The organism is Flavobacterium quisquiliarum, assembly GCF_019308285.1.
Taxonomy (GTDB): domain Bacteria; phylum Bacteroidota; class Bacteroidia; order Flavobacteriales; family Flavobacteriaceae; genus Flavobacterium; species Flavobacterium quisquiliarum.
Genome location: NZ_WWEM01000037.1, coordinates 115,343 through 173,013, shown reverse-complemented (window position 1 = coordinate 173,013; position 57,671 = coordinate 115,343). Strand labels below are relative to the sequence as shown.

At 30.0% G+C, this 57,671-nt stretch carries 58 protein-coding genes (2 of these 58 running past the window's edge); 5 read left to right on the top strand and 53 right to left on the bottom strand.

The window, feature by feature from the left end:
- From tatC to lptB, 3 genes are all read left to right on the top strand, one after another.
- Positions 1–137, top strand: partial view of a twin-arginine translocase subunit TatC gene (tatC, locus tag GSY47_RS20355; RefSeq protein WP_179007816.1) — the end only. It extends 679 nt beyond the left edge of the window; 137 of the gene's 816 nt are visible here — the last part of the coding sequence; the start codon falls outside the window, past its left edge; the stop codon is at positions 135–137.
- Positions 130–480, top strand: coding sequence for a carboxymuconolactone decarboxylase family protein (locus GSY47_RS20350; protein ID WP_179007814.1), 351 nt, complete (start codon positions 130–132; stop codon positions 478–480). Before tatC ends, GSY47_RS20350 begins: the two co-directional genes overlap by 8 nt.
- 90 nt (positions 481–570) lie before the next feature.
- Positions 571–1,311: an LPS export ABC transporter ATP-binding protein gene (lptB, locus tag GSY47_RS20345; protein ID WP_008464443.1), complete on the top strand. Its 741-nt coding sequence runs from the start codon at positions 571–573 to the stop codon at positions 1,309–1,311.
- Between the two features lie 160 nt (positions 1,312–1,471).
- Here the strand turns inward: lptB and GSY47_RS20340 are convergent, their stop codons facing one another.
- Together GSY47_RS20340 and GSY47_RS20335 are read right to left on the bottom strand one after the other, a co-directional pair.
- A complete protein-coding gene (locus tag GSY47_RS20340) occupies positions 1,472–2,326 on the bottom strand; it encodes a glycoside hydrolase family 25 protein (RefSeq protein WP_179007812.1) in 855 nt (284 codons plus the stop codon).
- A 10-nt stretch (positions 2,327–2,336) separates the two neighbouring features.
- Complete coding sequence (locus tag GSY47_RS20335) at positions 2,337–3,053, bottom strand: CDP-alcohol phosphatidyltransferase family protein (protein ID WP_179007810.1); 717 nt, start codon at positions 3,051–3,053, stop codon at positions 2,337–2,339.
- Positions 3,054–3,244: 191 nt separating this feature from the next.
- Between GSY47_RS20335 and GSY47_RS20330 the strand changes: the two genes are divergently transcribed.
- The gene (locus tag GSY47_RS20330) at positions 3,245–4,312 is read left to right on the top strand and encodes a putative type IX sorting system protein PorV2 (RefSeq protein ID WP_246611366.1); all 1,068 of its coding nucleotides are present in this window, start codon (positions 3,245–3,247) and stop codon (positions 4,310–4,312) included.
- 35 nt (positions 4,313–4,347) lie between these two features.
- A complete protein-coding gene (locus GSY47_RS20325) occupies positions 4,348–5,484 on the top strand; it encodes a lipoprotein N-acyltransferase Lnb domain-containing protein (RefSeq protein WP_179007808.1) in 1,137 nt (378 codons plus the stop codon).
- Here the strand turns inward: GSY47_RS20325 and GSY47_RS20320 are convergent, their stop codons facing one another.
- The 51 genes from GSY47_RS20320 to GSY47_RS20070 form a co-directional block, all read right to left on the bottom strand.
- Positions 5,485–6,879 (bottom strand): sugar transferase, encoded by a 1,395-nt coding sequence (locus tag GSY47_RS20320; RefSeq protein ID WP_179007806.1) that lies wholly within the window; start codon positions 6,877–6,879, stop codon positions 5,485–5,487.
- Positions 6,880–6,938: 59 nt separating this feature from the next.
- Positions 6,939–8,291: an O-antigen ligase family protein gene (locus tag GSY47_RS20315; RefSeq protein WP_179007804.1), complete on the bottom strand. Its 1,353-nt coding sequence runs from the start codon at positions 8,289–8,291 to the stop codon at positions 6,939–6,941.
- Positions 8,281–9,390 carry a glycosyltransferase family 4 protein gene (locus GSY47_RS20310; protein ID WP_179007802.1) on the bottom strand — a complete coding sequence of 370 codons (1,110 nt, stop codon included), beginning with the start codon at positions 9,388–9,390 and terminating at the stop codon, positions 8,281–8,283. Before GSY47_RS20310 ends, GSY47_RS20315 begins: the two co-directional genes overlap by 11 nt.
- On the bottom strand, positions 9,387–10,505 hold the full coding sequence (locus GSY47_RS20305) for a glycosyltransferase (protein ID WP_179007800.1): 1,119 nt from the start codon (positions 10,503–10,505) through the stop codon (positions 9,387–9,389). Before GSY47_RS20305 ends, GSY47_RS20310 begins: the two co-directional genes overlap by 4 nt.
- A gap of 198 nt (positions 10,506–10,703) precedes the next feature.
- Complete coding sequence (locus tag GSY47_RS20300) at positions 10,704–11,846, bottom strand: glycosyltransferase family 4 protein (protein WP_179007798.1); 1,143 nt, start codon at positions 11,844–11,846, stop codon at positions 10,704–10,706.
- 63 nt (positions 11,847–11,909) lie between these two features.
- Positions 11,910–13,310 carry a glycosyltransferase family protein gene (locus GSY47_RS20295; RefSeq protein WP_179007796.1) on the bottom strand — a complete coding sequence of 467 codons (1,401 nt, stop codon included), beginning with the start codon at positions 13,308–13,310 and terminating at the stop codon, positions 11,910–11,912.
- A complete protein-coding gene (locus GSY47_RS20290) occupies positions 13,310–14,191 on the bottom strand; it encodes a hypothetical protein (protein WP_179007794.1) in 882 nt (293 codons plus the stop codon). The genes GSY47_RS20295 and GSY47_RS20290 overlap by 1 nt, the downstream gene beginning before the upstream one ends.
- Positions 14,191–15,624, bottom strand: coding sequence for an MBOAT family O-acyltransferase (locus GSY47_RS20285; protein ID WP_179007792.1), 1,434 nt, complete (start codon positions 15,622–15,624; stop codon positions 14,191–14,193). The genes GSY47_RS20290 and GSY47_RS20285 overlap by 1 nt, the downstream gene beginning before the upstream one ends.
- 100 nt (positions 15,625–15,724) lie before the next feature.
- Entirely contained in the window at positions 15,725–16,423 is a 699-nt protein-coding gene (locus tag GSY47_RS20280; RefSeq protein WP_179007789.1) for an acylneuraminate cytidylyltransferase family protein, read from the bottom strand.
- A 1-nt stretch (position 16,424) separates the two neighbouring features.
- Positions 16,425–17,585 (bottom strand): UDP-N-acetylglucosamine 2-epimerase, encoded by a 1,161-nt coding sequence (neuC, locus tag GSY47_RS20275; protein WP_179007788.1) that lies wholly within the window; start codon positions 17,583–17,585, stop codon positions 16,425–16,427.
- Positions 17,582–18,598, bottom strand: a complete 1,017-nt coding sequence (locus GSY47_RS20270; protein WP_179007786.1) for an N-acetylneuraminate synthase family protein — start codon at positions 18,596–18,598, stop codon at positions 17,582–17,584. The genes neuC and GSY47_RS20270 overlap by 4 nt, the downstream gene beginning before the upstream one ends.
- Complete coding sequence (locus tag GSY47_RS20265; RefSeq protein ID WP_179007784.1) at positions 18,589–19,665, bottom strand: acyltransferase family protein; 1,077 nt, start codon at positions 19,663–19,665, stop codon at positions 18,589–18,591. The genes GSY47_RS20270 and GSY47_RS20265 overlap by 10 nt, the downstream gene beginning before the upstream one ends.
- 3 nt (positions 19,666–19,668) lie before the next feature.
- On the bottom strand, positions 19,669–20,781 hold the full coding sequence (locus GSY47_RS20260) for a glycosyltransferase family 4 protein (RefSeq protein WP_179007782.1): 1,113 nt from the start codon (positions 20,779–20,781) through the stop codon (positions 19,669–19,671).
- Positions 20,781–21,809 (bottom strand): glycosyltransferase family A protein, encoded by a 1,029-nt coding sequence (locus tag GSY47_RS20255; RefSeq protein ID WP_179007780.1) that lies wholly within the window; start codon positions 21,807–21,809, stop codon positions 20,781–20,783. Before GSY47_RS20255 ends, GSY47_RS20260 begins: the two co-directional genes overlap by 1 nt.
- Before the next feature lie 112 nt (positions 21,810–21,921).
- Entirely contained in the window at positions 21,922–22,866 is a 945-nt protein-coding gene (locus tag GSY47_RS20250) for a beta-1,6-N-acetylglucosaminyltransferase (protein WP_219071518.1), read from the bottom strand.
- Between the two features lie 376 nt (positions 22,867–23,242).
- Complete coding sequence (locus GSY47_RS20245) at positions 23,243–24,112, bottom strand: glycosyltransferase family 2 protein (protein ID WP_179007776.1); 870 nt, start codon at positions 24,110–24,112, stop codon at positions 23,243–23,245.
- Positions 24,097–24,885, bottom strand: coding sequence for a glycosyltransferase family 2 protein (locus tag GSY47_RS20240; protein ID WP_179007774.1), 789 nt, complete (start codon positions 24,883–24,885; stop codon positions 24,097–24,099). Before GSY47_RS20240 ends, GSY47_RS20245 begins: the two co-directional genes overlap by 16 nt.
- Positions 24,886–24,934: 49 nt before the next feature.
- Positions 24,935–26,155 (bottom strand): glycosyltransferase, encoded by a 1,221-nt coding sequence (locus GSY47_RS26390; RefSeq protein ID WP_179007772.1) that lies wholly within the window; start codon positions 26,153–26,155, stop codon positions 24,935–24,937.
- A gap of 5 nt (positions 26,156–26,160) precedes the next feature.
- The gene (locus GSY47_RS20230) at positions 26,161–26,916 is read right to left on the bottom strand and encodes a glycosyltransferase (protein ID WP_179007770.1); all 756 of its coding nucleotides are present in this window, start codon (positions 26,914–26,916) and stop codon (positions 26,161–26,163) included.
- Between the two features lie 6 nt (positions 26,917–26,922).
- Positions 26,923–27,762, bottom strand: coding sequence for a glycosyltransferase family 2 protein (locus GSY47_RS20225; RefSeq protein WP_179007768.1), 840 nt, complete (start codon positions 27,760–27,762; stop codon positions 26,923–26,925).
- A complete protein-coding gene (locus GSY47_RS20220) occupies positions 27,755–28,696 on the bottom strand; it encodes a glycosyltransferase family 2 protein (protein ID WP_179007766.1) in 942 nt (313 codons plus the stop codon). The genes GSY47_RS20225 and GSY47_RS20220 overlap by 8 nt, the downstream gene beginning before the upstream one ends.
- Positions 28,697–28,709: 13 nt before the next feature.
- Entirely contained in the window at positions 28,710–29,357 is a 648-nt protein-coding gene (locus GSY47_RS20215; RefSeq protein WP_179007764.1) for an acetyltransferase, read from the bottom strand.
- The gene (locus GSY47_RS20210) at positions 29,351–30,427 is read right to left on the bottom strand and encodes a DegT/DnrJ/EryC1/StrS family aminotransferase (protein ID WP_179007762.1); all 1,077 of its coding nucleotides are present in this window, start codon (positions 30,425–30,427) and stop codon (positions 29,351–29,353) included. Before GSY47_RS20210 ends, GSY47_RS20215 begins: the two co-directional genes overlap by 7 nt.
- Entirely contained in the window at positions 30,424–31,644 is a 1,221-nt protein-coding gene (locus GSY47_RS20205; protein WP_246611364.1) for a glycosyltransferase family 4 protein, read from the bottom strand. Before GSY47_RS20205 ends, GSY47_RS20210 begins: the two co-directional genes overlap by 4 nt.
- A gap of 21 nt (positions 31,645–31,665) precedes the next feature.
- The gene (locus GSY47_RS20200; protein ID WP_179007758.1) at positions 31,666–32,931 is read right to left on the bottom strand and encodes an ABC transporter ATP-binding protein; all 1,266 of its coding nucleotides are present in this window, start codon (positions 32,929–32,931) and stop codon (positions 31,666–31,668) included.
- On the bottom strand, positions 32,931–33,794 hold the full coding sequence (locus GSY47_RS20195) for an ABC transporter permease (protein ID WP_179007746.1): 864 nt from the start codon (positions 33,792–33,794) through the stop codon (positions 32,931–32,933). The genes GSY47_RS20200 and GSY47_RS20195 overlap by 1 nt, the downstream gene beginning before the upstream one ends.
- A 135-nt stretch (positions 33,795–33,929) precedes the next feature.
- The gene (locus tag GSY47_RS20190; protein WP_179002259.1) at positions 33,930–35,897 is read right to left on the bottom strand and encodes a polysaccharide biosynthesis protein; all 1,968 of its coding nucleotides are present in this window, start codon (positions 35,895–35,897) and stop codon (positions 33,930–33,932) included.
- Positions 35,898–35,978: 81 nt separating this feature from the next.
- Positions 35,979–36,863, bottom strand: a complete 885-nt coding sequence (gene rfbA / locus GSY47_RS20185) for a glucose-1-phosphate thymidylyltransferase RfbA (protein ID WP_179002258.1) — start codon at positions 36,861–36,863, stop codon at positions 35,979–35,981.
- A 41-nt stretch (positions 36,864–36,904) separates the two neighbouring features.
- Positions 36,905–37,753, bottom strand: a complete 849-nt coding sequence (gene rfbD / locus GSY47_RS20180) for a dTDP-4-dehydrorhamnose reductase (protein WP_179002257.1) — start codon at positions 37,751–37,753, stop codon at positions 36,905–36,907.
- On the bottom strand, positions 37,753–38,301 hold the full coding sequence (rfbC, locus tag GSY47_RS20175; protein WP_179002256.1) for a dTDP-4-dehydrorhamnose 3,5-epimerase: 549 nt from the start codon (positions 38,299–38,301) through the stop codon (positions 37,753–37,755). Before rfbC ends, rfbD begins: the two co-directional genes overlap by 1 nt.
- A gap of 15 nt (positions 38,302–38,316) precedes the next feature.
- Positions 38,317–39,444, bottom strand: coding sequence for a DegT/DnrJ/EryC1/StrS family aminotransferase (locus tag GSY47_RS20170; RefSeq protein ID WP_179002255.1), 1,128 nt, complete (start codon positions 39,442–39,444; stop codon positions 38,317–38,319).
- On the bottom strand, positions 39,437–39,862 hold the full coding sequence (locus GSY47_RS20165; protein ID WP_179002254.1) for a cupin domain-containing protein: 426 nt from the start codon (positions 39,860–39,862) through the stop codon (positions 39,437–39,439). The genes GSY47_RS20170 and GSY47_RS20165 overlap by 8 nt, the downstream gene beginning before the upstream one ends.
- A complete protein-coding gene (locus GSY47_RS20160) occupies positions 39,859–40,824 on the bottom strand; it encodes an MraY family glycosyltransferase (RefSeq protein WP_179002253.1) in 966 nt (321 codons plus the stop codon). Before GSY47_RS20160 ends, GSY47_RS20165 begins: the two co-directional genes overlap by 4 nt.
- Positions 40,824–41,744: an NAD-dependent epimerase/dehydratase family protein gene (locus tag GSY47_RS20155; RefSeq protein ID WP_179002252.1), complete on the bottom strand. Its 921-nt coding sequence runs from the start codon at positions 41,742–41,744 to the stop codon at positions 40,824–40,826. The genes GSY47_RS20160 and GSY47_RS20155 overlap by 1 nt, the downstream gene beginning before the upstream one ends.
- On the bottom strand, positions 41,744–42,565 hold the full coding sequence (locus GSY47_RS20150) for a glycosyltransferase (protein WP_179002251.1): 822 nt from the start codon (positions 42,563–42,565) through the stop codon (positions 41,744–41,746). Before GSY47_RS20150 ends, GSY47_RS20155 begins: the two co-directional genes overlap by 1 nt.
- A gap of 82 nt (positions 42,566–42,647) precedes the next feature.
- Positions 42,648–43,604 carry an EpsG family protein gene (locus tag GSY47_RS20145; RefSeq protein ID WP_218651382.1) on the bottom strand — a complete coding sequence of 319 codons (957 nt, stop codon included), beginning with the start codon at positions 43,602–43,604 and terminating at the stop codon, positions 42,648–42,650.
- Positions 43,604–44,563: a glycosyltransferase family 2 protein gene (locus GSY47_RS20140; protein WP_179002249.1), complete on the bottom strand. Its 960-nt coding sequence runs from the start codon at positions 44,561–44,563 to the stop codon at positions 43,604–43,606. The genes GSY47_RS20145 and GSY47_RS20140 overlap by 1 nt, the downstream gene beginning before the upstream one ends.
- A complete protein-coding gene (locus GSY47_RS20135) occupies positions 44,553–45,587 on the bottom strand; it encodes a glycosyltransferase (RefSeq protein ID WP_179002248.1) in 1,035 nt (344 codons plus the stop codon). Before GSY47_RS20135 ends, GSY47_RS20140 begins: the two co-directional genes overlap by 11 nt.
- A 40-nt stretch (positions 45,588–45,627) precedes the next feature.
- Positions 45,628–46,563 carry a glycosyltransferase gene (locus tag GSY47_RS20130; RefSeq protein ID WP_179002247.1) on the bottom strand — a complete coding sequence of 312 codons (936 nt, stop codon included), beginning with the start codon at positions 46,561–46,563 and terminating at the stop codon, positions 45,628–45,630.
- 108 nt (positions 46,564–46,671) lie between these two features.
- Entirely contained in the window at positions 46,672–48,153 is a 1,482-nt protein-coding gene (locus tag GSY47_RS20125; protein WP_179002246.1) for an oligosaccharide flippase family protein, read from the bottom strand.
- A 9-nt stretch (positions 48,154–48,162) separates the two neighbouring features.
- Complete coding sequence (locus GSY47_RS20120; protein ID WP_179002245.1) at positions 48,163–48,792, bottom strand: CatB-related O-acetyltransferase; 630 nt, start codon at positions 48,790–48,792, stop codon at positions 48,163–48,165.
- 29 nt (positions 48,793–48,821) lie between these two features.
- Complete coding sequence (locus tag GSY47_RS20115) at positions 48,822–49,766, bottom strand: hypothetical protein (RefSeq protein WP_179002244.1); 945 nt, start codon at positions 49,764–49,766, stop codon at positions 48,822–48,824.
- A 10-nt stretch (positions 49,767–49,776) separates the two neighbouring features.
- On the bottom strand, positions 49,777–50,880 hold the full coding sequence (locus tag GSY47_RS20110) for a DegT/DnrJ/EryC1/StrS family aminotransferase (RefSeq protein ID WP_179002243.1): 1,104 nt from the start codon (positions 50,878–50,880) through the stop codon (positions 49,777–49,779).
- A gap of 15 nt (positions 50,881–50,895) precedes the next feature.
- The gene (locus tag GSY47_RS20105) at positions 50,896–51,381 is read right to left on the bottom strand and encodes an acyltransferase (protein ID WP_179002242.1); all 486 of its coding nucleotides are present in this window, start codon (positions 51,379–51,381) and stop codon (positions 50,896–50,898) included.
- The gene (locus GSY47_RS20100; protein ID WP_179002241.1) at positions 51,374–51,790 is read right to left on the bottom strand and encodes a sugar 3,4-ketoisomerase; all 417 of its coding nucleotides are present in this window, start codon (positions 51,788–51,790) and stop codon (positions 51,374–51,376) included. The genes GSY47_RS20105 and GSY47_RS20100 overlap by 8 nt, the downstream gene beginning before the upstream one ends.
- Positions 51,783–52,184: a sugar 3,4-ketoisomerase gene (locus tag GSY47_RS20095; protein WP_179002240.1), complete on the bottom strand. Its 402-nt coding sequence runs from the start codon at positions 52,182–52,184 to the stop codon at positions 51,783–51,785. The genes GSY47_RS20100 and GSY47_RS20095 overlap by 8 nt, the downstream gene beginning before the upstream one ends.
- A gap of 1 nt (position 52,185) precedes the next feature.
- Positions 52,186–53,259: a GDP-mannose 4,6-dehydratase gene (gene gmd, locus GSY47_RS20090; RefSeq protein WP_179002239.1), complete on the bottom strand. Its 1,074-nt coding sequence runs from the start codon at positions 53,257–53,259 to the stop codon at positions 52,186–52,188.
- Between the two features lie 23 nt (positions 53,260–53,282).
- Complete coding sequence (locus GSY47_RS20085; protein WP_179002237.1) at positions 53,283–54,233, bottom strand: GDP-L-fucose synthase family protein; 951 nt, start codon at positions 54,231–54,233, stop codon at positions 53,283–53,285.
- 116 nt (positions 54,234–54,349) lie between these two features.
- Positions 54,350–54,775: an adenylyltransferase/cytidyltransferase family protein gene (locus GSY47_RS20080; protein WP_179002267.1), complete on the bottom strand. Its 426-nt coding sequence runs from the start codon at positions 54,773–54,775 to the stop codon at positions 54,350–54,352.
- Positions 54,776–54,822: 47 nt separating this feature from the next.
- Complete coding sequence (locus GSY47_RS20075; RefSeq protein WP_179002235.1) at positions 54,823–55,899, bottom strand: Wzz/FepE/Etk N-terminal domain-containing protein; 1,077 nt, start codon at positions 55,897–55,899, stop codon at positions 54,823–54,825.
- 9 nt (positions 55,900–55,908) lie between these two features.
- Positions 55,909–57,671: the 3' portion of an SLBB domain-containing protein gene (locus tag GSY47_RS20070; protein ID WP_179002233.1), read on the bottom strand. The gene runs 661 nt beyond the window's last position; 1,763 of the gene's 2,424 nt are visible here — the last part of the coding sequence; the start codon falls outside the window, past its right edge; its stop codon occupies positions 55,909–55,911.

Sequence of the window (57,671 nt, the reverse complement as noted above, 5' to 3'; positions counted from 1 at the left end):
TGATTATTGCCGCAATCGTGACGCCGCCAGATGTTGTGAGTCAAACTATTGTTGCAATTCCAATGTTAATCATATACGAATTAAGTATATGGATTTCGAAGATTGTTTATAAAAATAAAATGAAAGAAGATGCCTGATATCATTCAAGAATTTAACGACTACCGTTCTAAAATGAACGAAAAACTGCTTGCTGACAACAATAAAATTGTAAAGAGAATTTTTAATCTTGACACTAATGCTTATGCAGAAGGCGCTCTTGATGTAAAAACAAAAGAACTTCTTGGGTTAGTTGCATCAACAGTTTTAAGATGCGACGACTGTGTAAAATACCATTTGGAAACGAGTTATAAAGAAGGCGTTTCTAAAGAAGAAATGATGGAAGCGATGGGAATTGCGACTCTTGTTGGAGGAACTATCGTAATTCCGCATTTAAGAAGAGCTTACGAATTCTGGGAAGCACTTGAAGAAAGTGGAAAATAAATAATTGTTAATACGTTTAACTGTTGAATCGTTTATTTGTTAATTTGCAACGAATAAACGATTTATCGATTAAACGATTAAACTTTAAAAATGAAATTAAGAGCCGATAATTTAATCAAAACTTATAAAGGACGTAGTGTTGTAAAAGGAATTTCTGTTGAGGTAAATCAAGGAGAAATCGTGGGGCTTTTGGGGCCAAATGGAGCTGGAAAAACAACGTCTTTCTACATGATTGTGGGATTGGTAAAACCAAATCAAGGGAATATTTTTCTTGATGATTTGAATATTACCGATTATCCTATGTACAAACGTGCACAGCAGGGAATTGGTTATTTAGCACAGGAAGCTTCTGTTTTTAGAAAATTAAGTATTGAAGATAATATCTTAAGCGTTTTACAATTGACAAAACTTTCTAAAGAAGCTCAAATCGCTAAAATGGAAAGTTTAATTGAAGAATTCAGTTTAGAACATATTCGTACCAACCGAGGCGATTTACTTTCGGGAGGTGAGCGTCGTCGTACCGAAATTGCCCGTGCATTGGCAACCGATCCAAAGTTTATTTTGTTGGATGAGCCTTTTGCCGGAGTTGACCCGGTTGCGGTTGAGGACATTCAAAGAATTGTTGCACAATTAAAAAACAAAAATATCGGAATCTTAATTACCGATCACAACGTTCAGGAAACTTTAGCAATCACTGATAAAACGTATCTAATGTTTGAAGGAGGAATTCTAAAAGCTGGAGTTCCAGAAGAATTGGTCGAAGACGAAATGGTTCGTAGAGTGTATCTTGGACAAAACTTCGAACTTCGTAAAAAGAAACTTGAATTCTAGTATTTCAGTGGTCAGTTTTTAAGTGATCAGTCATTTGAAAGTAATTTAGTGGTCAGTTTTTTAGTCATCAGTTTGAAGCTGAATACTAAAAAACTGATTTTTTTTGACATAAACTGATTACTTAAAATCTGAATACTGAACACTTTTTTAGGACTGAACACTATTCTACAGTAATAAAATGTAATTGTTCTAAGTCGCCGTTGTAAATATTCACATCAACACGATGTTTAATTCCCGGCAAAGAAGCTTTTTCTGTGAATTGCCAGAACAACCAGTCATCTTCAATTTTTTCCCTATAGAAATTATAATTGGCTATCCAGAATAAATAATCTCCGAATTCTTCTTTTAAGAAATCAGCATAATATCTTTCTCCCGAATAAATAATTGGGCGAACCTGATAATGTTTTTCTACTTTATTCAGCCAACGTTTCAATCCTTTTTTCAAACTGTCTAAGGGTTGATTTTTTGGCAATTTTTCGATATCCAAAACCGGCGGAAGATCGCCTTTTTGCAATTTTACGGTTTTAATAAAAAGATCGGCCTGTTCTATAGAATTTTCATTTGGGCGATAATAATGGTAGGCTCCACGCATGATCTTATTTTCTTTTGCGCCTTCCCAGTTTCTTTTGAATTGTCTGTCAACTCTGTCATTTCCTGCTGTCGCACGAATAAACACAAACTGAACAGGATATTTTTCGTCCAGAATTTCGACTTCTTCCCAATCTACTTTTCCCTGAAATTCAGAAACGTCGATTCCAATTACTTTTCCTTTATGATTTTCGAGAACGCGAATGTTTCGCACATCCGAAAGATGTTTATCTACGGAATCTTCATCTAAAACTTTTTCAGATTTAAATCCGAGATAATACGCTAATCCTTTACGATAATGGTAAACGATTCCAATAAATAGAAGTGAAAATAATATTAGTAAAAGCCCTCTGAAAAGCCTGCTAAGAAAAGATCTTCCTGCTGGTTTTCGGGGATATGTTTTACGATAAGACGTTTTTCTTGCCATTACAACAGAACTACTTTTTCAAAAACAAATTATTGATGATAGACAATAAAACGTAGAAAATAATAATCAACGGAATTGCAATATACTGAAGCAAAATAACCATCAATATAGAAATAATCAAAAACACGATTTGAAGAACATTATCCTTCAAAGTAAACTTTTTTATTTTTAAAGCAAATAACGGAATTTCGGCATTCATAACATAAGCGCTGCATAACGTAATAACAAGCAAAACCCAAAAATTGCTTAAAACTTCAAACATCATTAGAGAATTTGAAAATTCTATAACCAAAGGAAGACTTAAAACAAATAATGCATTAGCAGGAGTTGGCAAACCAATAAATGAATCGGTTTGACGGGTATCGATATTAAAATTGGCTAATCTATAACAAGCGCCCAAAGTAATAATAAATCCTAAAAACGGAATGTATACTGACCCAACTACATCATGAGGATTAGCGCTTTTTAAAAACAAACTATACATCACATATCCTGGAACTACTCCACTTGTTACCATATCTGCCAAAGAGTCCAACTGCAAACCAAGAGGACTAGAAACTTTGAATAATCTGGCAAAAAAACCATCAAAAAAATCAAAAAAGATTCCTAAACAAACCATGTAAAAAGCCATTAAGAAATCGCCTTGAGAAATATAAACAATGGCTACGCAACCGCAGAAAAGATTAATTAAGGTAATTAGATTTGGAATGTGCTTTTTGATATTCATAGTTTGAAATTTTGATAATGGCAGAGAACAAATTTAGCATAATAACTCGATGCAAAACGAGTTTTTTTAATAGTTTTTTATTTCTGTTTGTTAGTTTCAGAATATTTGAAGAAACGAACTTAATAGCTGAGTAAAATATTATATTTTTGATAAAAATTTAAAACCTATACTGGTACATAAAAACAAGACTTTTGAAAAGACTTTTAGCATTTCTATTATTTTGGAGTTTTACTTCGCAATACGCTCAAACTATTCGAAAATATTCGAATGAGTTTATGAATATTGGTGTAGATGCGGCCGCTCTCGGAATGTCGAGTGCCGTAACTTCTTTTACAAATGATGTTAATGCTGTTTACTGGAATCCTGCAGGTTTAACGCATCTTGAAGATCATCAGATTGCATTGATGCATGCGAGTTATTTTGCCAATATAGCACAGTATGATTATATTGGTTATGCAAGTCCGATTGATGACAGAAGCGCTTGGGGAATTTCGATGATTCGTTTTGGTGTCGATGACATTATGGATACAACACAATTAATCGATAGTCAGGGAAATATTGATTACAACCGAATCCGTTTATTTTCTACTGCCGATTATGGTTTTACATTTTCATACGCCAGAAAACTTCCTGTCGAGGGCTTTCAATATGGTGTAAACGCAAAAGTGATTAGAAGAGTTATTGGAAAATTTGCCAATTCTTGGGGATTCGGATTTGACATTGGGATTCAATTCGAAAGAAATGACTGGAAATTCGGATTGATGCTTCGTGATATTACAACCACTTATAATGTCTGGAATATTGATGAAGAAGAATATGCTAAAATCGCTAATGCAATTCCGGGAGAAAACAACGAATTACCAGAAAGTACTGAGATTACTTTACCAAAAGCGCAATTAGGTGTTTCAAAAAGATTTGATTTTCATAACGAATGCAGTCTTTTGACTTCTGCAAACCTCAACATGAGATTTGAACAGACTAATGATATCATTTCATCAAAAGTAGTAAGTATAGACCCAGCTCTAGGGTTTGAATTTGGCTATACCGATTTAGTTTTCGTGAGAGCTGGTGCAGGAAATTTCCAAAACGTAACGCAATTGGATAATACTGAAAAAATTAGTTTCCAACCAAATATTGGTCTCGGATTTAAATATAAAGGAATTCAGATTGATTATGCTTTAACCGACTTAGGGAATCAAAGTACAGCCTTATATTCTAATATTTTTTCGATCAAAGTAGATTTGGGAATCTTTCGATAATTACAAAACCATAAAATCTTTTAAAATTTTAAAACATGAAAACTGTTCTGTTCAAAAAAACACTTTTTATTTTATTCTTCTTAGCTAGTTTTATTGGTTTCAGCCAAAGTTTGCCTTTATCTAAAGATGCTAAAATTAGTGTCCTAACCTGCGGCCTTGGAAATGAAAGTTATTCTTTATTTGGACATACTGGTATTCGGGTTTCGGATCCTGGAAATAATTTTGACGTGGTTTACAATTATGGAACTTTTGATTTTAGAACACCGAATTTCGTAATGAAATTTGCAAAAGGCGATTTACAGTATTTTGCTACTGTTCATTCTTTTGCCGATTTTTTAAATGAATATACTTATGAAAAAAGAAGTATCTACGAACAAGAATTATTAATTTCTTTAGCTTTAAAACAAAAACTTTTTGATCAATTAAACGCCGTTTTAGCTTCTGATGAACGTTATTATACTTATAAGTTTATTGACAAAAACTGCACTTCAATGGTTGTTGATGTGATCAATAAATCTATAGGTCAAGAAATAATTACAAAAAAAGGAGATACAGACAAAACCTACCGCTCTATTCTTTTTCCTTACTTTGACGGACATTTCTACGATCAATTGGGAACGAGTATTATTTTCGGAACCAAAGTAGATCAAATGGGAACCCGAATTTTTCTTCCTTTTGAATTGAAAAATAGTTTGGAGAAAACTACATTTCAAAATAAACCTTTGGTAAGTAAGTCTAAAACCTTGTTAGAATTTACGAAGGAAACTCCAAAATCTTTTTGGAATAACATTTATACTTATCTTTTTATTTTGGGTTTTGTGGTGTTAGCAAGAAATAAAACAGTCGACAAAATCTATCTTCTGATTTTATCTCTTATTGGAATATTCTTTGTTGTAATGGGATTTTATTCTTTTCACCAAGAACTGGCGATGAATTATAATGTACTGCTTTTCAGTCCGCTTTTATTGCTTTTGGTTTTGTTTTCTGTTTTCAAAAACAAACTATGGACGTATAGATTTTCACTAATCAACTTTGTGCTTTTAGTGATTTATTTTTTGTTTTTAATTAATAAAGCACATTTCTTTATCACTTTACCATTGATCATTACAAGTGGAGTAGTTTTAGTTAGAACTGGAATTCGCAATAAAAAACCAATTCCGATTATCATTTAACTATTGTCCTCTATAGAATAAAACTGTGGTAATTGTTTTGAAAGTAATACTCAAATCCAGAAAAATGCTTCTGTGTTTGATATAGTACAAATCGTATTGGAGTTTGATCAAACTCTCATCAATTGATTCACCGTAAGAATAATTCACTTGCGCCCAACCTGTAAGTCCAGGTTTAACAACGTGGCGAGTTTCATAGAAAGGCATTATTGCAGCGATTTCTTCCACAAAGAAAGGTCTTTCTGGTCTTGGCCCAATAACAGCCATATCACCTTTTAAAACATTAATAAATTGAGGTAGTTCGTCAATTCTTGATTTTCTCATAAATTTACCAAAAGGAGTCACTCTTTTGTCATCATGAGTTGCAAAAACGGCTCCGTTGGTTTCAGAATTTGCAGTCATTGTTCTAAACTTATAAATCTTAAAAACAACTCCGTTTTTACCTACTCTTTCCTGTGTATAAAAAAGACTCCCTTTATTGGCGAAGAAATTACCTATTGCAATTATCGGAATAAAAATGCCACAAAACACAAGTCCTACAAAAGAAAAGAAAAACTCCATTACTCTAATCAACAGCAAGTATAATCTGTTACTATTACTTCTACTAAAAGGGAAAAAACGATAAAAATCTCTCCCGATATAGTGCACTGGAATTCTCTGGGTTTTACTCTCGTATACCTGTGTATATTCGCGAATTACATTTCCGTTTTCTAATAAATGAAGTAACTGCTGGTATAAAGTGGCTGTTATACCGTCTGTTTTTTGTGACGCTATAACGATTTCAGAGACATTATTTTGGGTTACAAATGATTCTAAGTCCTCCTTTTTAACTTCTCTCACATAATGAAAGTCAAAATTTTCTATAGAATCTGTATCTGAATTCACAAAGCCAATTATTCTATAATGAGGATCGACATTTTCAAGTCCTATAACCAATTCTTCAACTTCACTTTGGTCACAAATCAAAACTACATTTTGTGCAAAACGATGTGAAGCAAGAAAATAGACATAAAATAAACGCCAAAGCAATAATGAACTTAAAACTGCAAAATAAAAAATAACAATAGCTAATCTCTGTTTAGGAAGTTCAGGAGATAAAAACGGCGTTAGCAGATATACTGTTACAGCCGTAATTGAAGTAAGAACAACACTTCGCAAAATTTGAAAGTGATTACTGGCCGTCTGAAGATCATACATTTCGAAAATAGTTCCAAAGACGAAAACATAACCAATCAATAAAAATGACTTTAAGTATTTACCATTTTCTAGAGCATAATATTGATAGTCGAAAAGTAAGCTGAGTAAAAGCAGCGCACTTAATATAAATGCGGCGTCAAAAAGAGAAAGTAGAACTTTTCTTTCTGAAATCTCGAAATGCATTTTTCTTTTTAAAGACATTTTTAAAGTTTGTTAGGGGCTTAAACTTGAGGCAAATGTATTATAAAAAATGAATTAACCTAATGAGGAGATTCTGTTTTTTCAGGATTTTTTATCTGAACAGAAAGAAGAGATAAACTATAAATAAATGCTGGCGCTGCTATTCGCATTGCCGCATGATTTATTGTAAGCATCCAAAAAACAAAGAAAGATAAAAAATACAAGTGCTGTCGATTATTGATGTATAGTGTGAAAGGAGTCAAAAAAAGTATAAAAAGACCAAAAATTCCAAACAAACCATGTTCACTAATCATTCTTGTAATTTCATTATGAGAAGCAACTTCTTGCCCTAGAGATTCTTTTCGTAATTCCTTTCCAATACCAACTCCAATTCCCATAATAGGATTTTCCAAAAACAATTCATAATCTGCATCCATAATAGCTTCTCTACCTCCCAATCGATCTTTTTTCTCTCTTCCTCTTGCGTCTTTATTAGCATATCTTTTTTCAATTAATCCCCTAGTCTGCATAGAAGTATATCCCCAAATTGCAAGTCCAGCAAAAAATGACAAAGCTATCACTATGCTAACTTTGGCTTTTCCCATAGCATTGGAGAATAAATAAAGGATCATTATTAAACATACAATCATTGCTACACCCGTAATTATCCCACCTCTAGAAAAAGTCGCAAGTCCTCGATAAGTTATAAAAACAAAGAGAATTCCATTAAGAAAAATCATTCCTTTAGATTTTGAAAAAAGAACTAATTGAGAAAAAAACACAAACATTCCGAGTCCTAAAATTGTAGAAACCTGATTAGGACCAAAACCTCCTGAAGTTTCAAAATTAGATTGGGTTCCTGTAACCACGTCTTTAATACTTGGATTAAAAAGAAAAAGATATACTACAGTTGAAATTATTGGCAACCCCATTACCTTTAGAATCTTTTGTAGATCTGTAAATAAAATTCTTCTTTTATACATATATAGAGAAGCAATTCCTAAACAAACTGGTCCAGACAAGTTAAACATTATAGCTTTTTTTAAATCAGTATCAAAATTAACTTCTGCGATTTCTCTTGCTACCAAAATACCTGGAATCAATAAGAGCAGGAACAAGCCATAAATTAATGAGCCCATTGCAAAATTCTTGTACAGCATTCCTATAATCATAAAGATAATGACACACAATTTTATATATTCATTATTTAAATTTCCTCCCGTCATCCTCAAAAAAACCTCAACACCTACTAAATAAGCCGATACTAATATTACTTCATGGTTACTATTTTTATTACGAATAACTAAATAAAAACCAACTACAGGAATTATAAGAGCGTAGATTTTTGACAATAATGGTATTGCAAACACTATTACTCCTATTATAACGTGAAGAAAAATAAGATAGGTGTATGATGTTGATTTATTTTCCATTTTCTTTTTTCTTTTTTAAAGCAGGTGATGCAAAAGAATTCAGCCATATCAAATAGTCTTCAATAACTTTTTCTTCACTATATGACTTAACCTTATCATATAATGCTTGCCCTAAATTTTCTCTAAGCTTTTCGTTCAAAATAAGTTTTTCAATTGCTTCTATTAATTGCTTTAGATTATTTGACTCTATAACAATTCCTTCTTTTTCTGAAGTAATTACATTTGAAATCTGCCCCACATTTGTGCTTACAACAGGAAGCTTGTGCTCCCCATATTCTAAAATTGCCAAAGGAAGTCCTTCTGACAATGAGGGCAACACAGCAATATTCGATTGCTTAAGAGCTGATGAGATATTATTGATTGTTCCATAGAAGAAAATCGTTTCTTCTAACTCTAAATCTACTATACTTTTTTTGATTCTTTCGGAATATTCATCATTAAAATCTTTCCCGAACAAATGAAAAGTCCAATCTGGATATTTTTTCTTTATAAAACTTGCGGCATCAATTAATAACTCATGATTTTTTTGCTGACGCAAGTTTGCCACACAAACAATTCTCTTGCCTATATTACCTTTTAAGTTCAAATTTTTACAAACATCTTGGGATTTCTCAATAAAATTTGGCAAATAGGTAACATTAGAGCAAAATAAATAACTCTCTGCCCATCTCTTTAAAAATAAATTTACAGAGATTACTCCTGCAAAAAAAAGTGAACCTATTCTCAAACTTACATTTTTTCTTGCTGATAAGTCTTGAGAAATTCCATAATGGTCATGCCAAATAATCATAATTTTGGGCAAAATCAATTTTAGAAGTATTGCTGTAAAAAAAGAAGAGCTGTGAGCATGAATAACATTTATATTGTTACTAATTGCATATTTCTTTAATCGTAGAATCGAATTCAAGTCAATTTTTTTCGTTTTTTTCAGAAACAAAAAAGAAACTTTAGGGTCTATTAAATCTAAAAGTCTTCCCTTTTTTCTTGTAGAAACCAGACCAGAGAATTCAATTTTCCTCGACAACGCATTAGCATAATTTACAGCCATTCGTTCAGCACCTCCTGGTTCTAAAGAATCTATTAGTTGAAGAACTCTCATCTGATAAACAATTTTTCTATTTCGTTTTCAAATCTATCAATTGTAAAATTATGTGACCATTCTAAAGACTGTGTGCTCATTTCCTTGAAAGAATTTTGATTCGAAATAAGATCTATAATTCTACTTGAATCCTTTTCCAGATCCATCTCTAATAAAATTCCTCTCTTTCCATAATCAAGCATAAAAGGAACACTTGAAACTTTAGTTGCGATTGGAACACATCCCCAAAACATTCCCTCTGCAACAGCTTTTGGCCAGCCTTCACTTTTAGAAGGCAGAATAACAAAATGACTTTTTTTATAAAATTGTTTTACAGTTTCTTTATTTTGATTTCCATGTAAAAAAACAAAATTTTCAAGTTTATTATTTTTTATATAGGCTTCTATATTTTTTCGTTCAATTCCTTCGCCAAAAATATGAAGTACCGCTTTCTTACCATTTTTTACTAATTCTTCAATAATTCTCACAGCATACATTGGATTTTTTCCAAGAACTAAACTTCCAACAAAGATGAAATTAGTTTCAACATCTACACTATTTTTAGCAATAATTTCTTTTTCAGACTCATGATATGTTGCCGTAAAAAAAGATTTAATATTTCTAGACTGATTTTCCCATTCACCATAAACCAAAACCTGCATGTTTCGAGTTAAAAATGTATTACTTAAAATCCATTTTTGTATACGATATGTTAAGGGCTGTTTACTTCTCGGATCCCAATTACCAGCATATTTTGCAGTTTTTTGCTTAGAAGGAAAAAGGATTTGAACTATACATCCTAACAATCCCATATTTCCTGGACACCTTAAATGAATGTGATCAGCATTCTTCATTACCCAAAATATTCTCCAAAGGATGATTGGAATTTTAAAAATGGAAAATATAATATTCTTAAAACTTGTAAGGTTAAAATCTGGCAACTTTACAAAATCAATTTCAGCCTTATTGTAAGGAATGTCTATTTCGGTTGGTTTATTTTTTACTAATGGTGCTACTATCACTAATTGGTCTACATATTTAGACCAAATATTCATTTCGCGAACATAAGGTGCATAACCGAAAAACCGGCTATCGCTTTTGAGATGAATAACATGTGTAATTATAGCGAATTTCATTAAACTCTATATTTTCGTAATAGCTAATATCATTTTAATATAATTTTTTGGAGAGCAAATTCAAATTACTCTATATAAAATTATTCCGTTCCATTTCAAGATATTTTTTCATTCTAATATAAGTGCTGTAAAACTGCTTTAATTATTTACAATCATACTTAAAGCAAACTCTTATTGACTTTAAAAAAATACAATATTTCACAAAAAACGGTTATAAAAGTCAATATTCTTATAAAGAATGGTAGTAAGTCCATACTTTTCGAGAACATCATGTCGTGCCTTTCTGCCCATCTCTTCTGTTTTCTTGCTATTTGATAAAACCCAAATAATCTTTTCAGCGATATCTTGAGGCATATAAGGATCGCATAACAATCCTGTCTCATAATCTTTTACTGCTTCTGGCCCTGGACCATATTTTGTAAAAACAACAGGTTTTTCCATAGCCATAGCCTCAGGAGCGACTAAGCCCTGTGTTTCCATGTGAGATGGAAATACACATACTGAAGCTTCAGAATATGCTTTTGGTATATCTTGATAAGGAATAGCTCCATGAAAATGAATATCTTTAACTATTTCTCCCAATTGTGGTAATTCTTTTTCTTCAAGCATTTTAATATAGGAACTTCCATCTGGAAAAAACCAATCTCTGCCATAAATTTCAAGAGTTGCATCTGAAAACTCTTTTTTAACAAATGGGAAAGCTTGTATTAGCTGCCTTATACCTTTCTTTTCGCATACTGTTCCTGCAAATACGATCTTGTTTCCTGCACTATGATTGGCTATTGGTTTAAAGAAATCTGTATCGATTGGATTACTTATATAGGCTATTGGTTTATTATGATAGCTCAAATATTTCTCTGTATGATTTTTGACATAATGTGAAACTGCAATAAATCCGTCGGCTTTTTTAAAAGATCTTTTTTCTTGAAATCCTTTCCATTTATTTATTTTTCTTTTTTCACTTTCTGCGAAAAAATGGTGACCACCGTGAAGCCTTATAATGTATTTAATCTCTTTTATTTTAGAAAGAAACGCAAGACCAAGTTCAGAAGCTTCTATAATCTGAATTGGATCTTGTTTATGAATTTCTCGAATTTTTAGATTGATCGCTTTAAAATTTAAATACCAAGAAAATCCTTTTACATTATTCTTTTTTAATCGATAAATATCTACACCATTTAGAGCTTCTATTTCATCATCTGAAGTATAATTAATTCCAACAACAGATACTTTTACATCATTTTTAACCAGTTCTTCGGCCATCGTTTTGACAAAAGTACCGATTCCTCCATGAGGAAAACCTTTTTTGGGATATTCATTTGTTAAAAAACAGATGTGCATTTAAAAGTATTTTTTTTTAAATCTTCAATAGGACTTCAAGACTTCTTGGAAATCTTAATCATGTTATTCTTTTTTGATGAGTTTCTTTAATAACTCTGAAATATTCTTTGAAGCCCTTACATGTTCTGATCCTATAACCTCATTTGACCATTGCTTCAAACTTTCCATGGATTTCCAGCCTTTTTTATAAATGATTTTATCAATAATTTCTTCTCTGCTATTCAGCCATATAACTGCATTTGGATTTGGCATGCTTCTAAAATGCTGAAATTGATAAATAGTATTCACAGACCAGTTCTCGTTCTTTTTATTATTTTGATCATAATTAATAAAAACACAAGGTTTATCAAACTTTCCAAAATCAAAAGCCATTGTAGATCCAACATTCACTACTATATCTGAATAAAATGCAGTGCTTACTAATAATTTAACATCATCTATAGTTGGATAAACGGCACTCCATTCTTTGGATTTGCTAAAATACCATAATGGAGGAGCTTCTTTAATAAGATCTCTAAATTCTTCAACAACTTTATAATATCTTCCCGAGAAATCAACAGGGCATCTTCTAAATAATATTTGATATTGGTCTTGTAAACCTGCACTAACAATTTCTTGTGCAATATCTTTCAAATAATCTGGATCATCAGGAGATGTCTTTACGTCATCACCGGAGAAGCAAATTATTTTTTTATTTTGATCCAGATTATAATTTCTATAAAAAAAATCTCTCTCTAATATATTCTCCTCTTGATTATAAAATTCAAACTGAGGAGTTCCTGTGACATGAATATTTTCTTCTTGAATTTCAGGATAAAAGAAATTTAGCTCTTTTTTCATGTGTTCTGACCATAAAAAATAATTGTCTGCCTGTAGTGCCAAACGTGCTTTAGGAAGATTATCCCATGAATAAATTACTGTTGCGGTAGGAATTCCTAAATCGGCAGCAGCCCTAAAAATAGTTGCCGCTTTTAAAGCTCGTTGATGAGAACAAAATAGAAGAGAAGGCTGTACTTCTTTTAAAATACTTTTGACTTCTTTATAAAAATCATTTTCACGTAGCGCTTCCTGATATTTTTTTTCTAATTTTAAAATACTGGAATATTTTTTAAATCGCAGCGCTAAGAATTCAATGAATTTATAAAATACTTTTTTGGATATCGCTTTATGATTCCGATTCCAGTTGGTTAATAGTGTTGGATTATTAACTATCGAATTATTGTAATATAATCTCGAAAGACAGATTAATTCACGCAGAAATTTTTCTTTTTTAGATTCTTTGTATTCAGGAATCGAAATGTCTTCGTCTATTACGGTATTTTTCCCGATTTCTTTTATTGTTTCCAAGTCAAAATTATGAAATAGGACTAAATCCTTATCCAAATCCTGAAACGTATTTGAATAGAGATAATTTCTAATTCCTACTCCATCTGGAAACAGTAATAACAGCTTTTCCTTTTTCATTATTTCTTAAAAAAATCTGTTACAATTTTTGCGGTAAAAATTTTCGCTCCAGCATCATTCATATGTCCGCAAGAAGAAAAGTATTTATCTTCCTTTACTACATTCTCATAATTATAAATTTCAGGATATAGTTTTTGTACTTTTTCGAAATAATTCATCCCTTTCACATTTTCACACATTGGTGTCATTATCGCAATAAAATTGATGTTATGTATTTTACAAAGTTTTTCTATTTCTTCGTAATATTTATTGTGTTTTAAAGGATTAAGATTGACAATATTGTTTTTCATATTGCCATTTTTATGCTTCTGTAAAGGATAATAACCTGAATTGTCTAAACTATTTGTTTTGTCATCTCTTATTATTTTACAAACTTCTCTAAATCCAATTTTATTGTCATATTTTATGTACCTGTAAAACGGAATATAATACAATTCATTAAAATCCTTTTCGTTAAAAAAATGATTCTTTATAATTTCTGAATTATGAATATAAGGAAGAAACTTCGCAGAAACACCTTCTGATTGATGATCATTTGACAAATTTAAATCGGCTTCTAGAATAACATTCTTAATTTCATATTTTCTTTCAATCATTAATTTTAGCATCAAAGAAGCTTCAAATAAATGACCTCCACTCATTCCATAATTAAATGTTTTTAATCCTCTCTTTTCAAATATTTGAGGAACAAAATGATTGTTGGCTCTTGAAGAACCTAGAATAACAACATCATACTTTTGTGCATTGGAATTAAAAACTTGTTCTATTTTCCCTCTATTATGAGATTGCAAAAAAATATAAGTATATAATCCATCTAATATAAATGCTATTAATACTGTTATTAAAAAAATCTTTACGATGTAAATCAAAAACCTCTTCATTAGAATTGAAAGTATATAAATTCTTTATAATCCGAAAAAGTCCCAAACGCCATTATTGCTAAAATTGCTAAAGCGGTTTTCAACATGCTCATTTTTCCTGAAAGCGGTTCTACTTTAGTACGATTATTCCATTCTATCAAAACAAATACTCCAATCATTAACAATAATTCATAACTGTAACGTTCATTGTCGAGGTACTGAAAACTAAAGTCTTTATTGGTTACAATACGTTTTAAATACAAAATTGCATCGGTTATTGTTCTAGCTCTAAAGAAAACCCATGCTATGCAGGTTAAAAGAAATGTATATAATATACTGCTAAACACCTTAATCGAATCAAAATTAAATTTCAACTGAATTGCATCCATATTATTTCGATTGCTGTTTGATAAAAGTAATGGCAAAAAGTAGACAGCATTTATAAATCCCCAGGCAATATAAGTCCAATTGGCTCCATGCCAAAAACCACTGACTACAAAAATGATAAAGGTATTTCTAATTTTCATCCATAATCCGCCTTTGCTTCCTCCCAATGGTATATACAAATAGTCTCGAAACCATGATGAAAGTGAAATATGCCAGCGGCGCCAAAACTCGGCTATGTCTCTTGAAAAATAGGGATAATTAAAGTTTCGCAATAGATCTAATCCAAACAATTTTGAAACTCCTAAAGCAATATCTGAATATCCAGAAAAATCTCCATAAATCTGAAAAGCAAAGTAAATTGCTCCCAATATAAGCGAGAAAGAATTCATTGAAGTATAGTTATCAAAAATGGCATTAGCATAAGGTGCGCAGGTATCTGCTATAACAACTTTTTTTACTAATCCCCAAACTATTTGATAAACTCCTTCTTTTGCAGTTTGAAAATTAAATTCTCTTTTAACTTTTACTTGCGGTAATAAATGTGTTGCTCTTTCTATTGGCCCAGCAACTAAAAGGGGGAAATAACTAACAAATAGGGAATAATCTACAAAATTGTATTCGGCTTTTATACGTTTATAATAAATATCAATTACATAGGATAGACCGTGAAAAGTATAAAATGAAATTCCGACTGGAAGAATAACATTCAGTAAAATTGGACTTGCTTTAAATCCTGCTGAAGTCAATAATTCGGCAAACGAAGAGGCAAAGAAATTATAGTATTTAAATAATCCTAAAAAACCAAGATTTACCAAAATACTCAGCCAAAACCAAAATTTCCTGCTTTTTTCTGATTTGCCTTTTTCTATCTGAATTCCTGTGTAATAATCTAGAAAGGTTGAAAAAACTAACAAAAAGAGAAATCTCCAATCCCAGCAAGAATAGAAATAATAACTGGCAATAATTAACAAAGCATTTTGTGTGCTTTTGTTTTTATTAAAAACAAACCAATACAAAAAGAATACTATTGGCAGAAAAATAGCAAAAGCTATAGAGTTAAAAAACATAAGGGACTAAAAAATATTGTTTTAGAAAGCGCAAAGAAAAGGATAATTCTTTAAACTTAAATTTCCTTGTTTTATAAATGAATTAAACTTTGTAAAATAACTATTTCAATTTATGGCTGGTAATTTCTTCTGCCTTTTTCCAATCATCTATTGTATCAATATTTACATAAAATTCTGGATCTGATTCGATAAAAGCTGTACTTTTTCCATACAAAGAGTGTTGTTGCAAAAGAACTTCTGACTTTGTTATATAAATGCTTCCATCTCTATGGTAAGCTATAGGCAATTCTTGTCTTCTGGTAATAATTTCATTATCTCCAGCTGCATTCTTAAGATTCCCTTCTTCATCAATTTTAAATGTCCAATGTGGATTATAAACATGTGGAACCTTTAGAACTGAAACTAGAGAATCTGTATTTTTTTCAATAAATTTTTCAATCGCTTGATCTAAAAAATCAACGGTTCTAAAAGGGCAAGTAGCTTGTAAAATACAAACAGCATCAAAAAAAATGGACCGCTCTTTATACCATTTCAATGCATGTATGATAACCTCAACGGTTGGAGTATCGTCTGCCGCCAATAGTGCTGGTCTTATAAACGGCACTTCGATTCCTAATTTTTCTGCAACTTCAACAATTCGTTCGTCATCAGTTGAAACAATAACATTTGTTAAATATTTTGATTTTAAAGTAATCTCAGAAGTATAAGCTAACAGGGGTTTACCACCCAATAATTTGATGTTCTTACCAGGTACACCTTTAGATCCTCCTCGGGCTGGAATAATTGCTAAAATTTTCATATCAGTATACAATAGTTTTATGAAATTGTAAAGGTACATCAGCTAATAAATCAGCAATTTTTTTTCCTGCACTTCCATTTCCATAAATAAAAGATGGTGATGTTGATCCTTTTTGAACAGCCGTAATTATAGCTTCTTCAATTTCTTGTTGCGAATAATTAACGTCAACACTATTCCCTCCGCGGTCTCTTCTATTTTGTCGGGAACCAATATTCACAACTGGTATTCCTAAAAATGCACATTCACGTATTCCTACACTAGAATTCCCGATTAAACAATCACTATGCATTAATAACTCTAGAAAATCTTTCCCTTCCATATTCTTAAAGAAATGCACATTTGGCAACTGGTGCTGTTCTCTAAAAGCTCTAATTCCTGTAGAAGTTCCATCTGCTCCAGCATCTACATTTGGCCAAAACCAGAGAGTAGTTTTGTTCAATTTATAGATTGCTTCAAGGGTTACTTCTATATGTTTTCTAGAATCTTTATACTCATTGGTTACAGGATGCTGCATTACAACCAAATATCCTTTTGCTAAATCAGGTCTCGCTCCTACTCCTCCGTATTTTTCATAAGGATCAAATGAAAGTTGTTTACTATTTAATATATCTGAAGCCAAATCTATTGAAGGACACCCTGTATTGAAAACCATTTTCGAATCTTCGCCCAACTTTATAACTCTTTCTTTTGCACTTTCAGAAGCTACAAAATGGTAATCTGCCAGTTTAGTGATGGCATGGCGTACTTTTTCATCTATGTTGCCCGTTACTTCACCTCCTTGAATGTGCGCCAAAGGAATATTCATATAAGAAGCTGCAATTGCAGTTGCCATAGTTTCGAATCTATCTGCCACAGTAACCACAATATCAGGTTTCAAATTATCAAAGACACTAGATAATTCTAAAATTCCAATCCCTGTTGTTTTAGCCGCAGCTGCCAAATTTTCTCCTTCAAGAACATTAAAAACCTTTGCTGCTATTTTAAAACCATCTTTTTCAATATAATTAACTGCAGAGCCATATCTGTCTAATAGTGCTGATGCCGCAACTATTAATTTTAATTCTAAATCAGGATGCTGATTAATAGCCTCCAAGACTGTTTTAACGCGGCTATATGATGGACGTGCTGTAACTACGACAGCTATTACTCTTTTTTGACTCATTTTAAATCTTCTTCATTTAAAAAATCCCATTGTTTCATATCAGAGTTAAGAACTTTTCCAATAACATCTTTATAATTACTTGCCAAAATACCATATCCTTTGGGTTTCTTTGCTTCCAAATCCTCAAATTTTAAAATGTGATTTTTTGGCAAATCTTTATTAATCGCTAGGGATTTTTCAAAAATTTGTTTTAAACCTGCTACAGAATCAACATTGTTTTTATCTACAGGATGTGCCAGTGATTTAGCAATATTTTTAATAGCTTGTACTAATTCTTTCGTTTCGTTAATCGTCAATGAAGCTTTTGAATCTGGACCAAAAAGCCCTCTATCAAAAACTACATGAAATTCTAAAATAGAAGCTCCTAATGCCGTTGCTGCAATACAGGTTTCTTTTTTAGCAGAATGATCTGAAAAACCTACCGGAACTTCATAACGTTTTTTTAATTCTGAAATGACATTTAAACCATACTGTTCTGGTTCTGTCGGATAGGCTGTCATACATTGTAAAATTGAAAAAGCCACATTTTTTTCTTTTAAAAAAGCTACTGTGGCATCCAGTTCTGTATATGAACTCATTCCTGAAGATATAATTACCGGTTTTCCTGTCTTAGCTATTTTTTCTAAAATCAAAAAATTATTTACTTCTCCTGATCCAATTTTATAACAGCTAACTCCTACTTCTTCCAACCAATCAACTGCCATATTGCTAAATGGAGAACATATAAAATCCAGACCAACTTTATCACAGTATTTTTTTATTTCTTTCCATTGCTCTAATGAAAACCCCATTCTTTTCCAATAATCAAAACGAGTCTTATCTTCTAAAGAAAACTGAACTCTAAAAGGTTCAAACTCGCTGCTTTCGGCTTCCGCAATATGCATCTGAAATTTTACGGCATCGGCACCAGTTTGTGCTACAGCATCGATATAAGAATATAATATTCCTAAACTGCCATCATGAGCTTGACCAATTTCTGCAATTATATATAGGATAGGTTCTTTTAAATACATTTTATACTTTTCTCATTTTCATTTGTAAATTCTAAAAAATTCCTTTTGGATTTCATTCTGTTTCTAAGCGGTTTTTCTACGAAAACGTATAGAAAAGCAGAAACCACAATCAACAGAATCAATCTTAAAAGGAAAACGATTGTCGGATCGGAAATATTAAAATATTTATTAACACTATAAGCACTTATAAGAGAATAAATGGGATGTTGTAAGATATAAATACCATAACTTATTTCACCTAAAAAAACAAATGCCTTTTTCTTAAACATTTTAGTAATTAAACCATTATTAATAGAAATTAAAATGATTAGAGGAACAAAAAACACTGCTAGTAAACCATTATGAAAGTGCAATCCTATTGGAAATTTCAATGACAAAGCCACTAGTCCAAAAAGTACTAAAATAAAAAAATCATAATTCGCTTTTTTATCCTTAAGATATTTAACGAAAAACAATCCCGCCAGATTTCCTATTAGAAATTCATTTAAATGCATTATAGGATTTCCATTTAGGAGAAGATATTTGTTATCAATTTTATAATCAAAAAATAAATGGTATACTATCTGGCTCAAGATCCAAAATGAAATAATATACACTGCGAGACTTTTAAAACTTATTCTTTTAAATAACTTGTTAAAAAGAAAAGGGAACAGCAAATAAAAAATAAGTTCTACCGATAGTGACCAGCCAGGAGGATTAATCGACAACATTTTGCTAGGAACCCAAGATTGAATCATTAAAATATTTAATACTAGACCTAAAAGGTCTATTTCTCTCAAACGTATCTGCAATATAAAAACTATTAAGATTGCTAAAAAATACAGTGGATAAATTCTTGCAAATCTATTTAAGTAGTATTCTTTACTAGAAATTTCTGAGCGATGTGAATAAGCCGCTATCATAACAAAACCTGACAGAATAAAAAAATAGCTTACAAACACACTCGCATTAAAAAAAATATATTCCACATATTTATTATTAAATAAAAAGCTTTTCTTTCCATAATGAAATATAACAATTGTAATTGCTGCTAAAAATCGGGTAAAGGTTAATTGCTCTATTCTCATAAATTATAATTGTTTTTTCTGAAGTCTATTTTTAGCAGTCATAATAATTTTATTCATTTCGTCATTCCAACTTTCCATTGAATACAATTGAGGATGCAGTTCTGGTATTTCGAATTTTCCGTTCAAAAAATCATTAATCGCATCTTTCCATTCAGAAACAAAATTAGGTTTTTCTATTAATTTACCTAATTGTCCATATTGCAATACTTCCGGAACTCCACCCATTGCAGATGCTATACAATATGCTCCACAATGTAAAGCCTCCACTAAGCTAAGTCCAAAGCCTTCTTGCCATAATGTTGGGAAAAGATAACAATCAGCCGATTGATAATATTGAGGAAGATCATCATTCGGTATTTTCCCTAAAAATAAAACATCATCCATTTCCTCGCGAGGATCAATACCAATAACAACCAAAATGCAATTTTTATTCTGACTATAGACTTGCTGCCACACATCCAATATTAAATGCAATCCTTTTTTTGGACGATCTTGAGAACACCATACAAAGACTTTTTTCCCTTCAAACCCTAACTGTTGTTTGAGTATTAATTTTTCTGAATTAGATATTTTATGAAATTTATTTGTATTGATACCATTCGGAAGAACCGAAACATAGCTCTGCAAAACATTAAGCTGTTTTTTATGAACTTTATAACTATCATTAGTCAATAAAATGAGTTCATCAATAATTCCATAAAGATCTCTTTCTGAATCTTTTTGACTATAAGGTAAATATCCATGATAAAAGAATTGAATGTAACATTTATCAATAATTCCCTTTGATGAGAGATAATTCACAAGAGGTCTAACCATCCCGTAGTTATCAATTACTTGAATAATATATCTTTCATTTGGAGAGATTACTTTATCAAGAGCCATTAAAAAATCAATGTTTTTTTGTTTTAGAAACTTTCTTCTTAATTTATTTAAAAAAGAAAAATTGACAAAACTATACTTAATACCTTTAAAGACATTTTTAGGTTTAGGACAAACTATATAATCGATTTTATGCTCTTTTTCTAAATAGTTTCTATACAGCGTAGTCCAACTTCCAATTTTAGAATAAGGAAGAGGGACTTGTGAAAGAAGAATTACTTTTGTAGAACTGCCCATTATTTTTGAATATAACTTGTCGCTTCTTTTTTACTTAAACCTTTAAATATCAAACAATAATACCATATTTTTTTTCTTGTAATAATTCTAAAAAATAACTTGGTTTCAAAAAAATACCTTATTTTCGAAAATCGATTCTTTTTTAATACAATTGGCGACTCTGGGAAAAAATTATTTGGTCCAATCTGTTCCAAAGTATCACTCATCCATTTTTCTCCTACATTTCCCAAATGATATGCAAAATTATCTTCGGTTGATAATCTCCACATTCCTTTTCGGACTACGGGAACATCCAAAAATTTGCTAACGCTCTTCCCGCCAAGCATAAAATTCGAATATTTAATATTATTTTTTTCGAAAACTTCTTTCCTGTACGTGGCAATAAAATGCCCAGCCCCGACAACTGCCCTAATATTTTTGTTAGAAACCGTGAGATACTTCTCTAGATGAATTTCATTGTAAAAATCTGGATTTTCAATACTAGCGGCAAAAGCTTTTAATGCCTTTGGATTTTTTACTTTAGAAAAAAACAGGGATTTTGAAAAAAATAAATCAAACCAAATATTTGAAGTATGATTTTTTAAAGAACGTGAAGAAGGAGTTGGACAAACCGCCCCAGTTTTTGGAAAAGCATCAAAAACCTTGTAGGTCTCAACCTGCCAATTATCTAAAAACAAAACATCACAATCAGAAACTGTAATAAAAGAAAAATCATGCCCAGAAATTCCTTTTATAACAGCATTGATTTTTCCTATATTACTAGTATGAATGACCTCTTGTATTTTCCCTCTTTGATGTAACTCATTTAAATAATCGACTACTTCAATACAACTTCCATTATTAACTGCAGTTACAAAAGTTTTAGGATGTATAGTACTAAATAAAGATTCCATACAATATTTTAGAATCTGGAAACTGTCCTTAAAATATCCCTCGTTATTGGGAATATAGACAGGAATAATCACTTGATGGAAAAAGCCACCTGATTTCGTGTGTTTATCTTTATTAGGATTAAGCCCTACTCGCATTTTATGTTTTTTTCTTTATTTCTCTATTACAAACCTTTATATACTTTACAGTATATTTATCAAAAGTTTCTACATTAGATGAAAATAAATCAGTTTTACAATAAATTTTTATTCAAATATGAGAATGAATGGCATCTATTTTTGTTAAAATGTCCTCATCGATGGTACTATCGAATTTTCTTGCAAATAGTTTTGATTCAGGTTGTGAAATTAACTCATCAAAATCCAATGAAGTGAATGTGACTGGTAAATCACATTCTTTTTTTTCCCAATTAATATATGTAACAAGTGGCATAATAGTTATTCCTTTTTCTTTTTCAATTAAATGCATAACAATTGATTGATAAAACATTTCATCTGGCAATAATGAATAAGTATGATATTCTACAAAATCAGGATGTTCATCAACAAAAGCAATAATTTTCTTCACTGTATCTAGCGTCAAAGCCCACCATTGACTTCCTCCATAGGGTTTAATATAATTCGGATATCTTCGTTTGTTAAAAATTTTAAACCTAAAATCAAATCGACCTGCTTTAATTAGGGTATATATTTTTCTAAAATTCTTTTTAGAAAAAAAATCAGAATCCAAAACTGAACCAATTAATATAAAATGCCCTTTTCTACTAGATAGGTTAAACTTATATTTTATAATTCTATCTGTTGACCAATATTTTGCTGGCAAAGGAAAAACATCAATAAAATCATTTCCGGAATTTGATTTTAAGTACCGCTGAATATCATTATTAGATTTAATTGGGTAATCTTGACCACTCATAAGAACACAATAACCACTTTTTTCATCTTGTACTATTTGTTTTAATGCATTTAGAGTAGCAATAACAATCCCTAAATCTCCCCAAATTCCTTCTCGTCTTTCAGTAACAAAACTCACATTAGATAAATCAGACAATTCATTTAAAAATGGATCAATTGGAACGTTTTTATCAATGTGTATATAAAAACAGGATTCAGGAGTTGCCAATTTCTCAATCAATCTCCTTATCTGTTTTGGATATCTATGGGCTAGTATAATATAATTTATTTCAATATTCATTGATCAACTATCAATTAAATTTTTACTTATTCAAATTGTAAGTTCACATGCACGAATAAGAGTAAAAGCATATCCTTCAAGAAAAAAATTAGTTCCTTCTCTACATTCAAAATTTGAAGATTGAGATGCAAATATTTCTTTTCTGCACCTTCCTCATCTATTTTCAGAATATCAATATAATTAAAATTATTCTGCATGCGTACATCGTTAATAGTATATGCTTGTAAAGAATACTCTTTACTGGATTCGTCAACTTTATATGATTAATCAGACTTATTCTGAAATTATTAAGTTACATTGATTCCCATATTTCTTAGTAAAAATTTAAGGTTATTGTATTTTTAATTTCGTCGTTTCTGATTTTTAGCCCTATGAATTAATCCTTAAGATATAATTTAAACAAATAATTAATTCTAATCCAAATTTCAATTTTTCTAATTTTTATCGGATTTTTTTTATGTATCATATTCCATCGTCTAAGATGGCTTTCTAGTAGTTTAATCTTAATCAGATAATATACAAATGGATTTTTGATTCCCATTTTTTTAAAATTATCGAACATCTTTTTTTCGATACCAATATATTTTTCTTTCTGAAGTGAAAGTCGCTCCTGATCATTATATTCTCTGTAGAAAGCCAACGGTTCGTTAATGTAAAACAATTTGTGTCTGTAAAACATACGTTGATAAAAATCAACATCTTCACCCACTTTAATACTCTCGTCAAATAATAAATCAGGCTGAAAAACTTCTTTCCTAATTAAAGGAGTTGGTGATTTAACAACCCATGTTCCTAATGCATTCCAAAAAACATATCCTGAACGTTTATTTATTTTATTAAAAGATGCTCCATAATTTTTTCCTGTATAAATACCATTTTCATCTACAACTTTAACTGAAGAATGAACACAATCAACCTTAGAATTTTCAAGTAATACCTTTACCTGTTTTTCAATTTTTGATTTTTCCCAAAAATCATCATCATCAAGAAAAGCGATGTATTCTCCTTTTGCATAATTTATTCCATAGTTTCTTGCTGATGATAATCCTCCGTTTTCTTTACTCACATATTTACATAATGAATATTTTTCACAAATAGGAGCTGCATAATTTATATCCGAACCATCATCAACAACAATTATTTCTAAATTTCTATAAGTCTGAAACGAGACACTTTTTATTGCTGTTTCTAAATAGGTTTCTCTATTGTATGTGGTTATAATGACACTTACTAACGGATAGTGCATATTTTTTTAACTTTATTTGAAATTCGTTTAATTATCCCAGATATTGTCTGTTTTTTAATTTCATTCAATTGGCGTCTCATCTCAATCATTTCTTTATAATCTTCGAAATATATACCATAATTTTCTCTAAACATTTTTTCCTTTTCTAGCTCCTGCTTTTCTTTATATAGAGAATTATTACTGACTCCGGATAAATCATAAATCGTCAAAGAGAAGTTTATATGTTTAAAAACAAATTGGTTACTTAAAAAACATTTTATAAAAAAAGCTCTATCAGCAACTATACTGTAATGTTCCTCATACATTCCCATCTTATCAAAAATATCCTTTTTAAAAAGAGTGCTTTGATGAGGCAAAGAAGTCCGAATAAAAAACAAGGGACTAAGTTTATCTGGAAAGATTTTTTCTCCATTTTCAAATTGGTAATCTCCATATATAACATCCCCTTCGAAGTCTCTATGATTTATAAAATCGCTAAGAGCATTAGCCCCATTTAAAACATCTCCACTGTTTAAAAATAATAGATATTCTCCTTTGGATACTCTAATTCCTTTATTCATTGCATTATAAATACCAGTATCTTTTTCACTTTGGTAAAAATCAATATTCGAAAGATATTGATTAGCAATATTTTTACTATTATCGTTTGAATCACCATCAATAACTATATATTCAAAATTTGAGAAAATTTGAGAAATAACAGATTTTATAGTTTTCTCTAAACCATCTGCATTGTTGTAATTAATAGTAATAATTGATAGTAATGGTCTCATTTAAGAATTTATTATATTATTCAAATTTTTCATAAATGGCATATCATTTTCATAGAAGCTTCTCATAAACATTCTTATAAGAACTTGCTTGTTCTTTATAGTTAAAATTATTCTCAGCATATTTTTGTATGGTTATCTCATCATAATTTTTTCTTTCATTATAAAACTTTTTCACAGCATTTGCCAAAGATAATCCTGTTATTTCTTGCGCCAAAACACCAGTTACCCCATCAATAACATGTTCAGCAATTCCTCCAACATTAAAACCAATTAACGCTGTACCTGAAGCAAAAGATTCAAGCATAACATTTGGCAAATTATCTTCTCGACTTGGTAAAATAAAAACATTTGCCAGATTATAATAATCTGCCATCTTAGATGTTGAATTTATTTCTCCTAAAGCTAGAATTTTCAAATTCTTTTGAGGTTGAATATTATCTTTTCCAATTACTAAAAGTGTAATCTTTATGTCTTGAATATAAAATAGGGCTTCTTCCAATAAGTCAAATCCTTTCCTGTAATTTCTCAAGCTGTCAGAAACAAAAAGCATAATAAACTCATCTGGATCAATATTGTAATTTTTTCTAAGTAAAGTTTTATTACGTTTAAAATTCTCAGATTTGATTCCATTCGAAATCTTTTTTATGTCGAAATGGTCAAAAACATTATTTTTTTTTACTTCATTCAATAACCACTTTGAAGGAACAATTATAGTTCCCTTTTTAATTGATTTTATAGCATTTTTCTTTACTATTTTTACCTTACTATCAAGATTATCTGCAATTTGAAAATTTCTTAATTCATCATTTTTATAGTGAAACAATCCTTGAAATGGATTCATATCATGTAAAGTCCAAACAATAGGTTTTTCACATTTCTTGAAAAAATCAGAATAATCTATTAAACCAGCCAGCCAATGTAAGTTGATAATATCTGCTTCTTTTACTAACGGATGTTCGTAAAGTTTATAAACACTAAAGGGCAGACTAGCAATCTCACAATTTAATTCATCTTTTATTATATGAAAATGTTTAAATATTTTTTGTCGATTAGTAAAAATGAAATACTTGTGAATTTTATTTATTATTTTCTTTAATAATGTTGGTTTCCTATATGAGAAAAAATCATCTTTTACGCTTTCATTACTAAAATTAATAGTAAGATTTGTAGACAAATAACCTGATTCTATCCCTTCTTGACACAAGGCTTCATGCAAACGTAAAGCAGCTATTCCTGCACCTCCTTTAGAGGAAAATGTTATATGGAGCACCTTCATTAAAGTTTTATCTTTTGTTTAATTGAATGATAAATTTTTCTTGAAAATTCTTTGCCATAACGTTTAAAATAAGAATAGGAATAATTGTAAAAAATAAAATCAATGATAACATCAATTAAATTTTTAAATAATTGTAAAAATTCCGGTTCCTCCCTTTTTTTCCATGAATGTTCCCATAAATGGACAGCATAAGTTTCTGACACAATAAATGATTTATAATCTTCTATTCTTTTTTCATATGGAAGTGGATAAAAAAAAGATGGCGCTAGTATTATTTCGTTTTCAATAACACTTGTTCTATTAATTAATGAGCAAAAAGTATGAGTAATTACTGGTAATGAAAAGACATTAAACTCTGTTCGATCATAAAAATCAATCATTTCTTTTAAAAAACGATGATTTGGAACAGCTCCAAATATGGCAAAATTAGTACGCCCTTCAATTTCTTCACCAATAAAAAAATCATATTTAAGCAAATCATTAAGAGGTTTTATCAAAAAAATATCAGTATCCAAATAAACACCTCCTTGTTCATGAAGAACCTTAGCTCTGATATAATCGGCGGCGAAAGCATACTTTTTTTTTCTTAAAGCATTTTTGTAAAATGGATTAGAATATTTTGTTGTATTGAATTCATTCCACATTATAATTTCAAAATCTGGGCAGTGTAGTTTCCATGATACTAAACAATCCTGAAATACCTTTGATTTTGCTTCTTTTCCAAACCAGCAATAATGTATTTTTTTTGTAATCATCAAAAGTTACTTAAGAATGTTTTTTAGTTTTTCTTTTGAAAATAAAAAAATGTAAGTTCTTAGAATTAAAGAAAAAACTTTTTTACCTCGTTTAGATTTTTCTATTTCCGTTAACATTCTGAATCTATTTGTTTCCAAAGTTCTATTATAATTTCGTAACCTTAAATAATCTGTATAATAAAGAGAAAATTCATTTTTTAATACCTTCTCTCTTTCTTCTTTTCTAATACGCGTACCTTCGGCGGTGGAACTTACTCCTCCAAAATAAAAAGAGGACAAAACATTATGAACACATTTGTAAGTAGCTCCTGAAGCTATTGCGTTAATAAAAAACTTCCAATCTGAAACAATTTTTAATGTTTCATCATATAAACCTATTTTTTTAAATAAATTTCTTTTTATAAAAACTGATTGATGTGCGAATGTTTCTTCAAATAAAAATGAAAAATGTAATTCGTCAGGATGCTTAAAAATATAATCTTTACCAAATCCAGAAAAATGAATATCAAAAACTATGATGTCATAAATATCTATATATTCTAAATTATTTGTTAGAACGTTTTTATTGTAAAAATGATCTCCACTATTTAAAAAAAGTAGATATTCGCCAGTTGCAATTTTGATTCCTTTATTAAGAGCGTTATATATTCCATTATCTTTTTCCGAAACCCATTTACTTATATATCCATCATATTCTTTTATAATCTCAACACTTTGGTCTGACGAACCACCATCAATAACGATATATTCCAGATCAGAAAAATTTTGAGCCTTAACGCTTTCAATAGTCTTTCTAAGTCCGTCTGCATTATTATAGTTGATAGTTATGATAGAAATCTTAGGCATATTGTTTTCTGAATCTTTTTTTAATCTGAAGAATACTTATTATAAAATCCATAAAAAATAAATATGTTTCTTTTTTATAATAATTTAAAATTTTTAATGTTTTAAAAAAATAGAGTACTCTAGTTTTTGTTTTAATATCATTAGAAAATACAAATCCTTTGACCTGTAAAAACATTTTCATTTTCAGGTAAGAAGAATATCTTTTTTTGTAAATAGGATATTTATATAAAGCTTCTGTTCTTTTATACATTATTAAATTAAACTTTGCTTCTTTTCTGCCTGACCAGATCCCTCCAGAGTGGAATCGATAATTTGCTCCATTAAAATTTAAAAAATATAGTAATCCTTTTTCAGTTATCACAATGTCTAATAATTCATCGCAAAGTACTGGGACCAAAACCTTAGGCAAATCTTGAAGAACTTCACTTTTAAAAAGAAGCGTGCAGGTCGCATAAGAAGATCCTAAAATAGTAAGGCACTCCTTTTGATTGTAACGAACTAAGTCGGATACGTGTGAATTATAAATTTCATTAATTATTTTTCCTTCTTCATCTATTAAGGATGCATGATGAAAACATCCTGAAGCCTGTTTATTAGCTTCTAAAAAATCTACTTGTTTTTGTAGTTTTAATGGATCCGTCCAATAGTCATCACCCTCGCACATTGCAATATATTTTCCTTTGCTAGATTCTAAAGAAAATTTAAAATTTTGCATCATTCCTATATTAGTCTCGTGTTTTATATATTTTATCCAGCTACCCCGAGGATGATTTTGTACAATTGAAATTACAATCTCATCTGTTTTATCTGGGGAGGCATCATTAGCAATAATTAATTCTAAATCAAAATCAACTTCTTGCATAAGGACTCCCTTTATTGCTTCTTCAATAAATTTTTCGTGACCATAAGTGATCATGCAAACACTAACTTTCAAATCAGAATTTATTTTAAAAATTAATTGGAGGCAATTCTTTACTAATTTTACCAGGAATTCCAATAACTAAACTATTATCTGGGATATCTCTTGTAATTACTGCTCCAGCGCCAATAATAACATTTTTACCGATATGGAGATCAGGGAGTATGGTGGAATTTGCTCCGATGTGACAATAATCTGAAATCTTACAACGTCCTAAAATTGTAGCTCCGGGAGATATCTCTACGAAATCTCCTACAGTACAATCATGAGTTACAACCGAATTATAATATAATATTGCTCCAATTCCTATTGTAACACTATTTGATACAGTCGAACCTGATAAAATATTAGATCCTATTCCGATATTTACATCAAAACTACCAATGTTGGATTTTGCGCTTATTGTAGAGGTTAAATTTCCACCTAAACCTTTAAAGACCTCGTAGAGCTTCTTCCTTAAAATAGGATTTCCAATTCCGATTGTAAATCTATTATCAATCGTTTTAAAATAATTTGAAGCATCTTCTAGATTTTTTAAAATGGGGAATTTATCGAACAAAATATCATTTTGATAGTAATTAATATCATCATAAAGTGCCAGAATTTCAATGTCATTTAATTCATTTAAAATTTCTAAAACTTCCTTAGCAAAACCTCTAGCTCCAATAATTAACATATATTATTATTGATTAATGAAACAATTTTTTTTAAATTTTCTAATGATAAATCAACATAAAGAGGCAAACAAACAATACGGGAAGCGATATTTTCAGAAATTGGCATTTTACCTCCATTTGTATACTCAACAGTATTTAAGGATGGATAAAAATATCTTCGAGGAAAAATACCTTCATCATTTAAAGCTTTTTGAACCTCAAGCAATTGGTATTCTGATTTAAAAACGACAGGATAATAACTGTAATTCCATACTGTGTTAGGTCTTATTTTTATAACCTGAATTTTTTCTAAATCTAAATTCGTATTATAATAGTCTACCACTCTTTTTCTTTCGGAAATAATTTCATCCATATAAGGCAGAATTGAAAGGCCCATGGCTGCCTGTAATTCAGACATTTTGCCATTAATACCTAAACCATAAAATTCTAAGGGGCCATTGTGGCCGAAATTATGACTAAAATACAATTTATTATGTAAATCCTGGTCCTTAGTTATCATTGCTCCTCCTTCTCCTGTATGAAATATTTTTGTAGCATGAAAACTGCAAGTACTTACATCTCCATATTCAAAAATTGATTTATCATTGAATTTCACACCAAAACTATGTGCTGCATCATAAATCACTTTCAAGTTATACTTTTTTGCAATAGATTCAATTGCAAGGATGTTGCAAGGATTTCCAAAAACATGAGTAGCTAATATTGCAGTAGTTTTTGGAGTGATAGAATGTTCTATTTTGGTTTCATCGATTGTAAAATATTCTGGATGGATGTCTACAAAAACTGGAATACAATTTTCCCATACTATTGATGCAGTTGTCGCTACATAGCTAAATGGAGTTGTAATAATCTCTCCACGGTTTCCTAACAATTTGAGTGCTATTTGTAGTGGTACAGTACCATTATTTGTAATAATAATATTTGAGATCTCTAAATACTTTTTTATTTTTTCTTCAAGCTCTAGTACAAGTTCGCCTCTGTTAGTCAACCATTCATTATCCCAAGCACGCTTAATAAATTTTGTATATTCTTCCACGGGAGGGAAAAAAGTTTTGGTTACATTTATCATTTATTTTCAGCTATTACATTATTAATTAAGACAATTCTAGGTTCCATTTGAGTTTTATTAGAATAGACTTCTTTAAATTTTTGGATCCCATTTCTAGAAATGCCGTACAATTTCTCAGGATTTTCAATCAATTCAATAATGTGCTCTAAAATAGATTTAGCGGTACTATCTATTATAATTAAGTCCTCATTTTCAATAAAAAGAGTGTTTTGTTTAAGTTCATCAGTAATTAGAACTACAACTCCGTTTAAAACAGCTTCAACTACAGTTCCTAAAGGAAATCCATCAAATCCTCCTTTTCCTAACTTAAATGCTTTATTTGGAGAAACTAAAACATCCATATTTTGATAAATAGATCCTAAAACCTCAAAATTTTGATATCCATAAAATTTTATATTCTCTTTTATTTCAGAAACATCAATATCCTTTTCATTAAAACCTCCCACTATATGAAAATTAACAAAATCATACTTTGAAACAATCTCCTTTGCAGATTCAATAAAAACATCATATCCTTTATCTTCTCCCTTAGATGTATATTTAGCGGCGCAAAAACAAATATCGAACGTTTTTTTATTTTTAAGATAGCTTTTCTTATTCGACAAATCTTTGACCATAGAAATTTGAGGAACAACACATCCGAAAATAAACTTTATGTCTTCTGGATCACATATTTTTTTTTGCACTAGATAATCATAAGTTATTTGCTGGGTTACAATAACTTTGCGAAACATTGGTGATGCGCATACTCTTTTTAAAGCACTATCACTAACCGTTTCTTCTAATTTAAATCCTCCTCCAGGATATAAGGTAAATATAAAGGGTATCTTGTATTTTTCTAACCAATGTAGATTTGCAGAAATGTTATGTAGAAATACACAATAAAAAATTTTCGTATTAATATTAACAAATCCTTTTCTAAGCTCTATTCTGTTCTTTAACTTAAATTGAGATTCAAATTGTTGAATATGCTTCTGATGATTTTCAACTGGTGTGTTTAAAATCTTGTATGCCGTTGGCTCAACTACGATTTTAGATTTTCTAAAACTATTAAGCAAGAAAGTAAATTCTTCCAATCTAAAACCAGAAATTGGATGCGGAAATATATCATCAAAAATAAGTATATCATACTTTTTTATTCCTTTATATGGAACAAAAATTGTTTTAGAGAAAAATTGTTTTATCAAAAGAAAATAATTCCTAAGTTTCTTTTTCAAGAGTTTTAAAAAATTCATTTCCTATAATTCAACTTTATTGTTTTCCCATTTCAAATATGGACGCACTATTCCACCCCAATAACCAAAGTAGTCTTTTCTATGTATACCTTCTTCATCAAGATCTACTGAGACTATTTTATCCAATTGAGCAATTATCTCAAAATTATTTCCAACTAAAATTACCGTAAAATAATATTTCCCTTTATTAAGAAAATCCTTTGGAACAATACACGTACTTTTATATCTGCCTTTTTCTAAAAATCTTCTTTCCAAATTTGGAGAAGCCAAAACATAATTATTTTGATCATCAAAAATTGAAATAGAACAATTAATTTTTTGATTTTCTAATAAATTAACATATTCCACCTCAACACTAATTTCATTTTCAATTAAGAAGCGCTGATCTTCTGACATTAATTTCACAGACGTGATTTTAGCATTTAAATTACCTGGAGCCTTATCAATAGACCATGCTGCTTCTGTAACTAAATCATCTAAATTTGAATTGTAAACATCTAACGCCTCATCAATACCTCCTTCAAATTTTATTAATCCATGTTCTAGAACAATTCCTCTCGTACACAACTGTTTTACAGCCGCCAAATTATGGCTAACAAACAAAACTGTTCTTCCTTCTCCTCTTGAAATATCCTGCATTTTGCCAATCGCTTTTTTCTGAAACTCAGCATCTCCGACAGCCAAGACTTCATCTACTACTAAAATTTCAGGTTCTAAAAAAGCAGCAACAGCAAATGCCAAACGAACCGTCATACCAGAACTATATCTCTTTACAGGAGTATCTATATAACGCCCGCAACCCGAAAACTCAATAATTTCATCAAGTTTTGAAGTGATTTCTTTTTTGGTCATTCCTAAAATAGCTCCATTCAAAAATATGTTTTCTCGTCCAGTCATTTCTCCATTAAACCCCGTACCAACCTCCAGCAAAGAAGCTATTCGTCCTCGGGATTTTATACTACCTGTTGTTGGAGCTGTAACTTTAGAAAGAATTTTTAAAAGTGTCGATTTCCCCGCTCCATTCTTTCCAATAATTCCTAAAACTTCTCCTCTTTCAACTTCAAAATTAATATCTTGCAATGCCCACACATAATCGGAATTCCCTTTTGTAGAACGATCATTTGTGTCCCCAATTTTTAAATATGGATTTTCTTTCCCACGAATTTGATGCCACCATCGATTGAAATCATGTTTTAATGTTCCTGTTCCAACCTCTCCTAAACGATATTGTTTGGAAATATTTTCGGCTTTTAATATAATATCTTTCATTATACAGTATCTATAAAACTTTTTTCTGTTCTATTAAAAACCAATAGTCCAATAAAGAAAACAACTAATGTAACTGTCATTGTATATACTAAACCTAGAACTGATATGTTGCCAATATTTAAAAGCATATAACGAGAAGTTTCGATTACGTATGCTAATGGATTATATTGGACAATCCAACCTAATCTCGGGAGCTTTTCTTTTATCAATTCCATCGGGTACATTACAGCAGATACATACATTAGTAACTGTATCCCAAAAGTTACTAAGTTATTTAAATCTCTATATTTTGTAACCATAGACGAAACCAGCATTCCTAAACCAAGTCCCAAAATTCCCATAAATGCAATTAATATCGGGAAAAATAATATTGTTGGGTTAAGCCCTAAATCAACCCCTTGAAAATAAAAGAAAATATAAAAGATAACAAAAATGAAAAATTGAATTCCGAATTTGACCAAATTTGAAATCACTATAGATAGAGGAGTAATAATTCTTGGAAAATAAACCTTTCCAAATATTCCTGCATTAGATTTAAATGTATCAGAAGTTCCATTTAAACAAGCAGTAAAATAATTCCAAACCATAATTCCTGCAAGATTAAACAAAAATGGAGGAACAGATCCCGTCTTAATTCCCGCGACATTATTAAATATAATAGTAAATGTTATTGAGGTAAATAAAGGCTGAATTAAGTACCAAAGTGGCCCTAAAACAGTTTGTTTATAAACAGTAATTATATCTCTTTTTACAAAGAGCATCAATAAATCTCTATATTGCCAAATTTCTTTAAAATTTAGAGAGAAAAATCTATTCTTTGGAGTTATTTCAAACAACCAATCTTCTGTGTTTTTAAAGTCCATTTCGAAGAAAATAAAAAATCTTATTTGCTGAAATTAACAAGATTTTTAACATTTTAAAATTTGTGTAAAAATGCAAAAAGGCGTTTTTAAAAAACACCTTTTGATTATATTTTTAATATATTTATTAAATACTAATTATTTATCTAAGACTTCAAAAGTCGAATTCATACTCTTAAACTCTGGAACAATCTTTTTCATCTTAGCTACAATATCATCATTTTCATAAAAATCGGCAATACCTATAAGTTCATCGACCTCATTGTGAAGATTTTCATATTCATCTTGAATTTCTTGAGCAATCATGATTTTGTTATGATAAGTTGGAAGCGTCTTAGAAGTATCATTTAGTAATTCTTCATATAACTTCTCGCCGGGTCTTAATCCTACAATCTTAATTTTTATTTCTTTATCAGGAATAAAACCAGCTAGTTTAATCATTTTTTTAGCTAAATCAATAATCTTAACTGGTTTCCCCATATCAAAAATATAGATTTCACCACCATTACCCATTGCACCTGCCTCCAATACAAGCTGACAAGCTTCTGGGATAGTCATGAAATAACGAATAATATCTTGATGTGTTATCGTTACTGGACCACCTTCTGCAATTTGTTTTGTAAATAATGGAACAACGGAACCATTTGAGCCTAAAACATTTCCAAAACGAGTAGTAATGAACTTCGTTCCGCCTTCAACATTCTCTCTTTGATTCTTTAAATATAAAGATTGAACATATTTTTCTGCAATACGTTTACTAGCTCCCATTACGTTACTAGGATTAACAGCCTTATCTGTAGAAACCATAACAAATTTTTTCACACGGTACTTACATGCTAAATCCGCTAAGTTTTTTGTTCCTTTTATATTGGTTTGAATGGCCTGTGCTGGATTTTCTTCCATTAAAGGCACGTGTTTATATGCTGCGGCATGAAAAACAACATGCGGATTGTAATTTTTGAATACTTTATCAAGTGCTTTTTTACTTCTCACATCTGCAATGACTGCTACAATTTTTGTATTGAAATTCATGGTTTGAGTTTCTAAACACAAGTTATGCAATGGCGTTTCAGCATGATCTAAAATAATAACATTTTTAGGATTGAAATTTAAAACCTGTCTAACTATCTCGCTTCCTATTGACCCCGCAGCTCCTGTAATTAGAATTGTTTTATCTTTTAATTGCTTAGAGATTGATTTACTATCTAGAACTATAGGTTTTCTTTCTAACAAGTCTTCAATCTGAATATTTTTTACTTTTTGAGAAATCTCTTTTTGGTTCTCCCAATCTGAAATTAATGGAACTGTATATACTCTATAATTAAACTCTAAACACTGATCAACAATAATTAGCTGCTCATCTTTACTTAAACTTTTATCTGCAATAATAACGCCTTCTGCCGCAACAGACCTCATCAAAGCTGGAAGTTTTTTTCTCAAAATCAAAATTGGAAGATCCAACATACGTTTAGACGCATTCTGATTATTTTTATCTACAAATCCAACAATTTTAAATCTAGAAGGTGTTTCGAATTTTAAGGCATTTGCTACAGAAATTGCATTTGCATCTGTACCATAAATAACGGTTCTAACAAGTTTAGTTGTAGCTTTTTCGGAAAAATACATCTCGAATGTCTGCTTTACTATTACTCGATATAAAAACAATCCGCAAAAAGATAAAACTAGATTAATGAAAAGTGCGGTATTCAAAAATGCCTTATGCCCTGTATATAATTCAAAAACTAAGTTTATGAACAAGAAAAAAACCAAAACTGACATTTGAGAAAATAGCAGCTTTATTGCATCTATATAAGAAGAATGTCTAATAATTCCTGAATAAGTTCTAAAAAGCCAGAAGAAAAATATATTAACTAAGATTAAACCTGCTACAAAATAAAAATCGTGAGAAGTGATTATATAACCTATTGCAGTACCATCAAAAAGCAAATATGTAAAGGAAAATGAAAAAAATAAAACCATTACATCAATTGCAATAATAATCCATCTAGGCAAATAACTTAAGTTATTAATATTTGCTCTAAGATTTCTTGGCGAAAAAGTCTTGTATAACAGTGAAGTAATACTATTTGGTTTGTCTGTACTCAATTGAGGTTTGGTTTAAATCAGTATACTATTTTCTACAAAAATACAAATTAAAGGTTTTAAATAATCACTTTGGAAGCCAAATTAAATTTTAACACCTTTTTTCTTTTGTTTTAAAAATTCCAATAAGTAGGTTCCATAACCTGATTTCAGCAATGGCTGAGCAAGTTTTTCTAATTGTTCGTCATTAATGAAACCTTCTCTCCAAGCAATTTCTTCAATGCATCCTACTTTTAAACCTTGTCTGTCTTCTAAAACTTGAACGAACTGCCCTGCTTGCATTAAACTATGAAAAGTTCCTGTATCAAGCCAAGCTGTACCTCGTCCTAATATCCCTACTTTTAGTTCTCCCTTTTCTAAGTAAATCTTATTTACATCAGTTATTTCGTACTCGCCACGAGCACTTGCTTTTATATTTTTTGCAATTTCAACGACAGAATTATCATAAAAATATAAACCTGGAACTGCAAAATTCGATTTTGGCGATTCAGGCTTTTCTTCAATAGAAATAGCATTTTTATTCTCATCAAATTCCACAACACCATATCTTTCAGGATCAGAAACATGATAAGCGAAAACAACGCCTCCTTCAGGGTTTGCATTATCTTTTAATAATTGGCGAAGACTTGTTCCAAAAAAGATGTTATCTCCCAAAACCAAGGCTACTTTGTCTTTCCCAATGAATTCTTCTCCAATTACAAAAGCTTGTGCTAATCCATTTGGATTTGGTTGCTCTGCATAACTAAACTTACAACCTATTGCACTTCCATCACCTAAAAGCTTCTTGAAATTTGGCAAATCATACGGTGTTGAGATAATTAGAATCTCATTTATTCCTGCCATCATCAATGTTGACAACGGATAATAGATCATTGGCTTATCATAAACAGGCATTAATTGTTTACTCACAGCCAAAGTTAACGGATGCAGTCTTGTCCCAGAACCCCCAGCTAATATTATTCCTTTCATAAATTTTTATTTTGAGTTTTATAATTTTGATTTATGTAAAATCAAAAAACAAATATTTTTTTTAAACTGTCTTTATAATTTGGAACTTTCAAATTATAAACTGTCTTTATTTTTGCTTTATTCAATAATGAAAAATTCGGGCGTTTTGCCGAAGTAGGATATGATGAAGATGGAATACCTATAACATTACATTTATAGTCTCCAAATTCTTTTATAGTTAGTGCAAATTCGTACCAACTAATTTCACCTTCGTTAGAGTAATTGAAAATGCCTGGAATCCATTTTGGAAATTCAACTATACTCATAACAGCTTGTGCTAAATCTGCTGCGTAAGTGGGAGAACCAATTTGGTCGTCTACAACATTTATTTGTTCTCTTTCCTGCATCAATCGTTGCATCGTTTTTACAAAATTATTTCCAAACTTACTATAAACCCAAGAAGTTCGAATAATAATAGAGTTTGGATTTTCTGTCAAACAAGCAATATCACCTGCTAATTTACTTTCTCCATAAATATTTATGGGATTTGTTTTAGCTTCTTCATTTAATGCAACTGAAGATTTTCCATCAAAAACATAATCTGTAGATATATGGATTAATCTAACGTTGTTTTTTGATGAATATTCTGCAATTAATTTTACTGCTAAATGGTTTATCTTAAAAGCTAGCCCCCTTTCTGATTCGGCTTTATCCACAGCGGTATATGCTCCACAATTTAAAATAATATTAGGTTCAATAATTTTTAACTGTGATTCGAGCAATTCTAAATCATCTAATGTAATTTTAGTCCTATCTGCAAAAATCCACTCGTAATTTGGATAAGATTGCGATAAAACTAAAAGCTCAGATCCCAATTGACCATTTGCACCAGTAACTAATATTCTTTTCATTAAAACAAACTATTACAATTTTCAATAAAAGGAAGTACTTGGTCTTTTTCTGAAACAATTGCATTTTTCAAATCCATTCCCCAATCAATATCTAACGATGGATCATCAAATTTTATTCCACCTTCAGATGCTTTATTATAAAACTGATCGCATTTATAAATAACTACAGCTGTTTCACTAATTACAGAAAAACCATGTGCAAAACCGTGCGGGATTAGCAGTTGTTTTTTATTATCTGCAGATAACAATATATTAAACGACTTACCATAAGTGACAGAATCCTTTCTCAAATCTACTACAACATCAATAATTTCACCTTCTATAACTCTTATCAGCTTAGTCTGCGCAAATGGTGGATTTTGATAGTGTAGTCCTCTTAAGGTTCCTTTTTTAGAAAAAGATTGGTTATCCTGTATAAAATCAATCTTAATCCCTAATTCTTCAAATTTACTTTTATTATAAGATTCAAAAAAATAACCTCTCTCATCCCCAAAAACAATTGGTTCAATAATTACCAAATCTTTTATAAATGTCTCTACAATTTTCATATTTTAATTTGATGTTCATTTAAAGAAATTTATAATAACTCCTTTAATTCTGTCTTTATCTTCGTCACTAAGATTTGACCCAGAGGGTAAACATAGTCCTCTTTCAAATAAATCCTCAGCGACTTTATTTCCATAATATGGATATTGTTCAAAAATTGGTTGCAAATGCATTGGCTTCCATAATGGACGACTCTCTATATTTGATTTTTCAAAAGCGAGTCTCAAACTTTCTCTATCTTCTATTGTTTCTAATAACATTGTATTTAGCCAATAATTAGAAAAGTAATCGTCATTTAAAACTTCGAAAAGTTCAGCTTCATCAATTGTATCAAAAATATCTTTATAGAACTTATGATTTTCTCTTTTTTTGTTTATGTTTTCATCAAGAATTTTCATTTGACCAAGACCTATTCCTGCACAAATATTACTCATTCTGTAGTTATAACCTATTTCACTATGCTGATAATGTACCGCTAGATCTTTAGATTGAGTGGCAAAAAAAATTGCTTTTTCTTTTATCTCTTGAGAGTTAGAAATTATTGCTCCTCCACTTGAAGTTGTAATAATCTTATTGCCATTAAAAGACAATACTCCCAAAGAACCGAAAGTTCCACATTTTTTTTTTTTGTAACTACTCCCTAGCGCTTCAGCGCTGTCTTCAATTATTGGAATATTATGCCGATTAGCAATGGCATGAATCTCATTAACTTTATAAGGATTGCCATAAAGATGTACTGCAATAATAGCTTTTGGTTTTCTGCCTTTTTTAATCCTGTCTTTTATTGCTATTTCAAGATTTTCAGGACAAATATTCCATGTGTCAGATTCACTATCAACAAAAATCGGAATTGCACCCTGATACAAAATTGGGTTTGCCGAAGCTGAAAATGTCATAGATTGACAGATTACCTCATCGTCTTTTTTAACTCCTAATAAAATAAGTCCAAGATGGATTGCTGCTGTTCCAGAATTTAATGCTGTTACAAATAATTCTTCGTTATAATAATTTTGAAGCTGAGCCTCAAAATCATCCACATTAGGTCCACCAGAAGTGATCCAGTTATTATGTAATGCTTTAGAAATATATTCCTGCTCAAAGCCACTTTGCTCTGATAATGACAAATAAATTCTTGAATTACTCATTTATCTTCCAATAATCACAAGGATAACGCACATCATCATCTTTCACATTTGCCAGTGGTAACGTCGAGAATGACATTAGTTTTGAATTGGATTCCAAAGATTCAATTGCGTTAGCATAACCCGCAGGTATATGAACTATTTTACTTTCTAGTTCCGAGACTAAGATAGTTTCTATTACTAAATTTTTTGAAGGATTTTCCCAATTATCAATTTTGATAAAATGAATTTTAAAAGATCCTCTTAAACAATAAAAATTTTTAGCATCTAGTTTATGTCCCTGCCATGCTCGAATTGGATTTTCATCAGAGTTACTTATAACATAAAATCTCTCTATATTTTCAAAAGTAAAATCATTTACATATGAAATACTTCCACGATGATCCGAAAAACATCCTCCTGAAATTACTTTGGGAATCATGCCTTTATTTTTAAATTATTTTGATTTAACAAATAAAATTTAGAGGAATAAATGATCAGTAAAGGTATAATGATGATTAAAAACAAAGTTAGATCTTCAATTTTTTGATAAAATGAAACTACAAAAAATGAAACACCTAACTGAACTAAAGCATAAAATAGAGAAACAAGCCTATGTTGAATTTTATACTCATTACTCAAAACCTGATATAAATGTAAACGATGTGCCTCAAATATATTTTGTCTTAAACATAAACGATGAATAATTGTGCTTATAGCATCTACACCATATACTGCCAAAAATAAAAGCCAAATAAGTGAATTTGTAATCAAAATCAATTTTAAAACTAAATATATTACCCAGAAAGCAATGGCAATGCTTCCAACATCGCCAGCAAAACATTTTGCTTTTTTTCTGTAATTAAAAAACAAGAAGATTAAGCTGGCAATCATAGCGTAAATTATAAAATTCTTATCTGTAAAAAGCTGAATTTTGGTATTTACATACAACAATGAGCCCATTACAACCAGCGTATAAAGTCCTGTAATACCATTAATTCCATCCATGAAATTATATGCATTTATTAGACCTATTGCTAAGACATAAGCACTTAAAACTCCCCAAACTGGAAATAATGTAAACAAATCCAGATCATAAAAAATCAATGTAATGGAAATAAAGTGAATTGAAATTCTGATCTTATTTGATAAACTCTGAATATCATCCCAAAAGCTGACCAAACTGACTAAAGTTATTCCTGTAAAGAAAAAATAATTATTCTCTATATGCTGTGCAAAATAAAGCAAAGCAGAAAACCAAAAAATAATCCCACCTCCTCTTAAAGTTATTTCTGTATGAGAACTTCTTTGATTAGGTTTGTCTATTATATTAAAACGATCTGCAACTTTAAAATAAAGCAACATTATGATCATTAAAATAATTCCTAGAATTGTGTATTCCATTATTTTTCTATAAAACTTTTTATTGTTTTTTCAATTCCTGATTGTGCTGTAATAGGAAGCTGTTCAATTCCTATCGCTAATTTTATCTTTTCGTTTGACACTTTATAATTTTCAGTTAGTTTTTGAATGGTTTCTGTATTTAATGGAAATCTTACTAAATCTCCTATTATAGCCAAGTTGTTAATTATAATTTTAGGAACTGCAATTTGTAAATTTTTTTTATTTGAAACTGAGGATAGAATGTTAACAAGCTCATTTGTTGACAAAAATTGATCATCAGCCAAATTATAAATACCAGATTCTACATTTTCCTTTTCGACGATTTCCTTTATGATAAAACACAGGTTTGCAATACTCAAAAAAGACCTTTGATTATCGAAAGCCGCTAAAGGCCATGGTAAACCTTTTTCTACCAATTTATATAATAAATTTAGATTGCCTTTATTTCCTGGACCGTGAATCATACAAGGTCTTAAAATATAGACTTGTTTTCCTTGAGGTAATTTTTTACTTAAAATATACTTCTCTGCTTGATTCTTGGCAATACCATAATGCGTTTTAGGATCTGAAACAAAATTCTCTGTTAAAATACCATCAACTTTATCGGCTACAGCTTTAACAGTGCTCATAAAAATAAAAATCCTAGCATCTGAATTTAAAAAACCATCAAATAATTGTTTCGTTAATTCATAATTAGCTTCATAATAATCACTAGGTGATGAAACTTTTTTTAAATCATGCGCTTTCCCCGCCAAATGTATCAAGACATCAGTTTTGATTTCAAATTTCTGATCACTTAAATAACGAACACTTAGCGATTCTACTTCATAAGTATTTTCTAAATAATTTTTAAGATTAGAACCAACAAAACCAGACATCCCAGTAATCGTCACTTTTTTATTTGGTAAAGTAACTATCATTATCTTGCCATTTTATAATAAACAAATTTAAACATAAAAAAAGGAAGTAATCTAATTGGTATCTTTAAGAAAACTACCTTGAAAAAATCGTAGTAATTAAAAAAATTCATTTTTAAAAATTTTTTATATAAACTAAATTCATTTTTAGCATATGTTATTCCCCATCTTCTTTTTATCGTCTCCGATCTATTTTCTCCAAGTCTGAACCATAGAATTTCATCGGGAACATTTCCAAATTTAAATTTATTTAAATATGCTCTCACAAAGAAATCATAATCTTCAGGAAATATTGAAGCGTCATATCCTTCTAAAACATCAAAAACTTTTTTCTTGAATAATATTGTTGGATGGGAAAAGGGAGAACGAAATTTCAATAATTTTATCATTTCTAAATGTTCACAGGGAACGATTCTTTTCGATATGATATCATTAACATCTTTTCCAAATTCTATTATTTGTCCTCCGATAATATCCAAATCGTATTCATACATAGCTTTTATTTGTTTTTCGAATCGATCATTAAAACAAATATCATCTGAATCCATTCTTGCTATTAAAGGAAAATTAGCACTTCTAATTCCAACATTCAGAGCATTAGCAAGTCCTTTATTTTCGTTTAATCTTATTATTTTTATAATATCATTTTGAGAATAAAAGTCCAACTGAGAATTTATGTCGCTGCTAACTTGCCCATCTACAACAATAATTACTTCTTCTGGCAAATATGTTTGATTTAACAAACTAGAAACAGCCACAGAAAAATGATCAGGATTATCATTTTTATAAACTGACATCACAACAGTTATTTTTTCAAATATCATTTTTTTTTAATTTTCATCATTTTTTAAACAGTCAATAAATACTTCATTTCAAAGACATTCATCTAATCTTACTTACCAATCTTTACCAGTAAAAATAATAACTATTCACATAGAAGTAAAAAAAGACTCGTACTAAATAAAGCATTAATAAGGCTACTTTGAAAACCCTTCCCCCAGCTGTTACCATTAAACTGCCTAATAACACTGGTTCAAATACAAAATAAAACAACGATACACGACCAGATAAAGCCGCAATAGGAGATGTAAACAATGAAACTAAAAGTGTCACCATTCCAATTTTTATTAATCGATTACGATTTTCTTTACTATATGTAAAAATAAGTATTAATAGAATTAAACTAAAAATCACATACAGTAAAGAAACCAATGAAATACGTTCGACATATTCACCAGAATCTACATAATAATTAAATCTTGTTAATGAAACTAAATAATCAAACTGCTGAAAAGCAAAATAAGCAAAAAACAGCAAAAGAATTAATGTTAAAAAAGGTCTTAATCTATTTAATACAAAAAAAGAGTCTGCTACTTTTCCAGCTATTAAACTTATAAACCCTATTAAAACTCCTCCATAGTGAAATGAAGAAGCTACTACTGTCGTCAAAAATTTCAAAATTGGTTTAGAAATTGAGACTGCACTGTAAACAATTACTAGCGAAACCAACGCATACCGCACTTGAGTGCCATAAAAAAACTGACTCATTCCTATTATTGATGGTAATGCTAGAACTACCTGCATTATAGTTTTATAAATCAATGCAAAAAAAATCAATTCAAGTATCGATATTGAAAACCAAAATAGAAAGAAATCAAAATCAAGAATTTCCCTGCAAAAATAAGAATACCATTCATATAAAGGTTCATACGCAAAATAACCATACGTGTAATCTGGAAAATAATTTCCATAATCAGCATTATATTCAAATGGAAAATTTATAAAGTATAAAATAGGCATAAAAATGAACAGCCTGAACAAATATGGCAACTCTAATGAAAAAAAACGCAGACTTTTAATCATTATGAGAAAATCTTAACTTTAAATAACAATAGTTTGATGTTCAATTTAATGATTTCAAAAAAATCAGCTTTAAAAAAAAAGGATTTTAGATATAAAAATAATTCTTTATAAAAACCTTTAAGATCTTTCGAAATTATTTTACTTTCTAAAACTTGACGAAGTTTTCCTTTAGGATTCAAAAGTTCCTCATTAGAAAATTTCAAATTTTCACTTGAAAAAAAAGTAATTATTTCAGGATCTTCCCAGTAAAAATTTTTGATTCTAGATTCATACTTAGTAAAAATGCTTTTTACAATTTTATGGGAAAAAATGAATGACGGATTGCTGTCCTTGCTTAATGTAAGTGAGCTCGCAATACGACGATAATTGTATAGAGGCTTTGGTAAACAAAAATATTTGAAAGTTGTGGTGCATCTTAAAAGCCATTCGAAATCCTCTGAACCAATTCTATCAAATAAAGGATTATACAATCCTGAAACTTCTAAAACATTTGTTCTAAATAAAACCGAACTGCCACAAAAATTAAAATTATTAAGAGATACAGTTTGTGGGTATTTAACTTTTCTTATAGGCTTTGAATCCTTATCTATTAACATGCAATAGCTGCCTACTAGATCATAATCTGAGTTCTTTTCTAAAAAATCAAGTTGCACAGAAAATCGTTCGTTGTCGCAAGTATCATCCGCATCCCAAAAGGCACAATATTCAGTTTTTACTAAAGAAAGTAAAACATTTGTAGACTTTAAATAACCTAAATTTTTTTCATTTCTGATAATTTCAAATCTATCATCTAATTTTGTTATTTGCTTTACAATTTTGTAAGAATTATCAACTGAATAGTCATCTAATATAATAACATTGAATTTTTTATACGTTTGATTAAAAATTGACTTTATAGTTTCTTCAATAAATTTTTCAGCATTATACATTGGTATAATGACTGTTAAATTATTTGCCATAATTGATTGCTTTTTTATATTCATTTACTAACTGTCCACTTATTGTTTTCCAACTAAAATTATCAATTAAAAACGATCTCGATGACTTAAAACCACTATTTTCTGATTGAACAAAAAAATTAATCAACATGTTTTTCACACTATCTGAATTTGATAGACAACTAATTCCAAAACCATTTTTATCTATTAATTCAGCCATATTTGTTCCTTTTGATACAAGACAAGGAGTATCTAAACTTAAAGCTTCTAAAACAGTAATAGGTAAACCTTCGTATCTAGAAGTTAAAATATACGCGGATGCATGTGATAAAAAATTAATTTTATCATTAGAATTAGTTACTGGTCCGCGAACACATATTAAGTCACTCAAATTATTTTTAGCAACGAAATCGTTAATAAAATTTAATGATACATTGGAGGGGTCATAACCATGCATAATGATCGTGTATCCTCGATTTCTAAATTCATCTTGTATCAACTTTATTGCATCTAAAAGTATATCTATCCCTTTATGGTTAATATCATAACGTCCCAGATAGGCAATATATTTCTGTCTTTCTTTTTTGTCTATATCATAGTCAATATCGATACCATTTGGCACTATAAAACTTCTCGAATAAAATTTATAGCTATTCTCTTTTTCATTTTCATTAAGAAAATGAACAGCCGCTGCTTTAAAAATTAATTTCTTTAAAAACAATTTCATTACCAGTTTCTTCTTTATTTTAGATTTTTCAAAAGAAGAAATAGTTAACCCCGAATGAGGGAAAATTATATATGGTTTGTTCTTGAATAAACAATAAAAAATTAAAGACCAAGACTTAATAGAAAAAATACTATGAAATATTATGACATCATTTAAATTAATTGCATCGAACGCTATTTTATATGAAAAATTATTTAAGTTAATTTGATCAACGTTAATCTTATCAAGCGCATTTTGATGTAATAAAATCTTTTCAACTACATAGTCGATTCCATTTGTATTAGAACCAATTAAATTTGCTATATGAAGTACTTTCATTAATACAATCTTTTTAATAATAAAATTTTAGCACAACACATTAACAAATTATTTTATTATATGTCATAAAAATTATTTTAGAATAAATACGGTATGGCATTCTTAAAATATTATAAATAATTTTAACACTACTATTAGATGGTTTTTCATTAAACTTAAAAAAGTAGTCCATTAGTTGGTAATGAGAATCAAAAATTATTTTTTCACAAAAATTTATATTCTCACGAATGTATTTTTCATAAATACTCTTTTGAACTGTGTAAAAAGGATTAATGAAAAACTTATTTTCATTTCCACTATAAACTGATTTTTCATGGATTCTATAAAGTACAGTTTCTTTATTAAGAAAGTAAAATTTTTTTCCATTAAGAGTAAGTTTTAACCAGAATGGCCAATCCTCACACAATTTTATAGATTCATCTAAATAGTCAAGATTTTCCAAAAGTATTTTTTTCATAAATACTGATGGAGCCAATACCATAGTTGAGAATCTAAGTAATTTAAATTGGGTTTTTGAAGACATTTGTTGATGAAGTGTTTTCGGACACTTCTCAGCACTAATTTTTTCTATTTCTTCACCCTTGTGAACCATTCTAACTACCTTGGCATGAATAATCTCACACTCTTTATTTTGCTCCGCAAATTGAACATAATTTTTAATAGCATCTGGCAATAATATATCATCTCCCGCGATTATTTTAATCCACTGTCCTTTTGCAGCATGAATTCCTCTATTGCAATTAGCAGGAATTCCAGAATTGTTTGCAGTAATAATTATTCTTGAATTAATAAATTCCTTACTATTTTCATCTAGCCATTTGTTACATATCTCAATTGTATTATCTTTTGACTTGTCATCAGTAATGATTAATTCTATATTCTTGTAGGTTTGTTTTTTAATACTCTCCAACGTTTCCAAAACATAATCTGCAGAGTTGTATGTAATAACTACTACACTAACTATAATATCATTCATTGTTATTCTAAAATTTACAAAATAGATGTTGTTTCAATATTTGAGAAGAAATTGTAAATGTATAAGAACACTTTTTAGAAAAACTTAATCTATGCGAACTCAATAATTTTATCTTCTTCTTAATTTAGTTTTTATAATGTTTTTAATGTCTAACTTTCCATTTAACTGCTTGTAAGAATAAACCATATTTGCGACTAATATTAAAATTCCAATTATATAGGATAAATAACTATCCAATATAAAAAAAGCCAAAAAACTTGAAAGAATAAAGAAAAAATTAAAAATAAAAAATTTTAATGTTTCTTTTTGAACGCGAAAATTATACAATCTAAATGTTACTATTGAAATCACTAATGTATAAACTACATATATAATTAAAAAACCATAACCAAATCCATCTACACCCCAAAAGTAATAACTTATTAGTGTTGCAATTAAATGTAAAGATGCACCAAAACCTGCCTCTAAAAACAAATAAGTTCGTTTATCATTTTTTGCAAAAGAAATGTACCCTAGACAATATGAAAAAAGTTGAAAAAAAGATCCCAAAGCTATAAATCTTATAAAAGTTACAATTGGCATAAATTCTTTTGTTAGAAGAACTCTTATCAGAAGGGGTGCAGTAATAATCATAATAATAAGAATGGGAGTAGCTAATAATAAAACTACTTCCGCTTGATCATTTACCACTTTGTTTAATTTCTCTACATTATTATGACATGTTGATAGTCTTGGAAAATAATCTGCACTTAGAGCGGTTAGAATGAAACCTACATATTGTCCAGAAATAGAAGTAGCAGCAGTATATAAGCCAACATCGTTAACATTTCCAATTCGGCTTATACCAATACTAATTAAATACTTAACTACCATCCCAACTAATATTGAAACCATAAGCATTATTCCTAGTTTAATCATATCCTTACTCTCAACTAAGAGTTCTGATCTTTGGACATTTGCTTTTTGAAGTTTTATTTTTCTAAAATAATAGAGTGAAGTAAAGTAAACAATCAGAGATGTGATTATCAAAGTAGGAACGATACCTTTTTCGCGATAAAAATATATTAATGGAAAAGATATTATTAAACCAGAGATGGATCCAACAAGACCTGATTTTAAAATAAAGTCTATCTTTCTAATACCGCGAAATATTGTCTGTTGACCTTTAGTTATAGTTGTAAAAAAGACATATAGTGATAAAAAAACAAATGATAAAGTATAATTATTACTTCCAAAAGACCATAAACTTAAAAAATTAGAACATAAAATTGTAAAAATAGCTCCTAAAATCCCAGTCCACAAAAAAAGCTTTCTTACAATTGTAACCGTTCTAATGACTTTAGATTCATTTTCTACATCCTCAGAAATACTTCTTACCGCACTAAATTCTAGTCCTAAATCATTAACAGTAGTAATCATATTTAGACTATTAAGTAAAATATTATAAACTCCTAATCCGGCAGGACCTAAAAACATTGCCAAAAATTTACCTTTTAGCGCTGAAATTAATATAGTTATGGATTGTAACCCTCCGAAAGCAACAGTATTTTTAAAAACACTTTTATACTCTTTGTTATCTTCTTTAATCATAAATAATATTTAGAAAAATTTTGATATAAATTCGCTTTTATTATGAAAATACTTAAAATTTTCCCTCAGCCATTGTTCTGGTTTATCCCACCATTTTAAAACTAATAATTGATTAATTTCATCACTATTAAATCTTTGACGTATTAATTTTGCAGGAGTTCCTCCCACAATTGTATAAGGCTCAACATCTTTATTTACAAAAGATCCTGTCGCTATAATAGCTCCATCTCCAATTGTAACTCCACACATTATCATAGAATAAGCTCCTATCCATACATCATTTCCAACAATCGTTTCTTTCATTTCTTCAAAATATGTATCATCAGAAAATGTAACACCACATTGAGCATTTGGCGAATAAAAAACTGGACTAGTAGAAATAAAATCTATTGGATGATTACCTGCACCTATTATACTATAATCTCCAATTGAACAAAATTTTCCAATACGAGCATTCATTACACTATTGAATCCTGCAAAATAGGTATAAGACTGAATAATTGATTTGTAGAAATAAGAATGTTGCGATATTTTTACAAAATCATTAATTTCACATTTATCAATTGTAGCACTAGAACTAATTTTTTTCTTAGGTAATGGAATAAAGGTTCTGTAAATTTTTCTTAAAATACTTTTCATGCTTACTAACTTGTTTGAGACAATCTGAGTTATTCGTCCCTGCTTATAAAATTATACTTCTTCACTTCAGCTTCAGAAACTTTAAGACCAATGAATTCGCTATAATTAATTCTTTTATTTATGTTCCAAAGATCCAATAATTCCTCTAGTGAGTAATGACCTAAAATATTATTATAACCTTCTGTTTGTGTTAGATTAGTATGTACACAAGGAGTAGCAACATTTTCAAGACAAATGCCACCTCGCATAGTAAAATATGGTAGAAACTGTTGTAAATTATGTTCCAGAGAATTTGGGGCTTTAAATTTTGTAGCTTTTATCATAGCTGTAATTTCTAATCTAGAAAACATATAACCAGATACCCCAATTGGGTAAGTCCAATCAGAAAATTCACTAATCTCATTCCATTTAAATTGATATAAATTTTCTGAAATTTTATTAAAAGAAGGAACTTCAAGTTTTTTAGCTAAAACCGTACTATAATTTAGATCTTTACCTCTAGACAGACAAACAATATTATTTAAGGGATCTATGTTTTTTAACCAACTGTAGTCTATTTTCTGAGAAAAAAGCATGTCATCAACGTAAAAAATAAGACGATCCTCAGAAGATTTTTCTAAGGCATCAATTAGATTAACTCTGAAATTTGTTTCCTGAATAAATTCTACTGGAAAATTTTCATAAATTTTTTGCAGATCTATATAAGATTTTTCATGCGCCTCATTACTGACATGAAACAATACTTTTATTTCAGAGTAATTTTCAACATTCTCAAAATAACTAGCCAAGAAACCATCAAGCTGCATAGCCCTATCTTTAGAAAAAATAATAGAAATTATCTTATCATTTTTAGGAGTGAAAACATATTTCATTTGATCATAAAGATTCACTTTTGGATCTTCGCCTATAAGTTTTCTTTGAAAACCCTTTTTATCTAAGAAATTTAAAATTCTCTTCTTAATATATTTTTTCATTTATAATAATTTACTGAAAGTTATTAAGTACCTTTATAATATGCTCAACTTCTTCATCTTTCATTACAGGACTTATAGGCAAGCTAAGAACCTCTTCGTGAATCTGTTCAGTTATAGGGAAACTCAAATGATTATATTCGCTATAAGCTGCTTGCTTATGTGGAGGAATAGGATAGTGTATTAAAGTCTGAATGCCATTATCAGCAAGATAATTCTGGATTTTTTCTCTATCATTTGTTCTTATAACAAATAGATGCCATACATGTTCTTCTTCATTTTTAGGCATTTCAGGAAGATGAATGTTAGAATTTTTTATAGACGTAATATATTTTTTTGCTATCTCCTTTCTTATATCATTTTCTTGATCTATATATTTTAGTTTCACATCTAAAACTGCCGCATGTATCTCATCTAATCGTGAATTTAAACCTTGGTAAATATTGATGTATTTCTGGTTAGATCCATAATTTGCCAATGCACGAATTGTTTTCGCTAAAGTTTCATCATTTGTCGTTATCGCTCCCGCATCTCCTAAAGCTCCTAAATTCTTGCCTGGATAAAAGCTGAAACCTGCAGCATCACCTAAATTCCCAGCTTCTTTGTCTTTCCATTTTGCACCTATTGATTGTGCATTATCTTCAATAATTTTAAGGTTGTTTTTCTGTGCCAGATCTATCAATTGCTCAGAAAAAATTACTCTGCCATATAAGTGAACAATTAGAATTCCCCTTGTCTTTTCATTTAGTTTTTCTTCAATTTTCGAAATATCAATATTATAAGTATTAATATCTGGCTCAACAAAGATTGGTACTAAGCCATTATCTGAAATTGCTAAAACTGATGCTATATAGGTATTTGCAGGAACTATAATTTCATCTCCTTTTTTCATTATTCCCAATTCTATATATGCTCTTAAGATTAATCTCAAAGCATCTAGTCCATTAGCTACTCCAATAGCATGATCTACACCTATATATTTTGCAAGGTTTGATTCAAATGCTTTCACTTCATTTCCTAACAAATACCAGCCTGAACGAAAAGTGTTAAGCAATCTTTCTTCTATCTCATTCTGATGAGTTAGATTTATCTTTTGTAAATCAAGAAATTTAATCATTATTATTATCTTATTTTATAAATAGGTAATTATTCCTTTTTCGTCTATAGTTCCCTTTTGTTTAGCTGGGTTTCCAAACCATACAGTAAATGGAGGTACTTCTTTAGTAACCACGCTTCCGGCACCAATTAGTGAATAAGCTCCTATTATATTACCCGCAATTATGGTTGAATTAGCTCCTACTGAAGCCCCTTTTTGTACTATAGTTCTCTCAAAAACTTCAGGATATTGTTTTGAACGAGGTATTAGGTCATTTGTAAAAGTAACATTAGGACCAATAAAAACATGATCTTCTAAAGTCACCCCATCCCAAATTTGAACTCCTGGCTTAATGGTTACAAAATTTCCAATTTTTACATCATTTTCAATAAATACCTGACAATTGATATTACAATCGTCTCCAATAATAGCGTTTTTTAGTATTACGCAATATTGCCAAATCATCGTGTTTTTACCAATATTTTGTGATTGAACATCTGCGAGTGGATGAATTTTAGTCATCTTTCCTGTAATTTAAAAAATCCTCATAATTCCTAAAATAGTCTTCTTCATTGTAAACGTGTGAAGCTAAAACCAAACAGATTGCTCCTGAAGAAAAATTAATCTCAGAAGCCCAAATTCCTGGAGGGATATGCAATCCTATATTAGGTCTGTTTAAAAAAACCTGTCTTTTATATTTACCATCATCCAGGCTTACTTCAAAACTTCCACTTGCTGCCAATAAAAATTGATGGCATTCTTTATGAGCATGAGCTCCTCTGCTTTCCCCCCCTGCAATATCATATAAGTAAAAAACTCTTTTTACATCAAATGGAAAATTAGAGTTTTCAACTACTGTTAAATTCCCCTCTTCAAAATTAATTTTACCTAAATCAATTACTGAACATTCAAAAACCGATAGATTACCCATTCTTCATAATTTTAAATTCTTCAAAATCTCTTACATAATCCCCTTCATTATATAATTTATCAGAAACAATCAATGCTAATGAATTGGTAGAAAAATTTTCGATACTTCTCCAATACATGTTTGGAATATACAAGCCTTTATAAGATCGGTTAAGAGAGAACCTTTCCTCTTTCTGTCCGTCATTTAAAACGACATCAAAACTTCCAGAAAGTGCTATAATAAATTCCTGTTGTTGTTTGAAAGCATGACTGCCACGAACTTGCCCACCAGGTACATCATATATCCAATAAGTTCTTAGTATCTCAAAAGGTAATTGATTGGGATATTCAAAAAAAGATAAATTTCCCCTTTTATCTAAAATTTTTGGAAGATTAATGATTATAGGTCTATCCATATTATAATAATTTTAAATCACTTTCGATCATCTCTTTCACAAGAGCCTGTAAATCATATTGAGGCTTCCATCCTAGTTTTGTTTTAGATTTTGTTGGATCACCAATTAAAAGATCAACCTCCGTGGGACGATAATATTCCGGATCTACCGATACAACTTTTTTTCCAATCTCTAATTGATACAGAGGATTCTCACAAGAAACTACTTTTCCTATTTCATTTTCATTTTTGCCTTCAAATGTTAATTCAATACCAACTTCTTTAAATGCCATACTTACAAAATCACGAACAGAAGTTGTTACTCCCGTAGCAATAACAAAATCTTCAGGTTTTTCCTGTTGAAGAATTCTCCACATTGCTTCTACGTAATCTTTTGCATGTCCCCAATCTCTAAGAGCATTTAAATTCCCTAAGTATAGACAATCTTGCTTTCCTCTTGCAATTGCTGCAGTTGCCATAGTGATTTTACGTGTAACGAAAGTTTCTCCTCTTCTTGGAGATTCATGATTAAATAATATACCATTGCAAGCAAACATATTATATGCTTCACGATAATTTTTAGTAATCCAAAAACCATAAATCTTTGCTGCGCCATAAGGAGAACGTGGATAAAACGGAGAATTTTCATCATAAAATCCTTTTTCATTTTTGTTCTCTGGGAGACCTCCATATAGTTCAGATGTTGAGGCCTGATAAATTCTTGTTTTTTTCTCTAATCCCAAAATACGAACTGCCTCTAAAATTCTTAATGTTCCAATGCCATCAACATTGGCAACATATTCAGGTGAGTCAAAAGAAACTTTAACATGAGACATTGCTCCCAGATTATAGATTTCATCGGGCTGTACTTCTTGTATAATTCTAATAATATTAGTAGAATCTGTCAAATCACCATAATGCAACTTAAAGTTCACATTTGACTCGTGTTGATCTTGGTATAAATGATCAATTCGTTGGGTATTAAATGATGATGCTCTACGTTTCACACCATGTACCATGTATCCCTTTTCTAACAAAAGTTCAGCTAAGTATGATCCATCTTGACCTGTTATACCTGTAATTAAAGCTATTTTCATATTATGTAATCAATGAGTTTCTTTTAAATCGTTACTTTTTTAATATTGTCAATATTTTCTAAAAACCAATCATAAGTTTTTTTAATACCCTCTTCAAACTTGACTTGATGCTGCCATCCCAATGCATGCATTTTAGAAACATCCATTAATTTACGAGGAGTTCCGTCAGGTTTTGTTGTATCCCAAATAATATCTCCTTTGTAGCCTACAATTTTTTGGATAATTTCTGCCAAGTCCTTTATTGTTAAATCTACACCCGTTCCCACATTATATAAACTGTCAGGCAATCTATTTTCTAAGGCAAAGACAACAGCCTCTGCCATATCATCCACAAATAAAAATTCACGCATTGGCGTTCCGGTACCCCATAATGTCACAGATTGATGATTATTTAATTTTGCCTCATGAAATTTTCGAATCATTGCCGGTAAAACATGTGAAGTATTCAAATCAAAATTATCATGCGTTCCATACAAATTTGTCGGCATTAGACTAACATAATCTTTTGAAAACTGTTTTCTGATAGCTTCACAAACTTTTATACCTGCAATTTTAGCTATTGCATACCATTCATTTGTCGGTTCAAGAGTATCTGTCAGTAAATATTCTTCTTTCAAAGGTTGCAAAGCTAACTTAGGATAAATACAGGAGCTTCCTAAAAAAATAAATTTTTCGATTCCAGATTTAAGAGCCGAGTCCATAAGATTATTTTGAATCTGCAAATTCTCCATAATAAATTGATATGGATAGTTATTATTTGCTAATATTCCTCCTACTCTTGCGGCGGCATCGATTACAACGTCAGGTTTTTCACTATTTAAAAAAGTCACAACATCCTGATAGTTTCTTAAATCTAATTCAGCACTAGATCTGCCGATAAGATTTTGATATCCTTTTGCCTCTAAAGATCGCCAAATAGCACTTCCTACCATCCCTTTGTGGCCTGCAATATAAATTTTAATATCAGTATTCATATTTATTTTTTTTCTGGAATATCCTAAAGTTTATACTTAAAAATCTCGCTAAAAGCTTAATTTTATTTTAATTGCGAATTTCAAGTTCACAATACAGTTATGAAACTTATAATATTCTATTTAATTTTTTCCATTTCTTTTTGATGTACTTCTTGCCTTAATCCTGAACTAGAAAATCTGTGATCTCTAGTGTTAAAATATAACTCAATACCTTTAGCTTCACAATACGCTCTACCTGTAAAATTTTGTTCTTTATATTCATCACCAACAATTCTTACATCAATTTTAAATGAACGTAATATATCTTCTAAATCTTGCTCTGTAGCATAAGGAACAATTTCATCAACAAATTTACATCCTTTTAATTGTATGTAACGTTCTACTATAGTCTGTGCTGGTCGATTTTTTTCAGGACGATCTAAAGTAGGGTCAGTCTGCAGTCCAACTATTAAATAATCACATTGTCTTTTAGCTTCTTCTAACATTTTTATATGCCCTGCATGTAACAAATCAAAAGCACTAAAAGTAATTCCAACTTTCATCATTTATTATAATTAATTAATACTCTTATTTTAGCAAAGAATCAACTTTAAAGTTCTTTCAACAATTTCCTCACGCTTAATAGTAAGACCGTTAAAAAAACCATAAGAAAACCTCCTATTAAAATTCCTTTTAGCTTTCCAAATCTTTCTTTTGGTAATGGCAAAATTGGACTATCAATGACCTGGATTAAAGGAGTTTCTTTTCTTAATGTGACTTTTGCCAATTCGCTTTGTTTAACCAATTCAGTTAAGATTGCTGTATTTGCCTGTACATCTACCTGTCTTCTAGCTGATGGAGCCCTACGAACATTTAAAGCTGGATTAAGATTAAATGTATTGTCATTAGCAACGGCAACTCCTGTAATTGCTCCATTTAACTCTGAACGAACAGAATCAACTTGGCGTTCAAGAATTTGCATATTCATTCGTGCTTTTTTGCTCTTAGTATTGATGTAAAATTTACTAACCTGATCAGCAAGAGCTTGACAAAAATAAAGAGAAAATAGTTCGTCATTTGAAGATACATCCATTGATATGATAGCAATTTTTTTATCCTTTTGTGCTACAGATAGCGAACTCTTAGATAGGTTCTGATAAATGTTTCCCAGTATACTATCATGTACTCGTGTGAAATATTTTCTATCACTGTTAGGCAGGAAGACTATATTTTTAAATCTTGGATTATTATCCCAATTTTTTCTCCATTTATTATTTTGAATATACATTTCCGCTAGAGAAACAATTTTTCCGTGATAATTAACGGGACTCAGTAAGGTTTTTTCTACCATCGAGCGAGATTTAAAAAGCTCGGTCAAATTAGAACCGGAAAATATACTTCCCCCTCCACCTCCAAGATCAATTCCGAATGAACTTGCAAGACCTAAGGCTCCTCCCAGCCCAGTTCCGGTTTTCTCATCTTCTAATGCAAAAGTTAATGTTGCAGTATAGATCGGTTTTTTTATTAATGAATAAGTTAATCCTAAAATCGCTCCAACTACTCCAACTATAACTATTATCTTCCATTGAGAAACGAGATAGTTTTTCCATTCAATTATCTTCTTTATTAGTTCTTTTAACGAAACTTCATCGCTATCAACAGGTTTTTCAATAAGTTTATTATCCATTTAAATATATTATTTAAAAGCAGTTACAATCAATAATGCTAAACTAGAAATTACACTTCCAATGCCAACCCATTCACCAGCACTCATCTTTTTTCTTTCAGGTTTTTCAGGAACTACTATTTGTGAATCTGGCTGCACTTTAGGATAAGATCTGAAAAATAAAAAAGAAGTAGTAACATCTGCTTTACCATTAGGATAAATTATATATGCCTTCCTCTTCCATCCTTTACTATCAACACCGCCAACTGCATTAATATAATACTTAAAACCTTTACCATTTCTATAAGGAATCTCTGAAGTTAGCAAAACATTTCCAGTAACTTTAACACCCTCGTTATAAACTGCAACTTCAATTTCATCTCCTGGAAATAACGTAACATTAGAAAAGTGATTTTTATCTTTTACAATTTTTTCCCAGTTTACTGGAATAGTTGCAAATTTCAAATCTTCCTTTAATTTTTTTGCTAACTTGCCTTTGACACTATCGTTTTTAGAAATGTTTAAATCAATTCTTTCTAAAGTCTCAATTTGTTCCTCATTAATGGGTCTTTTAATCTTCATTCCATCAAGATTAGCAATAGAGGTTAATCCGCCAGCTCTCATCACAACATTATAGACAGTCTCTTTTTTGTTTGCTAAAACATATTTACCTGGATACCCTACAGCTCCACTGACAGTTACCATTTGAGGCTTCTCGTAGACTGCCATTCTTCTTATATTAATAACATCAAATGGTTTTAAAACAAAATTTTTAATTTGTTCATTATTATCAGCTGTAATCTCAAGCTCAACCAATTCAACACGTTTAGGATCAGCATCATCTATAGCATCTGATTTAACCATTCTAGCAATTTCAACTCTTTTAGATGCCGAACCAGTTAGCCCTCCAACTTGAACCACTAAATCATTTAAAGTTAGATTTTCAAAGTATTCATATTCCCCTGGATTTTTTACTTCTCCATCAATTGTTACTTTATATTCTTCTCTAAAATCTAAAATTGAATAAACTGTAACAATATCCTCTCTTTTTAGTTCTATATCTGCACTTAAATCTCCTGATAAAGCTGCTCCCAAATCCACATTGACTATTTCTGTTGTCAAATCTGTTTTTAACCTAATAATTCTTGCTCTTTTGCTATATGCATCTTCTTTCAATCCTTCTGCTCTGGTAATAAGATCAGAAATTCTCATTCCTTCAGTAAAAGAATAATAATCTGGTCTAAAAACAGCTCCTTCAATTTTAATACGATTTTCGAAACGATTTAATATTCTAGTTATTCTAAAAACATCTCCAGATTGAGGTTGATAGGTTTTAAACTCACTTTCGTTTATATCGTGAACCTTAAATTCTTTTCCTGTTTTTTGGACCACATTTACAGACGCTGTATAGGCAAATTCATTGAATCCTGATGCAAAACCTAATAAATCTGTAAACGTTTCTCCTTTTTTCATTTCGAAAATCCCCGGACGTTTTACTTCTCCATCAATAGTTACTCTCTGCGTGTAAGCTGGAATCCTAATAACATCATTTTCTTTTAAGCTTACGTTGTCTGATTGATCTCCTTTTACTAGAAATCTATAAATGTCTATGTTTTTATAAACTTTGTTATTTCTAATCAATTCAATATTCCTATAACTACCATTTTTCCCAGGTCCACCAGCTAAATGCAATGCATTATAGACTGTAGCTAAAGAAGATATCGAGTAATTCCCAGGTTGTTTTCCTCCAACAACGGTAATTTTTATTGTCCTAATTTTACCTAAACTCACAC

Coding starts and splice junctions, on each gene's coding strand:
- GSY47_RS20350 (WP_179007814.1), top strand. CDS start 130: ATGCCTGATATCATTCAAGAATTTAACGACTACCGTTCTAAAATGAAC.
- lptB (WP_008464443.1), top strand. CDS start 571: ATGAAATTAAGAGCCGATAATTTAATCAAAACTTATAAAGGACGTAGT.
- GSY47_RS20340 (WP_179007812.1), bottom strand. CDS start 2,326: ATGGCAAGAAAAACGTCTTATCGTAAAACATATCCCCGAAAACCAGCA.
- GSY47_RS20335 (WP_179007810.1), bottom strand. CDS start 3,053: ATGAATATCAAAAAGCACATTCCAAATCTAATTACCTTAATTAATCTT.
- GSY47_RS20325 (WP_179007808.1), top strand. CDS start 4,348: ATGAAAACTGTTCTGTTCAAAAAAACACTTTTTATTTTATTCTTCTTA.
- GSY47_RS20320 (WP_179007806.1), bottom strand. CDS start 6,879: ATGTCTTTAAAAAGAAAAATGCATTTCGAGATTTCAGAAAGAAAAGTT.
- GSY47_RS20315 (WP_179007804.1), bottom strand. CDS start 8,291: ATGGAAAATAAATCAACATCATACACCTATCTTATTTTTCTTCACGTT.
- GSY47_RS20310 (WP_179007802.1), bottom strand. CDS start 9,390: ATGAGAGTTCTTCAACTAATAGATTCTTTAGAACCAGGAGGTGCTGAA.
- GSY47_RS20305 (WP_179007800.1), bottom strand. CDS start 10,505: ATGAAATTCGCTATAATTACACATGTTATTCATCTCAAAAGCGATAGC.
- GSY47_RS20300 (WP_179007798.1), bottom strand. CDS start 11,846: ATGCACATCTGTTTTTTAACAAATGAATATCCCAAAAAAGGTTTTCCT.
- GSY47_RS20295 (WP_179007796.1), bottom strand. CDS start 13,310: ATGAAAAAGGAAAAGCTGTTATTACTGTTTCCAGATGGAGTAGGAATT.
- GSY47_RS20290 (WP_179007794.1), bottom strand. CDS start 14,191: ATGAAGAGGTTTTTGATTTACATCGTAAAGATTTTTTTAATAACAGTA.
- GSY47_RS20285 (WP_179007792.1), bottom strand. CDS start 15,624: ATGTTTTTTAACTCTATAGCTTTTGCTATTTTTCTGCCAATAGTATTC.
- GSY47_RS20280 (WP_179007789.1), bottom strand. CDS start 16,423: ATGAAAATTTTAGCAATTATTCCAGCCCGAGGAGGATCTAAAGGTGTA.
- neuC (WP_179007788.1), bottom strand. CDS start 17,585: ATGAGTCAAAAAAGAGTAATAGCTGTCGTAGTTACAGCACGTCCATCA.
- GSY47_RS20270 (WP_179007786.1), bottom strand. CDS start 18,598: ATGTATTTAAAAGAACCTATCCTATATATAATTGCAGAAATTGGTCAA.
- GSY47_RS20265 (WP_179007784.1), bottom strand. CDS start 19,665: ATGAGAATAGAGCAATTAACCTTTACCCGATTTTTAGCAGCAATTACA.
- GSY47_RS20260 (WP_179007782.1), bottom strand. CDS start 20,781: ATGGGCAGTTCTACAAAAGTAATTCTTCTTTCACAAGTCCCTCTTCCT.
- GSY47_RS20255 (WP_179007780.1), bottom strand. CDS start 21,809: ATGCGAGTAGGGCTTAATCCTAATAAAGATAAACACACGAAATCAGGT.
- GSY47_RS20250 (WP_219071518.1), bottom strand. CDS start 22,866: ATGAATATTGAAATAAATTATATTATACTAGCCCATAGATATCCAAAA.
- GSY47_RS20245 (WP_179007776.1), bottom strand. CDS start 24,112: ATGCACTATCCGTTAGTAAGTGTCATTATAACCACATACAATAGAGAA.
- GSY47_RS20240 (WP_179007774.1), bottom strand. CDS start 24,885: ATGAGACCATTACTATCAATTATTACTATTAATTACAACAATGCAGAT.
- GSY47_RS20230 (WP_179007770.1), bottom strand. CDS start 26,916: ATGATTACAAAAAAAATACATTATTGCTGGTTTGGAAAAGAAGCAAAA.
- GSY47_RS20225 (WP_179007768.1), bottom strand. CDS start 27,762: ATGCCTAAGATTTCTATCATAACTATCAACTATAATAATGCAGACGGA.
- GSY47_RS20215 (WP_179007764.1), bottom strand. CDS start 29,357: ATGTTAATTATTGGAGCTAGAGGTTTTGCTAAGGAAGTTTTAGAAATT.
- GSY47_RS20210 (WP_179007762.1), bottom strand. CDS start 30,427: ATGATAAATGTAACCAAAACTTTTTTCCCTCCCGTGGAAGAATATACA.
- GSY47_RS20200 (WP_179007758.1), bottom strand. CDS start 32,931: ATGAAAGATATTATATTAAAAGCCGAAAATATTTCCAAACAATATCGT.
- GSY47_RS20195 (WP_179007746.1), bottom strand. CDS start 33,794: ATGGACTTTAAAAACACAGAAGATTGGTTGTTTGAAATAACTCCAAAG.
- rfbA (WP_179002258.1), bottom strand. CDS start 36,863: ATGAAAGGAATAATATTAGCTGGGGGTTCTGGGACAAGACTGCATCCG.
- rfbD (WP_179002257.1), bottom strand. CDS start 37,753: ATGAAAAGAATATTAGTTACTGGTGCAAATGGTCAATTGGGATCTGAG.
- rfbC (WP_179002256.1), bottom strand. CDS start 38,301: ATGAAAATTGTAGAGACATTTATAAAAGATTTGGTAATTATTGAACCA.
- GSY47_RS20170 (WP_179002255.1), bottom strand. CDS start 39,444: ATGAGTAATTCAAGAATTTATTTGTCATTATCAGAGCAAAGTGGCTTT.
- GSY47_RS20165 (WP_179002254.1), bottom strand. CDS start 39,862: ATGATTCCCAAAGTAATTTCAGGAGGATGTTTTTCGGATCATCGTGGA.
- GSY47_RS20160 (WP_179002253.1), bottom strand. CDS start 40,824: ATGGAATACACAATTCTAGGAATTATTTTAATGATCATAATGTTGCTT.
- GSY47_RS20155 (WP_179002252.1), bottom strand. CDS start 41,744: ATGATAGTTACTTTACCAAATAAAAAAGTGACGATTACTGGGATGTCT.
- GSY47_RS20150 (WP_179002251.1), bottom strand. CDS start 42,565: ATGATATTTGAAAAAATAACTGTTGTGATGTCAGTTTATAAAAATGAT.
- GSY47_RS20145 (WP_218651382.1), bottom strand. CDS start 43,604: ATGATTAAAAGTCTGCGTTTTTTTTCATTAGAGTTGCCATATTTGTTC.
- GSY47_RS20140 (WP_179002249.1), bottom strand. CDS start 44,563: ATGGCAAATAATTTAACAGTCATTATACCAATGTATAATGCTGAAAAA.
- GSY47_RS20135 (WP_179002248.1), bottom strand. CDS start 45,587: ATGAAAGTACTTCATATAGCAAATTTAATTGGTTCTAATACAAATGGA.
- GSY47_RS20130 (WP_179002247.1), bottom strand. CDS start 46,563: ATGAATGATATTATAGTTAGTGTAGTAGTTATTACATACAACTCTGCA.
- GSY47_RS20125 (WP_179002246.1), bottom strand. CDS start 48,153: ATGATTAAAGAAGATAACAAAGAGTATAAAAGTGTTTTTAAAAATACT.
- GSY47_RS20120 (WP_179002245.1), bottom strand. CDS start 48,792: ATGAAAAGTATTTTAAGAAAAATTTACAGAACCTTTATTCCATTACCT.
- GSY47_RS20115 (WP_179002244.1), bottom strand. CDS start 49,766: ATGAAAAAATATATTAAGAAGAGAATTTTAAATTTCTTAGATAAAAAG.
- GSY47_RS20110 (WP_179002243.1), bottom strand. CDS start 50,880: ATGATTAAATTTCTTGATTTACAAAAGATAAATCTAACTCATCAGAAT.
- GSY47_RS20105 (WP_179002242.1), bottom strand. CDS start 51,381: ATGACTAAAATTCATCCACTCGCAGATGTTCAATCACAAAATATTGGT.
- GSY47_RS20100 (WP_179002241.1), bottom strand. CDS start 51,790: ATGGGTAATCTATCGGTTTTTGAATGTTCAGTAATTGATTTAGGTAAA.
- GSY47_RS20095 (WP_179002240.1), bottom strand. CDS start 52,184: ATGGATAGACCTATAATCATTAATCTTCCAAAAATTTTAGATAAAAGG.
- gmd (WP_179002239.1), bottom strand. CDS start 53,259: ATGAAAATAGCTTTAATTACAGGTATAACAGGTCAAGATGGATCATAC.
- GSY47_RS20085 (WP_179002237.1), bottom strand. CDS start 54,233: ATGAATACTGATATTAAAATTTATATTGCAGGCCACAAAGGGATGGTA.
- GSY47_RS20080 (WP_179002267.1), bottom strand. CDS start 54,775: ATGAAAGTTGGAATTACTTTTAGTGCTTTTGATTTGTTACATGCAGGG.
- GSY47_RS20075 (WP_179002235.1), bottom strand. CDS start 55,899: ATGGATAATAAACTTATTGAAAAACCTGTTGATAGCGATGAAGTTTCG.